48 protein-coding genes (2 of these 48 running past the window's edge) are annotated in these 57,671 nt (G+C 37.2%); 23 read left to right on the forward strand and 25 right to left on the reverse strand.

The genetic code is table 11. The annotated features are described in order from the left end of the window. A protein-coding gene (locus tag DX009_RS06600; protein ID WP_115083445.1) for a S8 family serine peptidase crosses the window boundary here: on the reverse strand, nt 1-1,272 show its 5' portion. Its footprint begins 828 nt before the window's first position; 1,272 of the gene's 2,100 nt are visible here — the first part of the coding sequence; the start codon lies at nt 1,270-1,272; its stop codon lies off the left edge, out of view. A gap of 155 nt (nt 1,273-1,427) precedes the next feature. On the opposite strand from DX009_RS06600, the gene DX009_RS06605 reads away from it, so the two are divergent. Next, complete coding sequence (locus tag DX009_RS06605) at nt 1,428-2,294, forward strand: hypothetical protein (RefSeq protein WP_006044628.1); 867 nt, start codon at nt 1,428-1,430, stop codon at nt 2,292-2,294. A gap of 929 nt (nt 2,295-3,223) precedes the next feature. On the opposite strand, the gene DX009_RS06610 is transcribed toward DX009_RS06605, so the two are convergent. Beyond that, nucleotides 3,224-4,105, reverse strand: coding sequence for a M48 family metallopeptidase (locus tag DX009_RS06610; RefSeq protein ID WP_115083446.1), 882 nt, complete (start codon nt 4,103-4,105; stop codon nt 3,224-3,226). Nucleotides 4,106-4,330: 225 nt separating this feature from the next. Between DX009_RS06610 and DX009_RS06615 the strand changes: the two genes are divergently transcribed. From DX009_RS06615 to DX009_RS06635, 5 genes are all read left to right on the forward strand, one after another. Next, complete coding sequence (locus DX009_RS06615; protein ID WP_115083447.1) at nt 4,331-5,365, forward strand: hypothetical protein; 1,035 nt, start codon at nt 4,331-4,333, stop codon at nt 5,363-5,365. Beyond that, a complete protein-coding gene (locus DX009_RS06620; RefSeq protein WP_115083448.1) occupies nt 5,358-6,566 on the forward strand; it encodes a hypothetical protein in 1,209 nt (402 codons plus the stop codon). Before DX009_RS06615 ends, DX009_RS06620 begins: the two co-directional genes overlap by 8 nt. Nucleotides 6,567-6,712: 146 nt before the next feature. Next, on the forward strand, nt 6,713-7,165 hold the full coding sequence (locus DX009_RS06625; protein ID WP_115083449.1) for an NfeD family protein: 453 nt from the start codon (nt 6,713-6,715) through the stop codon (nt 7,163-7,165). A 36-nt stretch (nt 7,166-7,201) separates the two neighbouring features. Next, the gene (locus tag DX009_RS06630) at nt 7,202-8,155 is read left to right on the forward strand and encodes an SPFH domain-containing protein (RefSeq protein WP_115083450.1); all 954 of its coding nucleotides are present in this window, start codon (nt 7,202-7,204) and stop codon (nt 8,153-8,155) included. Nucleotides 8,156-8,163: 8 nt separating this feature from the next. Beyond that, a complete protein-coding gene (locus DX009_RS06635) occupies nt 8,164-9,303 on the forward strand; it encodes a UDP-N-acetyl glucosamine 2-epimerase (protein WP_115083451.1) in 1,140 nt (379 codons plus the stop codon). 108 nt (nt 9,304-9,411) lie between these two features. On the opposite strand, the gene DX009_RS06640 is transcribed toward DX009_RS06635, so the two are convergent. Genes DX009_RS06640 through DX009_RS06650 form a run of 3 tightly spaced genes read right to left on the reverse strand, consistent with a single transcriptional unit; the run spans nt 9,412 to nt 11,632 of the window. Beyond that, nucleotides 9,412-10,377: a transporter gene (locus DX009_RS06640; protein WP_115083452.1), complete on the reverse strand. Its 966-nt coding sequence runs from the start codon at nt 10,375-10,377 to the stop codon at nt 9,412-9,414. Between the two features lie 36 nt (nt 10,378-10,413). Next, nucleotides 10,414-11,343, reverse strand: coding sequence for a tetratricopeptide repeat protein (locus tag DX009_RS06645; RefSeq protein ID WP_245944600.1), 930 nt, complete (start codon nt 11,341-11,343; stop codon nt 10,414-10,416). After that, the gene (locus DX009_RS06650) at nt 11,303-11,632 is read right to left on the reverse strand and encodes a 2-amino-4-hydroxy-6-hydroxymethyldihydropteridine diphosphokinase (protein WP_006044619.1); all 330 of its coding nucleotides are present in this window, start codon (nt 11,630-11,632) and stop codon (nt 11,303-11,305) included. The genes DX009_RS06645 and DX009_RS06650 overlap by 41 nt, the downstream gene beginning before the upstream one ends. A gap of 375 nt (nt 11,633-12,007) precedes the next feature. Between DX009_RS06650 and hflX the strand changes: the two genes are divergently transcribed. From hflX to DX009_RS06680, 5 genes are all read left to right on the forward strand, one after another. Continuing rightward, a complete protein-coding gene (gene hflX / locus DX009_RS06655) occupies nt 12,008-13,270 on the forward strand; it encodes a GTPase HflX (protein WP_115083453.1) in 1,263 nt (420 codons plus the stop codon). Between the two features lie 32 nt (nt 13,271-13,302). Beyond that, nucleotides 13,303-15,162 (forward strand): DUF4954 family protein, encoded by a 1,860-nt coding sequence (locus tag DX009_RS06660; protein WP_115083454.1) that lies wholly within the window; start codon nt 13,303-13,305, stop codon nt 15,160-15,162. Nucleotides 15,163-15,183: 21 nt separating this feature from the next. After that, on the forward strand, nt 15,184-18,102 hold the full coding sequence (locus tag DX009_RS06665) for a M16 family metallopeptidase (RefSeq protein WP_006044616.1): 2,919 nt from the start codon (nt 15,184-15,186) through the stop codon (nt 18,100-18,102). 145 nt (nt 18,103-18,247) lie between these two features. Continuing rightward, nucleotides 18,248-19,891, forward strand: coding sequence for a fumarate hydratase (locus DX009_RS06670; RefSeq protein ID WP_115083455.1), 1,644 nt, complete (start codon nt 18,248-18,250; stop codon nt 19,889-19,891). Between the two features lie 563 nt (nt 19,892-20,454). Next, nucleotides 20,455-20,961 carry a zinc-ribbon domain-containing protein gene (locus tag DX009_RS06680; RefSeq protein ID WP_115083457.1) on the forward strand — a complete coding sequence of 169 codons (507 nt, stop codon included), beginning with the start codon at nt 20,455-20,457 and terminating at the stop codon, nt 20,959-20,961. 22 nt (nt 20,962-20,983) lie between these two features. Here DX009_RS06680 and tsaA read toward each other — a convergent pair whose 3' ends face one another. Beyond that, complete coding sequence (tsaA, locus tag DX009_RS06685) at nt 20,984-21,670, reverse strand: tRNA (N6-threonylcarbamoyladenosine(37)-N6)-methyltransferase TrmO (RefSeq protein ID WP_115083458.1); 687 nt, start codon at nt 21,668-21,670, stop codon at nt 20,984-20,986. Nucleotides 21,671-21,847: 177 nt separating this feature from the next. Between tsaA and DX009_RS06690 the strand changes: the two genes are divergently transcribed. From DX009_RS06690 to DX009_RS06705, 4 genes are all read left to right on the forward strand, one after another. Continuing rightward, nucleotides 21,848-23,836, forward strand: coding sequence for an OPT family oligopeptide transporter (locus DX009_RS06690; protein WP_115083459.1), 1,989 nt, complete (start codon nt 21,848-21,850; stop codon nt 23,834-23,836). A 773-nt stretch (nt 23,837-24,609) separates the two neighbouring features. Then, a complete protein-coding gene (locus DX009_RS06695) occupies nt 24,610-25,980 on the forward strand; it encodes an MATE family efflux transporter (RefSeq protein WP_115083460.1) in 1,371 nt (456 codons plus the stop codon). Between the two features lie 3 nt (nt 25,981-25,983). Further along, nucleotides 25,984-26,196 carry a heavy-metal-associated domain-containing protein gene (locus DX009_RS06700; protein WP_006044608.1) on the forward strand — a complete coding sequence of 71 codons (213 nt, stop codon included), beginning with the start codon at nt 25,984-25,986 and terminating at the stop codon, nt 26,194-26,196. A 21-nt stretch (nt 26,197-26,217) separates the two neighbouring features. Beyond that, nucleotides 26,218-28,137 carry a heavy metal translocating P-type ATPase gene (locus tag DX009_RS06705; RefSeq protein WP_115083461.1) on the forward strand — a complete coding sequence of 640 codons (1,920 nt, stop codon included), beginning with the start codon at nt 26,218-26,220 and terminating at the stop codon, nt 28,135-28,137. Between the two features lie 125 nt (nt 28,138-28,262). Here the strand turns inward: DX009_RS06705 and rny are convergent, their stop codons facing one another. From rny to DX009_RS06725, 4 genes are all read right to left on the reverse strand, one after another. Beyond that, complete coding sequence (rny, locus tag DX009_RS06710; RefSeq protein ID WP_006044606.1) at nt 28,263-29,801, reverse strand: ribonuclease Y; 1,539 nt, start codon at nt 29,799-29,801, stop codon at nt 28,263-28,265. Nucleotides 29,802-29,835: 34 nt separating this feature from the next. Further along, on the reverse strand, nt 29,836-30,129 hold the full coding sequence (locus DX009_RS06715) for a cell division protein ZapA (RefSeq protein WP_115083462.1): 294 nt from the start codon (nt 30,127-30,129) through the stop codon (nt 29,836-29,838). A gap of 9 nt (nt 30,130-30,138) precedes the next feature. Beyond that, nucleotides 30,139-30,432 (reverse strand): hypothetical protein, encoded by a 294-nt coding sequence (locus DX009_RS06720; RefSeq protein ID WP_006044604.1) that lies wholly within the window; start codon nt 30,430-30,432, stop codon nt 30,139-30,141. Between the two features lie 91 nt (nt 30,433-30,523). Further along, nucleotides 30,524-31,159: a hypothetical protein gene (locus DX009_RS06725; RefSeq protein WP_006044603.1), complete on the reverse strand. Its 636-nt coding sequence runs from the start codon at nt 31,157-31,159 to the stop codon at nt 30,524-30,526. Between the two features lie 873 nt (nt 31,160-32,032). On the opposite strand from DX009_RS06725, the gene rfbA reads away from it, so the two are divergent. The 3 genes from rfbA (at nt 32,033) to DX009_RS06740 (ending at nt 35,931) form a co-directional block, all read left to right on the forward strand. Continuing rightward, nucleotides 32,033-32,917 carry a glucose-1-phosphate thymidylyltransferase RfbA gene (rfbA, locus tag DX009_RS06730; protein WP_040595563.1) on the forward strand — a complete coding sequence of 295 codons (885 nt, stop codon included), beginning with the start codon at nt 32,033-32,035 and terminating at the stop codon, nt 32,915-32,917. 12 nt (nt 32,918-32,929) lie between these two features. After that, nucleotides 32,930-35,434 (forward strand): GumC family protein, encoded by a 2,505-nt coding sequence (locus DX009_RS06735; protein ID WP_115083463.1) that lies wholly within the window; start codon nt 32,930-32,932, stop codon nt 35,432-35,434. 71 nt (nt 35,435-35,505) lie between these two features. Further along, entirely contained in the window at nt 35,506-35,931 is a 426-nt protein-coding gene (locus DX009_RS06740) for a BT0820 family HAD-type phosphatase (RefSeq protein WP_006044600.1), read from the forward strand. A 131-nt stretch (nt 35,932-36,062) separates the two neighbouring features. On the opposite strand, the gene DX009_RS06745 is transcribed toward DX009_RS06740, so the two are convergent. From DX009_RS06745 to DX009_RS06815, 15 genes are all read right to left on the reverse strand, one after another. Beyond that, nucleotides 36,063-37,022, reverse strand: a complete 960-nt coding sequence (locus DX009_RS06745) for a hypothetical protein (RefSeq protein WP_115083464.1) — start codon at nt 37,020-37,022, stop codon at nt 36,063-36,065. Between the two features lie 488 nt (nt 37,023-37,510). Further along, nucleotides 37,511-37,903, reverse strand: coding sequence for a PqqD family protein (locus DX009_RS06750; protein WP_006044598.1), 393 nt, complete (start codon nt 37,901-37,903; stop codon nt 37,511-37,513). Nucleotides 37,904-37,931: 28 nt separating this feature from the next. Further along, a complete protein-coding gene (locus DX009_RS06755) occupies nt 37,932-38,417 on the reverse strand; it encodes a S24/S26 family peptidase (protein WP_006044597.1) in 486 nt (161 codons plus the stop codon). Further along, nucleotides 38,417-39,307 carry a hypothetical protein gene (locus tag DX009_RS06760; RefSeq protein WP_006044596.1) on the reverse strand — a complete coding sequence of 297 codons (891 nt, stop codon included), beginning with the start codon at nt 39,305-39,307 and terminating at the stop codon, nt 38,417-38,419. Before DX009_RS06760 ends, DX009_RS06755 begins: the two co-directional genes overlap by 1 nt. A gap of 4 nt (nt 39,308-39,311) precedes the next feature. Further along, nucleotides 39,312-39,788, reverse strand: coding sequence for a hypothetical protein (locus tag DX009_RS06765; protein WP_006044595.1), 477 nt, complete (start codon nt 39,786-39,788; stop codon nt 39,312-39,314). 8 nt (nt 39,789-39,796) lie between these two features. Beyond that, nucleotides 39,797-40,660, reverse strand: coding sequence for a sigma-70 family RNA polymerase sigma factor (locus tag DX009_RS06770; protein WP_006044594.1), 864 nt, complete (start codon nt 40,658-40,660; stop codon nt 39,797-39,799). A 162-nt stretch (nt 40,661-40,822) separates the two neighbouring features. After that, nucleotides 40,823-41,320, reverse strand: a complete 498-nt coding sequence (locus DX009_RS06775) for a gliding motility lipoprotein GldH (RefSeq protein WP_115083465.1) — start codon at nt 41,318-41,320, stop codon at nt 40,823-40,825. After that, the gene (locus DX009_RS06780; protein WP_115083466.1) at nt 41,313-42,587 is read right to left on the reverse strand and encodes a PSP1 domain-containing protein; all 1,275 of its coding nucleotides are present in this window, start codon (nt 42,585-42,587) and stop codon (nt 41,313-41,315) included. Before DX009_RS06780 ends, DX009_RS06775 begins: the two co-directional genes overlap by 8 nt. Nucleotides 42,588-42,672: 85 nt before the next feature. Next, nucleotides 42,673-43,797, reverse strand: coding sequence for a DNA polymerase III subunit (locus tag DX009_RS06785; RefSeq protein WP_115083467.1), 1,125 nt, complete (start codon nt 43,795-43,797; stop codon nt 42,673-42,675). A 758-nt stretch (nt 43,798-44,555) separates the two neighbouring features. Beyond that, nucleotides 44,556-44,981 carry a 2-amino-4-hydroxy-6-hydroxymethyldihydropteridine diphosphokinase gene (folK, locus tag DX009_RS06790; protein WP_006044590.1) on the reverse strand — a complete coding sequence of 142 codons (426 nt, stop codon included), beginning with the start codon at nt 44,979-44,981 and terminating at the stop codon, nt 44,556-44,558. A gap of 18 nt (nt 44,982-44,999) precedes the next feature. Then, complete coding sequence (queA, locus tag DX009_RS06795; protein WP_006044589.1) at nt 45,000-46,187, reverse strand: tRNA preQ1(34) S-adenosylmethionine ribosyltransferase-isomerase QueA; 1,188 nt, start codon at nt 46,185-46,187, stop codon at nt 45,000-45,002. After that, nucleotides 46,184-46,891 carry a tRNA pseudouridine(55) synthase TruB gene (truB, locus tag DX009_RS06800; protein ID WP_115083468.1) on the reverse strand — a complete coding sequence of 236 codons (708 nt, stop codon included), beginning with the start codon at nt 46,889-46,891 and terminating at the stop codon, nt 46,184-46,186. Before truB ends, queA begins: the two co-directional genes overlap by 4 nt. 26 nt (nt 46,892-46,917) lie before the next feature. Then, nucleotides 46,918-47,733: an undecaprenyl-diphosphate phosphatase gene (locus DX009_RS06805; protein ID WP_115083469.1), complete on the reverse strand. Its 816-nt coding sequence runs from the start codon at nt 47,731-47,733 to the stop codon at nt 46,918-46,920. Next, nucleotides 47,733-47,975, reverse strand: a complete 243-nt coding sequence (locus tag DX009_RS06810) for a DUF3098 domain-containing protein (RefSeq protein WP_006044586.1) — start codon at nt 47,973-47,975, stop codon at nt 47,733-47,735. Before DX009_RS06810 ends, DX009_RS06805 begins: the two co-directional genes overlap by 1 nt. Before the next feature lie 66 nt (nt 47,976-48,041). Next, a complete protein-coding gene (locus tag DX009_RS06815; protein WP_115083830.1) occupies nt 48,042-48,920 on the reverse strand; it encodes a cell division protein FtsX in 879 nt (292 codons plus the stop codon). A 170-nt stretch (nt 48,921-49,090) separates the two neighbouring features. Between DX009_RS06815 and DX009_RS06820 the strand changes: the two genes are divergently transcribed. The 5 genes from DX009_RS06820 to DX009_RS06840 all read left to right on the forward strand — a co-directional run. Next, nucleotides 49,091-49,873, forward strand: coding sequence for a radical SAM protein (locus DX009_RS06820; RefSeq protein ID WP_115083470.1), 783 nt, complete (start codon nt 49,091-49,093; stop codon nt 49,871-49,873). 667 nt (nt 49,874-50,540) lie between these two features. Next, nucleotides 50,541-52,847 (forward strand): TonB-dependent receptor domain-containing protein, encoded by a 2,307-nt coding sequence (locus DX009_RS06825; protein WP_115083471.1) that lies wholly within the window; start codon nt 50,541-50,543, stop codon nt 52,845-52,847. A gap of 145 nt (nt 52,848-52,992) precedes the next feature. Beyond that, nucleotides 52,993-54,417 carry a CCA tRNA nucleotidyltransferase gene (locus DX009_RS06830; RefSeq protein ID WP_115083472.1) on the forward strand — a complete coding sequence of 475 codons (1,425 nt, stop codon included), beginning with the start codon at nt 52,993-52,995 and terminating at the stop codon, nt 54,415-54,417. Nucleotides 54,418-54,743: 326 nt separating this feature from the next. After that, the gene (locus DX009_RS06835) at nt 54,744-56,081 is read left to right on the forward strand and encodes an efflux RND transporter periplasmic adaptor subunit (protein ID WP_115083473.1); all 1,338 of its coding nucleotides are present in this window, start codon (nt 54,744-54,746) and stop codon (nt 56,079-56,081) included. A 19-nt stretch (nt 56,082-56,100) separates the two neighbouring features. Continuing rightward, a protein-coding gene (locus tag DX009_RS06840) for an efflux RND transporter permease subunit (protein WP_115083474.1) crosses the window boundary here: on the forward strand, nt 56,101-57,671 show its 5' portion. 1,690 nt of this gene lie beyond the right edge of the window; only the first 1,571 of its 3,261 coding nucleotides appear in the window; its start codon is at nt 56,101-56,103; its stop codon lies off the right edge, out of view.

Raw genomic sequence — 57,671 nt, forward strand, 5'->3', positions numbered from 1 at the left:
GATAACATCTGTTGAATTATAGCTTGATGGATAGGCTAAGATACGCCATTTGTACATCTGATTGCCTATCTTTATGGAGTCTATCAGCAAAGAGTCTTTGCAAGCCAATACTTGTTCTATTGGTATTTCAACAATTTGTGCAGTAGAAGTGTTGGCAGCTACTTTCATTCGGAACACAAATGGTTTGTCGGTCTTTGTTGTAAAGTAAGCACTTTCACGATTTCCCCACAGTAACGACTCTATATTTGGTATTCCTTTTGGTTTGTGTACGTAGTTTATCCAATCGGCATCGTTCCCTGCCGAAGCTACAATAATGTGTCCAGGTCCCGTCATCTTGTCGAGCATCTCATAGTATAGTTGGTCGTAACCGTGAAAATCTTGATGTCCTCCCTCACTAAAGTTAATTACACAGGGTTTACCTTGAGTGTCGGCATAGTCAAAAATATATTTAAAGCCTAATGCATCGGTAGCATAAGTGTACTTGTAATAGTCCTTCTTATCAATTAGGTCTATATTGTTGCCTGTAGCATTTGCCACCAAAACAATATCAGCATCGTAAGCTATTCCTCTGTATGGACTAACAATATTATTTCCTTCCGAACCACTTCCTGCTGCTATTCCCGCAGTGTGTGTACCGTGTGTTTGAGTAAAGCCGTCTAAAGAGTGCCCTATCTGTAACAAATTTGATGCATCACGATAGTCGCACCCTACGGGCAAAGTACTACCTATAGTATCTTTTGACAGCTGATCCCAAAGAGCTTTAATACGATAATCTTTCATATTTGTGCTATAAAAGGTAGGGTGAGTAAGGTCGAAACCAATATCTTGTATCCCAACTACAACACCTTTGCCCGTATATGTCTGTGGCAGATCTTGTCCACTATAAACAGGTAAAGCATTTAGCAATATTGCCGTTGTATCCATTTGTATCCTATTTCCATTGCCAGCCTCTATTCGTAATACGTTTTTTTCGTTGGAAAGACCTGCTAATTGGTTCAACGGAATAGAAAGAATGTATACATTGTCTACTTTTGCAAGCTGCCGACATCTATACTTCTTTATTAGTCCATCGGCGTTGCCACTGAATTTTGCAAAAGCTGTGATAGTGGATTGATATTGTTCAGGATAGATAGAAGGTACTTGCCTGCGTTGCTGAATAATATCGGTAGCAGCTTCACGCACTAATGGCGACATCTTGTTATAGTTGGGCTGTTGTGCAAATACACACATAACAAATAAAGAAAATATATATAAGCAGCTTATTCGATTCATTTAATTTATTGTCTACAAATTGTTTTATCACTGTGCAAAGAAAAGAAAAAAAACTGAATTAGGCAAACATTCACAATATTTCATACTATATTTACGTTTCCTATCATAACTAATTACACATTATATTATATAAGAACACATTGAAACAATAAGGAATGGAAATTAAGAAATTATATACTGGACGTGCTATTGCATCTTTTCTGTTGGTACTTTTCTCTATGCCATTAGGTCATGGACTTATGATTGCTATGGAGAAGACTATGTCTGAAAGTGCTGTTCATACTGCGGGGTTCTTGTTAGGGTTTGTCGGCTTAATTATGGTGATAGTGGGTGTATTTACAAAAGGCGATACACGGCAAACTCTGTGGGGATTCATTGGCGGCTTATTGTTCTGGACAGGGTGGGTAGAATTTCTGTTTATGTTCTATGCACGGCGTTATGGAGTGCCACCAGAAATAGAGAATGGCGTTGTTGTTACCAAACCTGAATACCTAATTATGCCTGCTTCGTTCGGTATGTGGGCATCTATTATGGTGATGTATATATTCTCAACACGCAACGGATGCGACTTTATTACATGGATTCAGCGCAAATGTTTTGGTAAAAAACAACGCACCATTTGTGCACAACCTATGACACGCCACACCAGTATCGTTACTTTTATGGAAACTATGATGATGCTTTGGGGAATGTATCTGCTGCTAATGTTTTGTTACGATAAGAGTTTCTTAGGCGATCACCACCCCATAACTTTCCTTGTGGGGCTCGGCTGCTTTATAGGTTCGTTATTTATGTTTAAACGACAACTTTACATTGCATCGTGGGGAGCTAACATTCGTATGTCTATTGCTACTGTTATTGTGTTCTGGACACCTGTAGAGATACTTGGGCGCATAAACTTTTTCAAAGAATTTTGGGTAGAACCAGAAAAGTATGCGTGGCAAATGATACTTATATTGCTTGCGTTCATTTCACTTGGAGTTTATCTTTGGATTAAAGGAAATAAACGGAGAGTAAAATAAGCCAACGCAAGTAGACTAAGAAGACAAAGGGTTTTGACTCATTAACTGCCTCGAAAAGAACTGTCGATCCTGTTAATGAGTCTTCGTTTATATTCTTATACTATTCGAACAATAAATGTCTGACAGATGAATTTTCTGAAACGGCTTTCGTTTACTTTATCTAATCAATGAAAATTATAAGTGCCTTTTATTTGGGCTTAGTAAAAAAGATGGTAGTTGTAATAGGCCCCACCACAACATAACAGAAAAAGGAATAGTATATTGTTAATCAAACACTTATAATAAAACCATTAACAAAACTATGCAGAGTAATGGAATCTGTAATTCTCATCTGAGTAAATATCTTTTAAGTGGTATTATATAGAGCCATAAAAGCCATCGTTTTTTGTGATATCTAATTTGAAACTGATAGATATCTAAGACGATCGTTACAGATATCTGTAACGATAGTGACAGATATCTAAGAAAAGAGCTACTGACATCTGATATATTCTATTTGACTTGTGAGTAAAAAGTAGGTTCTGTTTATAGTCTATCTACCCATTTCCTACTGAACTTTAACTTTGCAATGATAATCCTATTCTGAAATGATATTACTAGTGTTATTATAAGAAAAGCTACTATCTTGCATCGCAAGACAGTAGCTTTTGGCGTGTAATATCATAGAATTTATAATCTATTGAAGAATTTTACGTAAATAGAATATTACCGATAGAAATTAACACATTTATCCTAAACGGGGCATTAGAGTCTAAACATTGTTTGTTTTATTATCAAGCAGATTGTTTGTATTTGCAACGCAGGCGTAGCGGACTACTTAAAGTTACACGGATAGACAATATGCCGATAAGAATATAAAATATGTTAGAGAATTATACTAGAGTAATGAGAACTATACGTATTATGGTATAATAAGCAATTTGGGATAATTATCTATTCCGTGCTCTTTTCTGTTTACCACTACCTATATGAATACTTTGTATTGTAGTACTCTCTTTACTTTGACCATTCTGATAATATTTCATTGCTTCTGGCATCCATTTCTGTATATTCCTAATGCGAGTTGCGTCAGAAGGGTGGCTACTCATAAATTCCATAGGCGCACCTTGCGACGAGGCAGCCATACGTTGCCAAAAAGGAATAGCGTTTTGCGGATCGTAACCTGCCATTGCAGCAAAAATAAGACCCATATAATCTGCCTCTTGCTCATTCTTTCTGCTATACTTCAAATTAAGAAGCGAAAGTCCTGTTGAAGCTATTGAATTAACAATATCGCCTGTACCACTGCCAACTGTAGAGTTTAAAACTGTTCCCAATATAGTAGTTCCAATACTTTGATTCTGTTGTTTTGTTATTTGCTCGGCGCTATGCTTTGCCACTGCGTGTGCTATTTCGTGCCCCAACACAATAGCTAAGCTTGCTTCGTTTTGTGTATAAGGTAGTAATCCTTCGTAAACCACAATTTTTCCACCAGGCATACAGAATGCGTTGGCTTGCTTATCTTGCACAAGATTGAATTCCCACTGAAAGTTCTTCACTTCGTCAGCATAACCATTATTGCGCAAATAGTTTTCTACGGCATCAGCTAATCGACGCCCAACACGTGTTACCATTTGTGTGTTCTTAACATTTGTAGACTTCTTTGCGCTCGCCATAAATTTTGCATACTGTGTTTTGCTTAAGCTAAGGATGTCTGCATCAGACACACTAATGGTATGCCTACGACCTGTAAGTGGCACTGTAGATGTGGTTCCGCATGCGGTAAGTGTGGCAATTACAATTGTTACCAATAAATACTTAATCTGTTTCATTTCTTATTTTCTTTAAAATACTTATGGAAATCTTAGCTGTTATCAGCTCTTTCTATTTATTTTGGCTGCGAAAGTACAAACTTTTTTCACGATAAGTATTGTTTTTATTTCTTTTTAATAAAAATAATATAGTGTTATTTGCTTATTTAAATAAGAATAAATAACTTTGCGTCATTAAGAAATAGAGGTTATAACAATAATTATAACTCATTAAATCATCAAAATATGCGTAGAACCGCCACAACGTTACTATTGTTGCTCACAACCCTCTGGGCATCAGCACAAATTAAACAAACTTATTTGCCTGACTTTAAGAAAGGGCAAACCGCAACTTACGAGTATATATGTACAAAAACACACAGGCGAAATTGTGATAATGTTACTGTTGATGGATTAGAACTAAACTCACCATTTGTATCCTTGGGGGGAGTTTTTTCTCTAATGGATATTTCAGGAATGATTCCTACAGGCGACAGTATTTCGAATAAATTCTCGCTGAAAGTACTTGATTCAACACCATATTCCTATATTATGGAGGTAAAACTTCTGGATATAAACTTACCTAAGTTTATTGAGAAAAAAGAAGGAGACCAAGAGGTTTTAGACGTAATTAACTTTATGAAGACTCTCAAACTATATTTGATGATGTCAAAAAGATTGGGCGAATGGAAAGTTATCAACGCAGATGAATTATATAGACAAGTAATTAACGAAGGGCGCAGGCGGAAACTTTCCGTTTTTGAAGGCGAAGATAAACAAAGCGATGAAGAGATTATAGAAGATATGCGAAAAGCAAATGCCATAGAAGGATTCATTTCTTTGTTTGTTCCTGGTATCAATGCGTTTACAGATGCTTATCAATTACGCTGTGAGAATGGACACAGAGAAGAAGGAAAGTTAGAAGAGAAAGAAGGTTCGTTTAAGTTTGTGAGTGATGTAACGAAAGGTAAAGGCAGGGCTATAAATCTTAAAATGAATTTGGAAACATATTCAAGCGTATACGAACCATACGTCGACATAGATACAACCGATGTGGACACTGTTGAAATAGATACAGTTGTCGCAGATTCAGTTATAACAGACTATGAAGATTCACTTCCCTCGATAGAAGATAGAGGAGTATTGTGCAAGGCTCAGAATATAATAGATGTAAAAATGGATAAGAACACCTGGCTGGAGAAATACGAAAATACAGTTATTATTAACTATCCGAACAGTGTTGGCACAATTTATAAGGTAGTAAGGCGACGCGATGACTAAAGAAACAGACAAGATGAAAGCAATAAAACAACAACAAAATAAGATGCGAATATTCTTAACCATCATAACATTGCTTATAGCCAACGGTCTATGGGCGCAAAAAAACAATAGCTACAGTCCTAAGTTTAAGAAAGGGCAGTCTGCAGTTTACGAGTTTACATTAGAACAAACACAGAGTGGCACTCCCGATTCAATAAATACAATGCTCGACTTCAGTTCTATTACAGAAGAATATGATAATCTTTTTAATGGAATGTCAAGGCGTGAACCCTATCTCTCGTGTAAAGTCCGTTTAACGGTTTTAAATGTTTCTCCATTCACAACAACTATTCAACTATCCCTGTTAGAGAATGTCAATTATACAAAAAAGAAAGTAGAAACAGTTTACGATAGTCTGTTTTATTATAATTTCGCTAATATTATGAAGAAGCGTCCGCTTATTCTTACCTTTACTTCCGATATGAAATCGTATATTGTAAGCAATTCGGAAGAGATATCGGCAGATTTATCAGGAGCCCTAATAAATCTGATTTATGGCGATATTCCTTCAGAATTAGCAGGCCCCATATACAGTTACAATAGATATGCAACACAGGCTTTGACCCGTACGGGAAAGCCCAATATACAGTTCTTAACCAATCTTTATGCCACATATATACCAAGTTTGCTTGATTTAATTCAGACTTTTTCCAATCCACTGACAGAAGGAAACATAACTAAAGGACGACCACTTGATGGAACAAATAGGAATATGACCTATTTTGCATCACAGACAAGTAGGAATAAACAAGGCGAATGGACATATATTACCGACTTAGACAAATACACTACGCCTGTATACGACAGTGATTTAGATGACAATTGGGCTGATAGTGTTGTGGTTGATAGCCTTGATGAAGATACTGTAGCTGTAGTAGCTGTAGACGATTACGATAGCGATTCAACGTGTATTGATACAGCTGAAGTTGATACGACTGAATGGGATTCAACCGAATATGATTCTACTGATACATACTCGGAGCAACCAGATACAACGGTAGATGAATCTGAGAGAATAGCACATATACACACCGAAACATATATAGGAAAAGACAATTGGCCAACCTTAATAGAGAAAACAATAACTCTAACCGATGATAATATTCTTTGGACTTATCGTAGAAAAATTAGAAAAGTACAAGATGTAAAAACTAGAAAGTAAACTATGTATGCGAAATACTCATAAATGATATAGAAAGAAGAGCAAAATAGCTCTTCTTTTCTGTTTTCTAGTCATTTCTTTATATAAAAGTTGTTAGTTTGGTTACAAAGTATTAACTTTACATTCTAATTAAAAAACGTAACGCTATGATACAATACTTCTTTGAAAATCTTTGGTTGGCATGGCTTTTAGTAGGTCTGTTGTGCCTTGTGTTGGAATTGACCAATGGCGATTTCTTCATTATATGTTTTGCCATAGGGGGCGTTGTGGCTGCTATTGTTTCGACTTTCAGCGACAGTTATGCACTGCAAGTTATTGTTTTTGCTGTAGTTAGTGCATTAAGCATCTTCTTTGTTCGACCATTCGCACTGAAATATTTGAATAAGAACAAAGATATCAGACTCAGCAATGCTGATGCCATTATAGGCAGGACGGGCAAGGTAACAGAACCCATCACTCCAAACGGATACGGAAGAGTAGAGATTGATGGCGACTCGTGGAAAGCTACTTCTGTAAGTGGTGTAGCTATTGCAGAAGGCACAAGGGTAAGTGTTGTAAGCTTAGATTCGATAATCATAGCCGTGAAAACGGTAGAGTAATATTCCTTTTATTAATAACTAAATCACAGAACTATCATGAACATTGGATCTTATGTATTAATTGCCATCGTTGTATTGGCAGTTGTCTTTGCTAAAAAAGCAATCGTTATAATCTCACAGAGTGAAACACGCATCATTGAACGCTTAGGACGATACTTCGCAACTTTGCAACCGGGTATCAATATCATCATTCCTTTTATTGATAGAGCGAAAGAAATGGTGGCAGTGCGCCACGGACGCTATGTCTACACAAACGTTATAGACCTACGCGAACAGGTTTACGATTTCGACCGTCAGAATGTTATCACGAAAGATAATATTCAGATGCAAATCAATGCGCTACTTTATTTCCAGATTATGGACCCATTCAAGGCTGTGTACGAAATAAACAACCTACCAAATGCTATCGAAAAGCTGACACAAACTACGCTTCGTAACATCATTGGTGAGATGGAACTCGATCAAACGCTTACTTCGCGCGACACCATTAATACCAAGTTGCGGTCAGTTCTCGACGATGCAACCAACAAATGGGGTATCAAGGTGAACCGTGTAGAGCTTCAAGACATCACACCACCGGAGAGTGTGTTGCAAGCAATGGAGAAACAAATGCAGGCAGAACGTAATAAGCGTGCGACAATTCTTACCAGCGAGGGTGAAAAACAAGCTGCCATACTCCAGTCGGAAGGTGAAAAGACATCGCGAATTAACCGTGCTGAGGCTGACAGACAGCAGGCTATACTCATTGCAGAGGGACAGGCAGAAGCACGAATACATATTGCTGAAGCCGAAGCTGTGGCAATTCAGAAAATTACGGACGCTGTCGGACAAAGCACAAATCCAGCAAATTACCTCATTGCACAGAAGTATATACAGATGATGGAAGAACTTGCGAAGAACGAAAACCAAAAGACGGTTTACCTTCCATTCGAAGCAACGGGCGTTATGGGCTCGATTGGCAGTATAAAAGAGATGTTTAAAGGAAAATAAAAGTATAAATGACACAAACAAGTAGCGAACTTAAAGTTTGTATTTTTTGTGGTGCACGACCAAACTTTATGAAGGTTGCACCTATTATCAGGATTATTAAGAAAAAGCAAAACGAAGGTTGGGACAGTAAAAGCATTGCCTATTCATTGGTTTATGCAGGAAGTAAGAATGATCCAACGTTAGAGGATAGCTTATTCGATGACCTGCAAATTCCACGCCCTGATGTATATCTCGGTGTAGAATGTGAGAACTTGAACGAACTAACAGGACAGGTAATGTCGAAGTTTGAGCAGTATTTGCAACAGAACACTACACACGTTGTTGTGGTTGTAGACGACCTTGCATCTACTATGGCTGCAGCTATTGTAGCAAAGAAACAAGGCATTGCTTTAGCGCATATAGCAGCAGGAACCCGCTCGTTTGATATTAATATGCCAAAAGAGATTAATCGTTTGGTTATCGACGGACTATCTGACGTGCTATTTACCGCAGGTTTAAGCAACAACAGCATTGCTAACAAAGAAGGGGCAGAGCTTTCTCGAGTATACATGGTTGGTAATATCCTAATTGATAATATACGCTTTAATCGCAGCAGAATGGGGGACTTATCGTTGGAGAATATAGCTTCAGTGAGTGAATTACAGTTGAAGCCAAAGCAATATCTGGTTTTCACTCTCAACCGTAAGGCTCTAATGAGCAATAAAGCAAATTTAGAACGAATGTTAGAAACGATGTCTGAAGCTGCTGGCAATATGCCTATTATTGCTCCGTTGCGTACTGATGCAGCACAAGTTGTAAAGTTACTTGATGCATCAAAACACAGAAACCTGCATATAGTACAACCTTTAGGATACTTAGAGTTTAGCTATCTGCTATTAAACGCAGCAGGAGTTATAACCGATTCGGGCAATGTTGCCGAAGAAGCTACCTTTACTAATGTTCCGTGTGCTACACTGAATAGTTATACCGAGCATATTGAAACCGTGAAACAAGGCACGAATGTACTTGTGGGCGAAGATGCACAGAAACTTCGTACTGCTGTTTCTGATATGGTTAGTGGCAAATGGAAGACTGCAACAATTCCCGACAGATGGGACGGGCGTTCAGCCGAACGCATTATTCAAACCCTTATTGATTTTGTGAAATAAACAAAATAGAAAGCGAATATGCCACAATCGACATATTCGCTTTTTACATATTATGCAGTACATTTACAGACTATCTTGTGCGTGCATATACGGTAAGTATATTGTTCTTTAAGATGTGTGCGTGTGTTTATCGTAATACCATAGTTCTATGCTGTTGATAATGTTCTGCCAAAGAATGTAGCAACCCGGACCAACAGACGATAACGGATTAAGATAGGTAAAGGCAATCCAAATAGCGAATGTAGTGTTTTTCTGCCCCAAAGCTTGCCCCGCTTCGATAGTTTTTCCAAAAAAACGACCTATAAACCTACCGATGGCAAACTGTGCCAAGCAAAGCAGTAAGCCCACAAGAGCAATGAAGACGAGAAACAAGATAGTTGTATCGGCATGAATAATGTTCTTCACTGTGGTTCCCGTTACTATAGTAAGTGTAAAAGCCCAGAAATAAAAGCCAAGATTGTTCATACTTACAATCCATTTATAAAGTGGTTGCAATATACGCCAATGTTTTGTGAAGTAAGCTACCAGCATTGGAGCAACCAAAATAAGGCAAACACGATTAAGAATAACAAGAAAAGAGTCGGCAAAGCCTACATTCACATTAGGCTCTATCAGTGGAAAACAAATAGGAATAAGAGCTGCACAAATAAAGTTTGACAAGAAAGTGTAGGTTGTCATATCTTCTATGTTGCCACCTAACTTCTGCGTAACGATGGCTGCCGCCGATGCACAAGGACAAATAATGCACGCCAATATTGATTCCATAAGTATCAAACCATTTCCCCGCAATTTAAAGAAGAGTATGAAACCTACTGCAATGAACACAAACAACACCTGAAACACGCCTATCCACAGATGCCATTGAACAGGAATAAGTTTCCGAAAGTTTACTTTACAGAACGTTACATAAAGCATTAAAAACATACAGATAGGCAACAGAAAACCAAATATAGGTTCGAATACTTCTGCAGCAGGAGATAGCAGGGGTATAAAAGCAAACAACAAATAAACCACAGCACCCATAGCTATTGCTACTGGCAGCGTCCACTTCTTTATAATACTTATTAGTTCCACTTCTGTTTTGTCTGGTTTTAAGTGTATTCTTAGAAACTACTCCTCCACTTTCACCTTGCTTTTATACAAGTCTTCAAGATTGATAGGTGCAACATCTTCTTGTTTCTTCTTTTGTTTTGCAGGCTTATCGTTTATTGGCAGTTGGGGCGTTTGTTTCTTCGTGTCTATTTTAGATGTTGTTATTATAGGTTTTGAATGTATGGAATCTATATATTTTTCGGTGTATATAGAATCTAACGGAACACTTGCCGCTATGGCACGCAAACTGTCTTCTATCGCCTTAGCACGAGCAATGCTGTCGATAGCTAACTTTTCGTTAATCTTAGCTTGACAGCCTTTGCGCATATTTATGGCTTGTGTTAGTCGCGCTTCCACATCGGGTATGCTTCTATATTTTCTGAAAAATTCTTCGCAATGTGCGTAGGCATTGCGTGCTTTCTCCCATTCTGAACCAAACATATAACACAAGCCGAGCCGATAGTATATTTCCCCTTTCTCGTTGTCGTAGCAAACAGTAAGTGCTTGTTCGTAAAAAGGAATGGCAAGTTTGTATTCCTGCAACTGAAAATGGCTCTCTGCATTGGCAAAATAATACACAGAGCGTTCGTGAGGAGCAAGCATAGTAAGACGTGGTGTTACTTCGTCGAGATACTTCGTTGCACTTTTATATTCCCAGTCGTTGTAATAGCACAAACCAATATAAGCACGAAAGCGGTCGTTCAGTTTGTATCGTTTATCTAATTGTTGAAAAATAAGCAATGCCTCGTGATACTTCTCCGAGTTGAAATACGCCACAGCTTTATCCAATAATATAGGATCAGGATCGGTAGTTTGTGCCGATACCGACAAAATGGACAAGCACAGAAATGCCAAAATACAACATAAACGCTGCCAGAACACTGCTAAAACATCATCTCTGTGTTTGTTATTGTAGCCAAGCAATTTTCTTAACCTCCTTATCTCCATATTTTATAACATCTAAGTCTATCAGTACAATGCCTTGTTTATGGTTTTCGTGTGTGTCGCCCATTGCAGTTTCAATATTCTTTAGCTGCTGCACAAGTTGTTCTAACGATAGCGAAGTGGTGAAATGCGCAATACAATTTAAGTATTTATCCGACACAATACCAACAGGTTCTGTCCATTGTGGTTGCGTGAAAGTAATATCAGGAAACACAGCCTTCAGTCTTTCAAAAGCTTCTTCTATATGCCGCTCTTGTTTGGTATTTGAACCAAGTGCTATTGTTATCTCCATCTTCTTTATTAATAAAAGTTAGTACAATTATAAAAAACTCGCAGTATCAATAGTGCGAAACTCTCAGTTTCTCCGCAGAAACCCACAGTATCAATAGTACGAAACTCTCAGTTTCTCTGCAGAAACTCGCAGTTTCCACCGTATGAAACTTATGAAACCATAGTATGAAACAGTTTCTTTATACTAAGCTGCCATACTTCTGCTCGCATCCTTTGGCTTGCAAAAGTACGTTATTCTGTTATATAAGGTGCGGTAAACAGCACATTATTTATAAAAAATAACAATTACGAATAAAAAACGTTCATACGTCTCTCACATACTCTTAAGTTTTTATTAACTTTGTAGCCACATTATATATATACTAGTATTTGTTGAATGAAAGAATTTGTTATATCAGAAGTCAAGGCTGAAACAGCTGTGCTTGTTGGTTTAATAACCAAAGAACAAGATGATTCCAAAACCAAAGAATACTTAGATGAATTGGAATTTCTTGCCGATACAGCAGGAGCCGTTACCGTGAAACGCTTTACACAGCGTGTTGGTGGACCAAATATGACATCGTATGTGGGTAAAGGAAAGCTTGCAGAGATAAAAGAATACATAAAACAGAAAGAAGATGAAGACGAACCTATTGGTATGGTAATCTTCGACGATGAGTTATCGGCTAAGCAATTAAGAAACATTGAAAACGAATTGCAAGTAAAGATACTAGACAGAACGTCTCTCATTCTAGATATATTTGCTATGCGTGCACAAACAGCCAATGCCAAAACACAGGTAGAATTGGCACAATACCGTTATATGTTACCACGCTTGCAACGTCTTTGGACACACCTCGAACGACAAGGTGGTGGTTCTGGCTCAGGTGGTGGTAAAGGATCGGTAGGTTTGCGTGGTCCTGGTGAAACCCAATTGGAAATGGACCGTCGTATAATTTTGCAACGTATGACCCTACTGAAACAACGTTTAGTAGAGATTGACAAACAGAAAATAACACAACGAAAGAACCGTGGACGTCTTATTCGTGTAGCTTTGGTAGGCTATACCAATGTGGGCAAATCAACCATTATGAATATGCTAGCCAAAAGCGAAGTGTTTGCCGAAAACAAGTTGTTTGCCACATTAGATACAACAGTGCGTAAAGTTGTGCTTCAGAATTTACCTTTTCTCTTAGCAGACACTGTAGGATTTATACGCAAATTGCCAACCGATTTGGTTGATTCGTTCAAATCAACACTCGACGAGGTGCGCGAAGCCGACTTATTATTGCACGTTGTAGATATTTCTCACCCCGATTTTGAAGAACAAATACAAGTAGTAACAGAAACATTAAAAGATTTAGATTGCGCCGAAAAGCCATCAATGATAATCTTCAACAAGATAGATAATTATTCTTGGGAAGAGAAGGAAGACGACGACCTAACACCAATGAATAAAAAAAATATATCGCTTACAGAATTGAAACGCACGTGGATGGCAAAACTAAACGATGATTGTTTGTTTATATCGGCAAAGCAAAAGGAGAACATCGATGAGTTTAGAGATGTTTTATATAAAAAAGTAAGAGAACTTCACGTGCAGAAGTACCCTTACAACGATTTCTTGTACAACACAGATGTTGAAGAAGGAATGCAATAAAATAATGTTTCATTTATTGTTTCAGAATAAATATGGTATACAGAGCACTAACCGACAGCGAAATTTCTATTCTTGAGAACAACAATTGTTGGGCTGAAGACTGGAGCAAAATAGAAGTGGTAGACGATGGTTTCCAACCTAAATACTTGCATCGTGTTATCTTCTATGGAGATATTCGTTTAGGAGCCTTTGAAAAGAATGTTGAAGTTTCGAAGAATTTCTTTAAGCATTCTGGCATTAACGATGCTACTTTACGAAACGTAACCATAGGCAACAACTGTTTGATAGAAAAGATAGGAAACTATATAAACAACTACATTATAGGCGATGATTGCTTGATTGCTAACGTTTCGGTAATGGAAACAACCGAAGGTGCAACTTATGGGCAAGGCAATGTTATATCGGTATTGAATGAGGCAGGCGATGGAAACATCATTATGTTTCCTGAATTAAGTAGTCAGTTTGCTGCCCTTATGGTAAAACACTTTAAAGATAAGGTTCTTAAGAATGCTATTCGTAGATTAGTTTCAGAAGAAATAGCACGTCTAACACCAGCAGTTAGCACCATGGGGAACAATGTAAAGATAGTAAACTCTAAGGAGATAACAAATACAATCATTCACAACGACTGTGAGATATCTGGAGCGAGCAGACTTTCCGACTGTACCATTCTTAGCTCAGAACATGCTAATGTTTATATAGGTACAGGTGTTATCTGCGAAAACTCTATCATAAGCGAAGGCTCAAGCATTATTAATAGTGCTAAAATACAAGATTGTTTTATAGGCGAAACTTGTCATATTGCAAACGGCTTTACGGCTTCACAGAGTGTATTCTTTGCCAATTCGTATATGGCTAATGGTGAAGCATGTGCTGCTTTTTGCGGTCCTTTCTCTGTTTCGCATCATAAGAGCACACTTCTTATAGGAGGAATGTTTTCGTTCTACAATGCAGGTTCAGCCACAAACTTCTCAAATCACGCTTACAAGATGGGACCGTTGCACTATGGAATATTAGAAAGAGGGTGTAAGACCTCCAGTGGTAGCCATATAGTTATGCCAGCAACAATTGGTTCGTTTTCTGTTTGTTTCGGTAAAATAACCAATCACCCAGATACAACAGCATTTCCTTTCTCATATATCATTGCTTATAACGATAAACCTTGCATTGTTCCTGGAAGAAATATTGCAACTGTAGGACTCTATCGCGATATACGGAAATGGCATAAACGCGACTTACGTCCACAGGGAACACAGAAAAGTATCATTAATTTTGAGTGGCTATCGCCTTTCACAGCGTTTGAACTATTTAGAGGAAAACATAATCTAAAAATGCTGAAGAAAACGTGTGGGGTGAATTCTGATAGCTATATATATAAAGGTTATACCATAAAAGCATCTAACCTGGATAAGGGTATTCGGCTATACGACATTGCTCTCCATATTTATATAGGAGAAATGCTAAAGAAAGCCAAGCTTTTGGATATATTCGATAAACCTTTAGAACAAGATTCCATTAATGTATGGAACGATCTAGGAGGATTAATTCTACCAGATTTTGAAGAGCAACGCATACTTGAGGATATTAAGAGTGGTCTTTTAGAAACAATCGAAGACGTGAACGATCGTTTCAAAGAAATAAATGCAAACTATTACAGATATGCTTGGGACTGGACACGATTCCTTATTAAAAGTTGTTATGGTAGTAAAGAAATTACTGAAGATATCGAAGCACAAATTGTAAAAGACTATAACGATGCATTGAAAACGTGGATTAGCGAAATCCACAAAGATGCAGAGAAAGAATATAGTATGGGCGATATAGATAAAGACGTATTGGAGGCTTTCCTTGAAAAGCTAGAACAAGAGAGTAATAATACAATAATCAATTAATAAAAAAATAAGTTAAACATTATGCTAAAGAACCTTTCTTTTAGAAATATAGGTTTGTCTTTGCTTCTACTTCTTGGTGTTGTAGGAATAAAAGCACAGATACGTACCTATGAAAGCGTGCCTAACGATCCGATGAAGACACGCATCTACACCCTAGACAATGGGCTGAAAATATATATCACTGTAAATAAAGAGAAACCACGTATCCAGACTTATATAGCTGTGCGTACAGGTAGTCGTAACGATCCTGCTGAAACAACAGGTTTGGCACATTATTTAGAGCACATTATGTTTAAAGGAACAGATAAATTTGGTACTTCTAATTACGAAGCAGAACGTCCTTACCTGAAACAAATAGAAAACCTTTATGAAGAGTATCGTCATATAACAGACCCCGTGAAACGTAAAGAATGGTATCATAAAATAGACTCTGTATCTCAGATAGCTGCACAATACAATATACCTAATGAGTACGACAAGTTAATGGCTGCTATTGGAAGTCAGGGCACAAATGCTTATACCTCTAACGATGTTACTTGTTATGTAGAGAATATACCAAGTAATGAAATAGATTCTTGGGCAAAAGTGCAAGGCGACCGTTTCCAAAATATGGTTATTCGAGGCTTTCATACAGAGCTTGAAGCTGTATATGAAGAGTATAATATGGGGTTAACAAGCGATGGAAGAAAGCTATTTACAGCTTTAATGGCAAAGCTTTTCCCTAACCACCCATACGGTACACAGACTACAATTGGTAGAGGCGAACATTTGAAGAATCCTTCTATCACAAATATTATGAACTATTATCACCGATACTATGTGCCAAATAATATTGCTATATGTTTATCAGGCGATCTTAACCCAGACGAGACTGTAGCTACCATTGAAAAGTATTTTGGAAACTGGAAAAAGAGTGAAACTCTAAGTATTCCTCAATATGGTGCCCAACCTAAGTTCACACATCCAGTAGATACTACTGTAGTAGGTTTAGAAGCTGAAACTGTTTATTTGGGTTGGAGAGGTGAAAGAGGAAACTCGTTACAATGCGATACACTCAATATTATTAGTAATTTGTTGAGTAACGGACATGCAGGTCTTTTCGATTTAGATTTGAATCAAACTATGAAGGTTCAATCTGCTGGTGCAGGTTTCTCAGATTTAACAGACTACTCAATGTTTATTGCATTGGGTACACCTAAAAAAGGACAAACTTTGCAAGAGGTTCGCAATTTATTGCTTGCTGAAATAGAGAAGTTAAAAAAAGGAGAATTCTCTGACGACTTGCTACCTTCTGTTATAAACAACTACAAACGCAGTTATTATAAAAATCTCGATAACAATCAGTTCCGAGCAAAGGCTTTTGTAAATGCCTTCATTAATAATGTTGATTGGAAGCAGGAAGTTGGACAACTTGACCGTATTTCAAAGATGACAAAAGCAGAAATAGTTAGCTTTGCAAATCGTTTCTTCACAAATGGTTATGCCGCAATCTATAAAGTGCAGGGAACAGACACGACAATACATAAGGTTGATAAACCAAAAATAACGCCAATCCCAACAAATAACGATAAACATTCTACTTTCTTACAAACAATAGTAAATAATAAGGTAGAACCTATCAAACCCGTATTTGTTGATTTCAAGAAAGACCTTACTAAGGGTATGACAAAGAAAGGTTGGCCTATACTTTATAAACAGAATACACAAGACGACTTATTTACACTCTACTTGCAAATTCCTTTTGGAAAAGAAAGCGATATATTACCGACTTATGCAAAAATGTATCTCGACTATCTTGGTACTGATAAGATGACCAATGCACAAATAAAACAAGAACTGTATAAGTTAGCTTGCGACTACGATATTGAACAATCAGAAGATGAGACCTACTTCTATATGACAGGTTTGAACGAAAATCTCCCAAAAGCTTTAGCTCTTATAAATTATGTAATTGACAATGCAAAGGTAGATAAAGCTGCTTACAATGCTGCTGTAGATTTACTTATTAAATCGCAAAAAGATAATAAGGCAGACCAAAAAGGCAACTTTAGAGCTTTACAAAATTATGGTATGTATGGCCCATATAACTCTACACGTAATATTTTGAGCGAACAGCAGCTGAAGAGTATGGACCCACAAAAACTATTGAACGTACTTAAAAACTTGAAGAACTACAAGCAAACAGTACTCTACTATGGTCCATCATCTATAAAAGATATTGATAATCTTTTGGCTAAGACTTTCAAAACAGCTAAGAAGTTTGCACCATTGCCAAAGGAAAAACGTTATACTCTGCAAACAACACCTCAAAACGAAGTTATTATCGCACCTTACAACGCAAAGAATATCTATATGGTTCAATTCCATAACGAAAATAAGGAATGGAATCCTAACGATGCTGCAAAGATTTCGCTCTTCAACGAGTACTTTGGTGGTGGTATGAATGCTATTGTGTTCCAAGAAATGCGCGAGGCTCGTGCATTAGCATATACAGCCAGCGCAAGCTATCACATGCCAAATCGTTTGGGCGATAAAGATTACTTCAACACATTCATAATCACACAGAATGATAAGATGATGGACTGTATCGCACAGTTTAACGAACTTCTCAATAATATGCCTGTACGACTAGCTAATTTCGATTTGGCTAAGCAGAACTTATTGAAGAGTCTTGCTTCAACTCGTACAACCAAGTTCTCTATTCTTTCTGCTTATATGAATGCACAAAAGATGGGCTTAAATTGTACATTGAGCGAAAAGATATATAACGATTTACCCAGTGTAACATTCGATGATATTATCAACTTCGAAAAAACTAATATAGGCCATAAAACATTCAAGTATCTTATCCTTGGAGATGAGAAAGAACTTGATATGAAAGCTTTAGAGAAGATAGCTCCTATAAAGCGTGTTACAACAGAAGAAATCTTTGGATATTAAGTTAGCATAACAATTATCTAGTTAGTTACGCTTAAAATGTAAGTTCGAAGCAACAACAGATTAAAATATTAATAGAAACCTGACACCATGAAGTGTAAGACAATAATGCCTTATAACATGATGTCAGGTTATTTTTAAAAACATTATGACTGAATTTAAGTATGCCCCAATGTTTCAATTGGGAAAAGATGAAACAGAGTACAGACTGGTTTCTAAAGAGGGAATTACAGTAGCGAACTTTGAAGGAAAAGAGATTGTAAAGGTAGCACCAGAAGCATTAACATTATTGGCACAAGAGGCATTTCACGATTGCGAATTTTATCTACGTCGTGCACACAATAAGCAGGTTGCCGCTATTCTAAACGATAATGAGGCTTCTGAAAACGACAAGTATGTTGCACTCCAGTTCCTTCGCAATGCCGAAACAGCAGCAAAAGGAGTTTTACCTTTCTGCCAAGATACAGGAACTGCTATTATTCATGGCGAAAAAGGTCAGCAGATATGGACAGGATACGAAGACGAAGAGGCTCTTTCGCGTGGTGTATTCAATACGTTTACACAAGAAAGTTTGCGCTATTCTCAAAATGCCCCGCTTACTATGTTCGACGAAGTGAACACCAAATGCAACCTTCCTGCACAGATTGATATCGAAGCAACCGAAGGTGCAGAATACAAATTCGTAATGGTGGCGAAAGGTGGAGGCTCTGCAAATAAGACCTACTTCTATCCAATGACTAAGGCTACTATTCAGAACGAGGGTACACTCATTCCTTTCTTAGTAGAAAAGATGAAGACTTTAGGTACAGCTGCCTGTCCTCCATATCATATCTGCTTTGTTATTGGTGGAACATCAGCTGAAAAGAATTTGCTCACTGTCAAACTTGGAAGTATCAAATACTACGATGCACTCCCTACAACTGGCGATGAAACAGGTCGTGCATTTCGTGATATCGAATTAGAGAAGAAACTTCTCGAAGAAGCACATAAAATTGGACTCGGTGCACAGTTTGGTGGCAAGTATCTTGCACACGATATTCGTATCATTCGCCTGCCACGTCATGGTGCCAGCGTTCCTATCGGTATGGGTGTATCTTGCTCTGCCGATCGCAATATAAAGGGCAAAATCAATAAAGATGGTATTTGGTTGGAGAAGTTAGATACTAATCCTGGTGAACTTATTCCTGAAGAGTATCGTAAGCCTGGTGAAGGAAGTAAGGGTATAGAAATCGACTTAGACAAGGGCATTGATGCTGTGCGTGCCGAACTTACTAAATATCCCGTCTCTACTCGTGTAAGTCTGAAGGGAACTATTATTGTAGCACGCGATATTGCACATGCAAAACTCAAGGCTCGTCTCGATGCAGGAGAACCATTGCCACAATACATCAAAGATTATCCAGTATTGTATGCAGGTCCTGCAAAAACACCAAACGGACTACCTTGTGGTTCTATGGGACCTACAACTGCCAACCGTATGGACCCATACGTAGATGAATTCCAAGCTAATGGCGGATCGCTTGTTATGATTGCTAAAGGTAATCGTACGCAAGTGGTTACCGATGCTTGTAAGAAGCATGGTGGTTTCTATCTTGGTACAATAGGTGGTGTGGCTGCCGTATTATCGCAAAGTAGCATCAAAAGTATAGAGTGTGTGGAATATCCTGAACTTGGTATGGAAGCCGTTTATAAAATTAAGGTAGAAGACTTCCCCGCATTTATTCTTGTAGACGACAAAGGAAACGATTTCTTTAAGCAGCTGAAACCTTGGACAGGCTGCCCAAAGAACTAAATAAACTAAATTATTAACTGTGAGGGTATATCGATGACTCAATTCGATATACCCTCTTTCAGTTATCTTAAATTCATCTTCGTGTCGAAATTTTCTTTATTCGTATCAAAATAATTAGAACCTTTATAATGCTGTGTTGGCTTCGGGAACAATTAAATAGAAAATCCTTGCAGATGATAGCATCACAAATAAGCTACTTGTAAGTATGCTTGAATCTCCAAGCATCAGGTGTACGTTGCCAGAAGTTTGGCTACTTTGCTTGGAAATTTATTGATGTACATCTGCTTGCTACTGAAAACATGTTCACGCTTGCCGGGATTGTGCCTACAGTGCGAAGCTACTGGGTTTTCCCTTTCCTCAGTTACAAAAAAAATATCTACTGTCAGTTGCAATTCCTTAACAATACATTAAAAGCAAAAAGGAATGAAAACTTCTATTTTATTTTGACGAACGTTCGAATTAGCGTACCTTTGCGATGTTTTAGTAATACAAACAACAAGGATAAGTGCATTTGAATGCTAAAACAATAGGAAAAGAACTAACAACAAAATAATAGGAACAATATGAAATGTAGGAATTGCCATACAGAAGTGAATGAAAACGAGCAGCAATGTACTAATTGTGGTGCACCTTTACACAACGATAACGACGAACCCACTATTGGTCGTGGACTGGTAATATTCATAGTTATTGGTACTATCTTCCTTGTAGGCTTCGGATTTTTCTATTATTTCAACCACATGCACGACCCTAAATATACACTTACTTCAATAGAGCCTGACTCTAACTTGGCAGAAAAGAATGCTGTAAAGCTGGACACGATTGCTCTTGATACGCTTAACAAAGATTCGTTAGACAAAGAGGAAGCAAAGCAAGCCGAAAAGGTGCTTAACAGTATTCGAGGGAAACGAAACAAACATAACAGCAGGAACAACAAAGAAGAACAAGACGAAGAAGTGGCTCCTGTAACTGTTCCTTCCAACCCAGAGGATGGCAACACTGCACCCGATATTGCACCTATTGCGCCTACTGTTTCGAAACCACGTGTAGAGAAAATAGAAGTGAAATAGTTGTAGTACGCAAAAGAGGCATTTAAACAATTATATCCAGAACTATACAACGTCCGTTTTCTACCCGAAAGCGGACGTCTTTATTTCTAAATGCCATACCGTAAACACGATTGGAATTATGCTGATAGTGCGGACGAGGGTCTTGAGCAAGTACTTCCGACAATGCCTTTATTTCGTCGTGATTAAAGAAATTGCCTATGTTGTCGGGCAATTCTACATCTAAAGATTGCCAAATGCTTGAATCGGTATATCCACCACGTGCTTCTACATGTGCATCGGCGTATGGCAAATAAGGTTTTACGTCGTATATAGGTGTTCCGTCCATAAGGTCGGCTCCCGAAACTTCTATGACACCATTTTTGCCAATATTTACTATGCGCACCGACGACAACCCCAAACCATTAGGACGATAGGACGAGCGAGAAGCAAACACCCCTACCCTTTCGTTGCCTCCCAAACGTGGTGGACGCACCATAAGGTTGTCGTTCTTGTTCCACTTCCTGCCACCAACAGGCTCGTTCGCCGAGAAACCCCATATCAACCAAATATAATCGAAGCCTTCCAAACCACGCAAAGCATCTGCATTGCTGAACTTTGGTTCAAACACAATGTGTCCTCGCAGTTCGCTAACTAAGCCACTCTGGCGTGGAATGCCAAACTTTGTGGTAAACGGGGAACGAAAATAGGCTATAGGTTCTATTTCTTTCATAGCGCAAAATTACATAAAATATGTACAATATTAGGCAACTATGCCTGAATTTATGGTGATTTTATTGACAGTTAGTAGTGCCTTTGCTATTTTTTACTTATCTTTGCGACTGTTTTAGGCTGAAGCACACAATGCTACAACAAAGCTTTACCTTAAGAATAACATACAACTAAAGATATGGAAAATAAAGAAAAACAAAACATTGAACTTCCTGAGAACGCCTTTCGTGAACTGAAAGAAGGCGAGGAGTATCAACCCGTGATGAGCCCTAATAAGGTTTATCCAGAAGTAAGTACGTGGTCTGTAACTTGGGGATTAGTAATGGTTGTGCTGTTTTCGGCAGCTGCTGCCTACTTAGGTCTTAAAGTTGGACAGGTATTCGAGACAGCCATACCAATTGCCATTATAGCCATTGGTATGTCGTCGGCAACTAAACGCAAGAATGCATTGGGCGAAAATGTCATTATTCAGAGCATTGGTGCTTGTTCGGGTGCTGTTGTTGCAGGCGGTATCTTCGTAATACCTGCCATTTATATGCTCGATTTACAAGCTGGCTTCTTTCAAATATTCATTGCAGCAGCATTAGGTGGCATTTTAGGAATACTCTTCTTAATACCCTTCCGCAAGTATTTTGTTAAGGAACAGCACGGCAAATATCCTTTCCCAGAGGCTACAGCCACAACACAGGTGCTTGTGAGTGGCGAGAAAGGTGGCAGCCAGGCGAAACCATTGTTGCTTGCTGGTTTGGTGGGGGGTCTTTACGACTTCAGCGTGGCTACATTTGGCTGGTGGAACGAAACCGTTACAAGCCGTATGATTGGTTTTGGCGAAACCATTGCCGACAAGGCAAAGCTTGTATTCAAGGTAAATACAGGTGCAGCTGTTTTGGGTTTGGGCTACATTATTGGTTTAAAATATGCCTTCATTATATGTATGGGGTCGCTCACTATATGGTGGGTAGTTGTTCCAGGCATGGCACTTATATTTCCAGACACTATACTGAACCAATGGGACGCAAGTATTGTTACCACAGTTGGCAGTATGTCGGCAGAAGAGATTTTCAAGAACTACGCTCGTTCTATTGGTATTGGTGGTATTGCAATGTCGGGCATTATTGGCATTGTAAAGTCGTGGGGCATTATTAAAAGTGCTGTTAGCTTAGCTTCAAGAGAGATGAAGGGCAAAGGAGCAAGTCAAGAAGAAGCGATAAGGACACAACGCGACATTTCGTTTAAGATTATTGCATTTGGCAGTATTATTACTTTAATCATTATCTTCTTATTCTTCTACTTTGGTGTAATGCAATTCAACTTAATACACACTGTTGTTGGTATCTTGCTGGTTGCAATAATTGCTTTTCTCTTTACAACGGTTGCAGCAAATGCCATTGCCATTGTGGGTTCAAACCCTGTATCGGGTATGACTCTAATGACTCTTATTTTGGCGTCTGTTGTAATGGTAGGTGTTGGACTGAAAGGCAATTCGGGTATGTTGGCAGCATTGCTTATGGGTGGTGTTGTATGTACAGCCTTGTCGATGGCAGGTTCGTTTATCACCGACCTGAAGATTGGTTACTGGCTCGGTACCACACCTAAGAAGCAGGAAACGTGGAAGTTCCTTGGCACCATTGTATCGGCAGCAACCGTTGCAGGTGTAATGATTGTGTTGGACAAGACCTACGGTTTCAATTCTGGACAGTTGGCAGCACCGCAGGCTAACGCTATGGCTGCTGTTATTAAACCATTGATGAGCGGACAGGGTGCACCTTGGATTCTTTACGGTATAGGTGCTGTCCTTGCATTGGTGTTAGACCGTTGCAAGGTGCCTGCACTAGCTTTCTCGCTTGGTATGTTTATTCCTATTCAGCTGAATATTCCTTTAATTATAGGTGGTGCGGTGAACTGGTATGTTACAACTCGTTCTAAGGACGAACAAATTAACAAGCTACGTGCCGATAAAGGAACACTTATTGCATCGGGCTTTATTGCGGGCGGTGCACTTATGGGTGTTGTTTCGGCACTGATTAAGTTCTTTGGTGTTGAGTTCGACCATGCTGCATGGTGGCAGAACCATCTTTCTGAAGTTCTCGCACTTGTTGCTTACACAGCTCTGATACTCTACTTTATCACGGCAACAAAAGTTTCTGACAAAGACAAAGAAGCGTAGAGACATTCAGTAAATAACGAAAGATAGAAGGCGTGTTCAATATTGAGCATGCCTTTTTTATTTGCGTTCATTAGTAGTCTAAGTTTGCAATATTAGCTGTTGCAGATGAGATGGTGTTGGGTATTCGTGGATATGGGCACGATGAATAGGCTCCCTACACATAAGGAATGCACGATGCGAACGGCTTACGAACAACAAACAAACACCCTTCGAACGGTTTGCAAATATTCTTAATATAGGGACACTTGGTATGAGCGTCTACACAGTTAGGTGTGAATTACGGATTAGTTAGGTGTGAATAACTGACAATTCGTAAATGGTTGGCAACCGTTTATGTTGCAATTAACTTGTATTTCATTGCCGATTAAGTGATGCTGATTGTATCAATTTGCAGAGAAAGTGCATTGATTTCGTGGTCTAACAGACCTTACAAACTGAGCAAAGCTTATAAGTTATACACAAAAAACTTATAAGTTATAATTAAAAAGCTTATAAGCTATCTATAAAAAGCTTATAAGCTATTTGAAGAAAGCTTATAAGCTATTTGAGAAAAGCTTATAAGCTATTTAGGAAAAGCTTATAAGCTTTTTGCAATTAGATAAGTGTTTGCAGTGGTTTTAGCAGAAGATATAATTCGGTTTGATATAAAAACACGCTATGCAAACCATAATTGGATCAATTAACATAGCACATATCAACTATTTCGCTCTTTAATTCTAATTAGAACATTATTTTGCTATTTATCGCTTCGTTTTTTGTATTTTTGCAATCGTATGCATAAAGGTAAAGATAACTATACGTTCCTTACAGCGGAACCAATTCATAAGGTTGTGATAACAATGGCTGTACCTACCATAATTTCGATGTTGGTAACCAGCTTGTACAATATTGCCGACACTTATTTTGTGGGACAAATAAACACGCAAGCTACGGCAGCCGTGGGCATTGTGTTTTCGGTGATGTTCTTCATACAGTCGTTTGGTTTCTTCTTCGGACACGGTTCGGGAAACTACATTTCACGCGAATTGGGTGCAAAACGCCACAATAATGCCGTACGTATGGCATCGAATGGTTTCTTCTTTTCGTTCGCATTTGGTATAGTAATTATGATTATAGGGCTGCTTAATCTTAAGCCACTATCGGTTTTGTTAGGAAGCACGCCAACCATTCTGCCCTATACCGAGAAATATTTAGGTGTTGTGTTGCTCGGAGCTCCATTCTTAACATCATCGCTCACACTGAACAACCAGATGCGTTTGCAAGGCAATGCCACTTATGCCATGTATGGCATTGTGGTGGGTGCGGTATTGAATGTTGCGCTCGACCCGCTTCTTATTTTCACCTTCGATATGGGAATAATGGGTGCAGCCATTGCAACCGTAGTTGGACAGATAGTTTCGTTTATCATTCTTTTCTATATGGCTCGGCAGGGAGAGAACATCGGAATATATCTTAAAAACTTCGCTCCGTCGTGGAATGCACTTAAGGAAATTTTCTTGGGAGGTAGTCCATCGCTGTCGCGTCAGGGCTTAGCGTGCTTGGCAACAATGTCGTTAAACATTGCAGCAGCCCATTATGGCGACGAAGCTATTGCGGCAATGAGCATAGTTACACGTATATCAATGCTTGTGCTTGCAACAGTTATTGGGTTGGGACAAGGGTTTCAACCATTATGTGGTTTCTGTTACGGCGCAAAACTTTACGACAGATTGAGAGAAGGCTATATGTTTACCGTTAAAACGGGCACACTCTTCTTGCTCGCTTGCACCATTATAGGCTGGATTTTCAGTGGGTCGCTCATCGAATTGTTCCGCAACGATGCCAAAGTTATAAGTATAGGCGTTGTTGCTCTGCGTTGGCAACTGTGCACTTATCCGTTCAATGCAGCAATAGTTGTAAGCAATATGCTATCGCAAACCTGCCGAAAGCCGTGGCGAGCTAACTTCTTGGCAGCAGCACGACAGGGACTCTTCTTCATTCCTTTAATATTTATACTCCCACAATTCTTCGGACTTTTAGGCGTGGAGATGTGTCAAGCAGTGAGCGATACTTTCTCGCTGTTGGCAACAATCCCAATAATGATTTATACTTTCAGAGAATTTAAGAAAGAACAAATAGAGTTTAATCAACAAAAAAACAATTAGATTATGGAAAATAGATTTTTCACAGTAAATGGTATGCGCTGCGAACATTGCAAGGCAAGTGTAGAAAACGCAATAAAAGAAATAGCAGGTGTAGAAACTGCAGAAGTAGACTTAGCAAACAAAACAGTAAAGGTTTCGTACGACAGCAATTTGGTAAGTCCCGACAAAATAAAAGCGGCAGTAGATGCAATAGGTCGCTTTGAACTAATTTTATAAGAATTATAAGGAGAAAGAAAAATGAAAAGGACCATTCCAGTAATTGGTATGGCATGTTCGGCATGTTCTGCCAATATAGAGAAGAAACTAAATAGCTTAAACGGAATAACGTCGGCTTCAGTGTCGTTACCATCGCGTTCAGCATTAGTAGACTTCAATCCAGACGAAGTTTCGCTGACAGATATGAAAGCAGCTATCAACGCAATTGGCTACGACCTTGTTATTGAAGAAGGAAGATCGGCAGTTGAAATAGAAAAACGAGCTTACACACTTTTAAAGCGTAAAGCTATTCTGTCGTGGATATTTGCCATTGGCGTTATGGCTATATCAATGCATTGGATTAATTTTGGGAATAACAATACCAGCAATCAGGTGGCTTTGCTTGTTGCGCTGGGCAATATGCTGTATTGTGGCAAACAGTTCTATGTTTCGGCATGGAAACAGCTAAAGAATGGTTTGGCAAATATGGATACACTTGTTGCCTTGTCTACTTTAATAGCTTTCCTATTCAGTGTTTTCAATACATTCTGGGGAGAATCCGTGTGGAGCAGTAGAGGAATTATGTGGCATACATATTTCGATGCGTCAGTAATGATTATCACCTTTGTGCTTACAGGTAAACTTTTGGAAGAAAAAGCCAAAGACGGAACCGCATCGTCTATTAGAGAGATGATGGGAATGACACCTAAGACAGCACATATTGTAGATGGCGACAAGGTAGAAGAAGTGCCAATATCTACAATTGAAGTAGGCGATTTGCTGGAAGTCCGTACGGGAGAGAAAATTCCTGTAGACGGAGAAGTGGTTTGGGCAGAAAGTTTTATGACTCCAAATGCAGCTTACATTGACGAAAGTATGATTACGGGCGAGCCTAATCCGGCAAAGAAGGAAAAAGGCGATAGAGTTTTGGCAGGCACTATTCCAAATCAAGGAAAATTAAGAATGCGTGCTCGCCAAATAGGGAAAGACACTATGTTAGCACAAATTATACGTATGGTTCAAGAAGCACAGGGTTCTAAAGCTCCTGTTCAACGCATCGTAGATAAAGCAGCATTGGTGTTCGTTCCTGTTGTTTCAACAATAGCTCTCGTTACTTTCTTAGCTTGGTGGATTATTGGAGGTAATGCTTATTTGCCACAAGCCATCTTATCGGCAATTGCAGTGTTGGTAATTGCTTGTCCATGTGCAATGGGATTAGCCACACCAACAGCACTAATGGTAGGTATAGGTAAGGCTGCCGAAGAACAAATACTGATAAAAGATGCTTCGGCATTAGAAAACTTGCGCAAGATTAATGCGCTCGTAACTGATAAAACGGGCACACTAACCATACCAAACAAAAACATAGACTTCACCAAATCGGATAATCTGGCTTTAGAAGAACGCGAAACTCTAAAACCAAATGCACGCAAAGCAATGGAGACATTGCAAAAAAATGGTGTGGAAGTCTATATGATGAGTGGAGACAAGGAAGAAGCGGCTAAATATTGGGCAGAAAAAGCAGGAATAAAACATTATCAAAGCAAAGTTCTGCCACAAGACAAAGAGAACTTAGTTAGACGTTTACAAGCAGAAGGAAAACATGTTGCAATGGTTGGCGATGGTATAAACGATACGCAGGCATTGGCTTTAGCTGATGTTAGCATTGCGATAGGAAAAGGAACTGATGTTGCAATGGACGTTGCGCAAATTACACTTATGGGCGACGATCTTCGTACCTTACCAGAGGCATTACAATTAAGCCGTCGCACTGTACGTATGATTTGGGAAAATCTGTTTTGGGCGTTTATATATAACATTGTTTGTATTCCGCTCGCAGCTGGTGTATTATACATATTTGGCATTGACTGGCAAATAACTCCATCTTGGGCAAGTGCTTTAATGGCTTTCTCAAGTGTTAGCGTTGTTCTAAATAGTTTACGCTTAAAGTTGATGAAATAAACACACAAACTCTCAGTATCTAAACTGCACTGTTTGTAGTGCATATATAATAAAAGGTAGACTCTTCTTACAAGGGTCCACCTTTCTTTATTAGTTTTATTTATAGAGCGTTTTATCTATTGTTTTTACTTTGCATAAGATACACTGCGTATTTCGCGAATAACCGTAATCTTAACTTGTCCAGGATAAGTCATTTCGTTCTGAATCTTTTCAGCTATCTCTGTACTTAATTGTTCGCTTTGTGCATCGTCCATCTTATCGGCGCCCACAATAACACGTAGTTCTCTACCTGCTTGTATAGCATAAGTTTTTGTTACACCTGGATAGCTCATAGCAATTGCCTCTAAATCGTTCAAACGTTTTATATAAGCCTCTACTATTTCGCGACGAGCACCTGGACGAGCACCAGAAATTGCATCACAAACTTGCACAATTGGCGCAATAAGACTGGTCATTTCTGTTTCGTCGTGGTGAGCTGCTATAGCATTACAAATTTCAGGTTTTTCTTTATATTTTTCAGCAATACGAGCTCCATATAATGCGTGAGGAAGTTCGGTCTCTTCATCGGGTACTTTTCCTATATCGTGCAATAGTCCGGCACGTTTTGCTTTCTTAGGATTTAACCCTAGTTCGCTTGCCATTATACCACAAAGATTTGCAGTTTCTCTTGCATGTTGCAAAAGATTTTGTCCGTATGATGAGCGATACTTCATTTTTCCAACAATACGAATTAGTTCTGGATGCAAACCGTGGATACCTAAATCGATTGCTGTACGTTTTCCTGTTTCAATTATCTCGTTGTCTAATTGTTTTTTCACTTTAGCAACTATTTCTTCTATACGTGCTGGGTGAATACGTCCATCAGAAACTAATTGGTGAAGGGCCAAACGACAAATTTCGCGACGAACAGGATCAAAACCTGAAATAACAATTGCTTCAGGTGTATCATCTACTACAATTTCTACACCTGTAGCTGCTTCGAGTGCACGAATGTTTCTGCCTTCTCTACCAATAATTCTACCTTTTACTTCATCGTTTTCAATGTGGAAAACACTAACAGAATTTTCTATTGCTGTTTCTGTTGCAACACGTTGAATTGTTTGAATAACAATTTTCTTTGCTTGTTGATTTGCGTTTAGCTTTGCTTCGTCAACAATTTCATTAATATATGATGCTGCATCAAGTTTTGCTTGGTCTTTCAAACTCTCAACAAGTCGGTTTTTCGCTTCGTCTGCGCTCAAACCAGAGAGTTCTTCAAGTTTTGCACGTTCTAACTCTTTTTGTTTTTCTAACTCTTGTTCCTTTACCATCAGCAACTTTTTCTCGTTATCTACACGTTGTTGCTGCTGTTCTATTTCTTGCTTGCGGCGATTTATTTCGTCTAACCGCTGATTTAGCGTAATTTCTTTTTGCTTTAAGCGATTTTCGTTCTGCTGAAATTTATGATTTCGCTGTTGTACTTCCTTTTCTAATTCGCTTTTCTTATTTAAGAACTTTTCTTTTACCTCGAGTAGTTTTTTCTCCTTCAATACCTCAGTATCTCTTTCGGCTTTTGCCATAGATTCTTTGTATTGTTTATCGATTATGTAACGGAATGTAGCATAACCAATTATACAACCTACTGCGAGACAACCGAGGGCTACTATTATTGTTATAAAACTCATCTAAAATTATTTCTATATATTATTTTTATCTTGGTTATTTTTTTAAAGCTTCTTCTATCTCTGCAGTGAGTTTACCAAGAACATCTGTGAATGGAGCTGTGTCGTTGAGTGCACCTTCTTTTTTGTAATGAAGCGTTATATCCAACATAGCCATATATAGTATGTCTTTATCGCTTTTTTTACCTTTAAAATAGGTGGAATATGTATTTACAGTATCTGTTATAAGTTTAGAAGCAGCTCGATAATATTCTTCGTCTTCGCGAGGAATATTTACCGCTAGTTCAGTATCGTATACATGTAACCTGATATGTAATTTATCGTCAGCCATTCTTTCTGGTTATTTCTCACTAATGAGTGTGATGCACTTATTTACATCTCGGATAAGTTTTGATATACGTTTCTGAGCATTTTCCATATCGCTATCAGAAATTTCTATCATCTTAGCCATTTTCAATGAATTATAGTCGTTTCGTGCTTGTTTTAGTTGTGCTTCGAGCTTTTCTATCTCTTTTTCACGTTGGTCCACTAATTCATACAAGTCGTTGTTTTCCTTTTTCATTTCTTCATATTGAAGAATCATTTGTCTAACACGAGTCGCAAAAGTATTTAGGGCCTTTTCATTCGCATTCATTTTCTATATCATTTTGGCTACAAATTTACGTTAAAGTTTTAATTTAACAAAATTTTTCGCTTAATTATTTTCTTTTCTCAACAATACAAAGCTATGTCTTTGCTGTTACATCGGCATTTTGTTTGGGTTCTTTTTTGGCTAATAAAACTATTTGATAAACAAATTCTGTAGCCCATTTCTGCGAAAATCCAAGTCGTTGTGATAGTTGGCGAACCGACAATACTGTTTTAACAACACCTGGATCGCTATAATCGTTCTTATTATATATATCGTTTACTGTTTTCTCCGTCATACTATAAATAAGCTTCTTAAAGAAACCAGGCATACGCAATTTAAATTTCATTAAGTTGCCTATTAACATCATTAAATCTTGTGTATAAGCTTGGAATTGATAAAGATAGCCTTGTGCATCTTGCACCTTTTTGCATTGTTTTTTTATACTATTATCTATTTCATCAAAAAACAAATCGCTAGTACCATACAAGTTCTTCATTGTTTTCTTTACACTATTCTTCTCTCCTACTCCTAATTTATTATTAACAGTTGGAACTCGGAAAGTTTGCTTATAAGTACGGAGGTCTGGTAACATTGACAGGTTGGTTATTCCTAATCGAGAGGCAAGAACAGCCTGAAAATATACACGAACTAATGTCATATAGTCGTTCATTCCACCAACTTTTTCCTGGTCTTCGTTATTTCTATTAAATATTTTCGAAAATATTCCCATTTTAATCTATAAATAATTTTGATTAATAATTGAGCCATTGCTCTTTGTGCGTGCAAAGTTAAGAAAATAAAATAAGATTGGGACATATAACTTGTTTTTTTTAGTTGATAATTCACCCTATCCACATTCATTAGAATTAGCTAAATTAAACAAAAAATGGAACATTAGAGAATATGTGTATTGTTTGATTGCTAAACAAACTGTTTATTTTTGTGGTGAAATATAGCAAACTACATTATCAAAAAATGAATCAACAAAATAATTACAAGAAAATAGAAGAGGTTTGAGAGCAATCTCTTTATAAAATTAATAAACACATTGCAATCTAACCTTCTATGGGGACTTTACAAAATTTTACCATCTTAAACTGAGTCTAATTTAATACAACTAATAATAGAATGTTTCACTTGCATTTTACAGCTATTTAGCAAATAAATCAATCGTATCTAAATATGAAAAATAAGTAAAATACAGTTTCATAAACCACTTATTACCAGATATTTATATAGTATTCTCATTTTATAATAAAAAAATAAAAAATTATAATAAGAAAACAAGAAAAATATAATTAGAAATTAGAGAAACAATAATAAGAAAAATGAAGATATATAAATGTATCATATATTTTAGAATATTTGAGATAAAAAGGTTCATATAATAACATTTTTTATTGTAGATGCCTTGAATATCAATTTTATTGATTACCTTTGCGAACAAAAACAGAATAACTCGGAATTGGAATAAAAGGTGATAACTATTTGCAAGTAACTATTGGAATGTTTCAATGAGATGTGAAGATTGAGAAAAGCATATTATTTGCCTATTCTAGCCGAGTATGACTTCAATATAATAAAGCACTTAAAAAATACGAATATGAAAGGTATCGTTTTAGCAGGAGGCTCAGGCACACGTCTTTATCCTATTACTAAAGGCATTAGCAAACAGTTAATACCTATTTACGATAAGCCAATGATTTATTATCCTATTTCAGTATTAATGCTTGCAGGTATAAAAGAAATATTGATAATATCAACTCCATACGATTTACCAGGTTTTAAGCGACTCTTAGGTGATGGACATGAATTAGGCGTAAATTTTGAGTACGCAGAACAACCTTCTCCAGACGGATTAGCACAAGCATTTATTATTGGAGAGAAATTTATTGGAAACGATTCTGTTTGTTTAGTGTTAGGCGATAATATTTTTTATGGTGCAGGCTTTTCAGGTATGCTGAAAGAAAGCGTAAAAACAGCAGAAGAAGATGGAAAAGCTACAGTATTTGGCTATTTTGTGAACGACCCTGAACGCTATGGCGTAGCAGAATTTGATAAAAAAGGAAACTGTCTTAGTATTGAAGAAAAGCCCGAACACCCGAAAAGTAATTACGCTGTTGTAGGATTATATTTCTATCCTAATAGTGTTGTGGAAATTGCAAAGAATATAAAACCTTCAGCACGAGGAGAATTAGAGATAACCACTGTAAATCAAGAATATTTGGCAAAGCAAGAACTAAAAGTTCAAACATTGCAACGAGGCTTTGCATGGTTAGATACAGGTACGCACAATAGTTTATCGGAGGCAAGCACATTTATAGAATGTATAGAGAAACGTCAAGGTTTAAAAGTTGCTTGTTTAGAAGAAATTGCATATAAAAGAGGTTGGATAAATAACCAACAGTTGAGAGAAAATGCAGAACCAATGAAGAAAAACGAATATGGACAATATCTCCTTTGTCTTGCAGACGAAAACAATCAATAGAAGAATACTATTATGATAGAAGAAAATAAAAATATAGAGAAAGAATACGGTCAGGAAGAAAACGAAAAATCGTTTATAGATTTTCAGTTAATTTATCGTACTGTAATCCTAAATTGGTATTGGTTCATACTGTCTGTAATTATTTGTGTTGGTTTAGCAGCCATTTATTTGCGCTATACAACACCTACTTATCAGACTGTAGCAAAATTGCTTATTAAAGACCAAGACGATAACAAAAAATCGGGAATTAAATATTCGTCAAATCTTGGAACTATGTCTAATTCAGAAGGTATTGATAACGAAATAGAAATACTTGGTTCTAGATCAGTTGCTCAAGATGCAGTGCGCGACTTAAAACTTTATGTTAATTACATAACAAAAGGGCGACTTAAAACTATAACGCTCTATAGAGACCAACCACTAAGTGTAGATGTAGATAGTAAACATTTGGAAAATCTGAATAGACCAATAGAGCTTTCTATTAAACGCGATAGCAATACTTTCATTCTGACAGGTACTTATTATGTACCAACTAATGAACGCGATGCAGAAGGACCATTTACATTGAATACTAAATTCTACTCATTGCCACATTCTATAGCAACACGTGCCGGCATAATTACAATATCTTCTAATCAAGGTAAAATTTTAAGAAAAGGAGAAGAACTAGAAGTTGTATTGCAATCGCCAAGAGATGCGTGTGGACAATATGTAAACAACATTCAGATATCAAAAAGTACACAAGGAACAAGCATTGCTTATCTTAAAATGATAGACGAAATTCCAAATAGAAGTATCGACTATTTAAAGCAACTTGTTGTGGCTTATAACCGTCAGGCAAACGAAGATAAAAATACAATTGCGCTTAGTACTGAACGTTTTATAAGTTCACGTCTTGGCAAAATTAGCCAGGAATTAGGCGCAAGTGAAGGAAAGTTGCAAAAATACAAACAACGAAATGGTGTTGTAGAACAACAAATGAATGCAGCAAGTAGCTTCACAAATCAAACTACATCTGAACAAAAGCTAACGGATATGGAAACCCAAATCCAACTATTTAATAGCGTTGCATCAGAAGTAAAAAATTCATCAAGAGATTTCACACAAGTAATACCTTCTGATGTTGGATTAAGCGATGCAACTGCATCAAGTCTTATTAACAAATATAATGAATTGGTGTTAGAAAGAAATCGTCTTCTTCGTAGCGCATCAGTAAATTCACCTGTAGTAGAACCACTTACCGATCAGATAAGAACACTTAACAAGAATATTAGACGTGCAATTGAAACAGCACGTAATAATTTGGAGATACAACGTGATGCTGTTGTAAGTCAATTTCAAAAATATAACACACAAGTTGCTGAAGCTCCTGTGCAAGAACGAATGATACAATCTATCGATCGTGAGAAAGATGTTATGTCGAATTTGTTCTCTATGCTGCTACAAAAGCGAGAAGAAAATAGTATGTCGCTTGCAGCTACAGTAGACAAAGGTAAACTTATTGATGATCCACAATTTGCAGGCATTGTAAGTCCAAATACAAAAATGATATATTTGGTAGCATTTTTTATCGGACTTCTTTTACCTTCACTTATTCTATTCCTCATTCAGCTATTTAGATATAAGATTGAAGGACACGACGATGTAGCACGACTTACCAAATTGCCTATTATTGCCGACGTTCCTGTTGCAAACGATGCAGCCAAAGGAAAAGCCGATATTGTGGTACACGAAAATCAGAATAACCAAATGGAAGAAGTGTTCCGTTCAATGCGTACCAATATACAATTTATATTGGAGGAGAAACAAAAAGTTATTCTCTTTACATCGTCTACTTCGGGTGAAGGTAAAACCTTTACAGCAGCTAACCTTGCAGTAAGTTTTGCATTGTTAGGTAAAAAAGTTGTCTTTGTTGGTCTCGATATTCGTAGACCACGTCTTGCCGAACAATTTAAAATAAACGACCATAAACATGGTATCACAAACTTGCTTATAAAGAACGATCCTACATTAGAAGATTTAAAAGAACAAATTGTTCCTTCTGGTGTAAATCAATACTTAGATTTATTAATGGCTGGTCCTATTCCACCAAACCCAACAGAGTTAATAGCACGCCATTCTTTAAATACAGTATTCGAACAATTACGTCAAGAGTACGATTATGTTATTGTAGATACCGCTCCAGTTGGTCTTGTTACCGATACTTTACAAATTGGAAGAATCGTAGATGCAACTGTTTATATGTGTCGTGCCGATTATACCCTGAAGTCTTCTTTCGATATGATTAACGAACTTTCAGCCGAAAAGAAACTTCCAAAAATGAATATTGTGCTTAATGGTGTCGATATGTCTAAAAAGAAATATGGTTACTATTACGGCTATGGACGATATGGAAAGTATGGACGATATGGAACTGGAAAATATGGGAAATATGGTGCCTACGGAAATTATGGAAGTTTTGGTAACTACCATAACAGTAAATATGGAAATAAAAACGATAATTCTATAAAACGATAACAATAATAAGTGGTGAATAAGAAGTGTGCCAATGGAAAAACTTGCCACACTTCTTTTTTCTTTATGTAATTATGGTAATAGCAGTAGATTTTGATGGAACTATAGTAGAACACATGTATCCTAAAATTGGAAACGAAATTCCATTTGCAACAGATACTTTAAAAGAACTAATAAAAGATGGACATCAATTAATTCTTTGGAGTGTTAGGGAGAACGAACTTTTACAAGAAGCTGTAGATTGGTGTCATAAACGTGGAGTAGATTTCTGGGCAGTAAATAAAGATTATCCAGAAGAAGAGCGTTCTAAAAACAACCATTTTTCACGAAAACTAAAGGTAGATATGTTTATAGACGACCGGAATGTTGGTGGTTTGCCTGATTGGGGAACAATTTACCAAATGATTAAACATAATGAAACGTGGGAAAGTATGCGTTATAATCATCATAACTCTGAATACGGACAACCAAAACGAAAAAAACATTGGTGGAATTTTTAGCCTTAATTGCCACCTTATCTTATATACAAAATTACACCTTATACATATAAGAAACATTGATAAAAAAAGAAAATACAAAGAACCACCTTCGCATAAAGAAAGGTGGTTCATTTATATATATAGAATTAAGGTTATTCGTTTATTGTCCACTCTACATTCTCATTTGACATTTCATTGCCTTCTTCCTCAATAGCAATACTCGAAGGTGTCGGAGTTTTAACAACTATCTTTATATTTGTCATTACGTTGCGTCTTAACACAACCTTTTTAATTTCGTTCCTTATTGTCCCATCGTTCTTTGTCCATTTCACTATAAAATCGACTTCTCCACTATATGAATCTTCTATTGCTTTTGCAACTTGAGAGAAAGAATAAATAGCTTGATGGTCAAATATAGGATCTGATGCCTTTACAGTTTCAGTATAATCATCTAAATAAGAAACTTCGAGCGTTCCATCCTCGGGCGGTGTAATAGTTAAATGGATCCCAAATACTGCTCGTTTTACTTTTAACAAAACAGAATCTGAAGTTTTAGGGTCAAAATCTATTAGCGTGCCATATTGTTTAACAAGTTTAGGAGACCACACTTGTTTATTTCCTGTTACAGTAGTTTGTCCTTGCGGTGGAAAAGCAAAACAAACAGAACTTGACTTTGTAAACGAATTAGTTGCCATTACTGGTTTTGCATTGGTTGTTACAAAAGGCTCCATATAACCATCTGCTGAAAGATAGATACCATCTTCGCCTTCTTCTACAATTAAGCATTCAAAACGATAGAGACAATTCTCGTTCAGAGCAATACTAATCTTCGAAGGATCGTCAAACAATCCGTATGCAAATTTAGAATAAGAATTACTATTAGCACGTTTCTGGTAAACATTAATACCATACAATTTCTTTCCCGCTCCACGTGTATATGCAAACAATGGAGTTTCAGACGTTGTTATTTCCTCGTTTATTCGAAACGAAATAGTTTTAAACTTGCTTTTTCCTTGCTTTTCTTTACCCCCGTTATTTATTATTTCCTTCTCGCAACTTGCAAAAGCAAATGCCAGAACAATAGTTAATAACGAACATACTAATTTATTCATAATAGGTTTAATTAGATTGTTAATGCAATTATTTAGTGCTACAAAGTTAATATAATTTTATTTTACATCCAAAAAACTATACAAATAAATGTCGTTAGGAATGAAAAAGTATAAACTTTTCGTCCTATTTATTTCTATTTTTTATCTATGCGTATGGTAGAACGCATTGCGTGTGAGATTTCGGTAAAGAAAAATAATATTAAAAAAGCCTATTGTATAGCACAATATGCCAACAGAAATAGATAATTTGTACGAAAAGAAGGAAAGGAACCAGAAGAGGACCAGATAAATGGTTGCGAAACACCACACGACCATAGAAATAGGAAGAAAAATAAGTGGGTATATTCAAATATGAACACACCCACCAACATATAGAATATCTTAATATAAGATAATAGTAAGTTTCGCAACACGTAACATTCTGTTATCTATTTGCTTGCTGTACGAAATATGAGTATACTGTGAAAATCAGTAATAATGGAAGCAATTTATTTGAAAAGCTTTTTAAAGAAGCCTTTCCTTTCTTTTTTCTCTTCTTTTACAGCAGGCTTTGTTGATTCTTTGGGAGATATTTCGTTATTCGTTTTTTCTTTAAGCACAGGAATATCATCTCCTTCAAGAATACCAGCAATTCCCCACTGTGCTGTTAGTTTCAGTATATCAGAAGTGGCAGTAGCCTCGTCTACTTCATATTCATCTGTCAAAATTTTCACTAAATCAGCTACTGTAAAATTATCCAACTTCTGCGCTTCACGCCAAAGAAAGGCAGAACTTTCGTTCATCGATATAATATTACTGAAGTCTATATTCTCTTCTCCTTCGGCTACAATAATGTTTTCGCCACATACTTGCCGTAAGTTAAACCCTACTTTTGTTTTCATTTATTACTGTTTTATTGAATTATTTTACTTAAATGACTCCGAAGATGGGGATCCATATTCGTCTATATATTCCTAAAAGATAACGCCGTATGGGATAAAGGCGTGTCCATACAAAACTATAAAGTCGCCATTTTCTGCCATCGGTACGATCTAATGTGTTTCTTCCCTTTCTATAAAAACCTATAACAGCTCCCACAACATTAGACTTTAAACAATGTTCTGTGGATAAATTACCATCGCCTAACAGTGTAACCTTTTCGCCATCAATATGTATAATTCGGTGGAGTACATAGTGTTGTGGAGCAATTTCTGCTAAAACTGGGTCTCCAACGGTTATAGTTGATGGTTTTATAAAAAGAGCTTTATCGCGACCATCTTCTAAAAATGGGCGCATAGAATAGCCTTTCAGTGTAAGAGTAACTGTATGCCCTTCGTTCAGCATCTTTACAATTTCTGGTAAAAACACTGCATTCTCGAATTGTATTTTAGCTGTCTCAGTAGTTCTTGTGGACATTATAAACCTTTACTAATGGTTGCATAACACACTTCTGCCGCCTCTTTATTTGGTAAACAATGCAAGGTATAGATATTTGTTGTTTCTACCAGCTTAGTTATAATGTCGCAAACGGCATTGTAAATATCAGTATCCCACTTCATACTTGAGCACGATGGGAGTAATGAGGCGAAAGCCTGAATAGGTGGAAGCTTTTCAACCGAATTGGTAGAAGCTCTATCTATACGTGTTATTGCACCTAACTTTGCTTTCACATTTCTATAACATGGTGTTTTACCACTCCACGGACTTCCGAATATCCAAAATTCATTATCAATAAAACGAACAATAGGATTATCATCGTTCATAAGATCGGAACCTGCTATATATCGTAACCACATACTAACTTGAGTAGATTTACCTGTCCCACTTTTTGCTATAAATGCATATCCATAATTATTGTTACGCACTAGCGAAGCGTGAATAAGTAAGGTTTGCTTATGCGCGCCTGCAAAAGCAAAAATTAGCATAAGCGCATTATTTAACCCAAAGCTACGCATATTATAATTTCCATTCAGTGCACATGAACAGTTAGTAAAGTCTTTATTAGTGATTAACAAACAGCATTCTGCACCTGTTATATCTTTTATAATATACTGATATCCTCCATCTTCCAGTTTATCAACAACAGTATCGCCATTTCCTGTATCAAAATTTCGAATGGTTCTTCGTTGTTCCTTAGATATAGGTCTAATACTATCATCTACAGTTAGCTGAAAAAACAAGTCGTTGTTAGATACCTCTGCACTGAAAGGAAGAAACGACGGCAATAATTTAATATTATTTTTTTCGCTTTCAGCAAAGGCAATACGTATACTTAGTTCAGCAACTCTAAAGTTATGTACTTGCATCTAGTTATGGCTTTTCTACTTTTTCCTCTGTTTCGTCTTGTCGCTGTATCAGTTCTTTCCTTAATTCATCTGGTAAAACTGTTTTAAATTTGAATTGTGATGATGGGATTGCATTTACAATATACTTTTGTTTTGCCTTTTTTGTATATCGCTCTTGCAACTTTATATACTTCTTCATAGCTTCTTTCTCGGTAAATGCATAAATCACAATACACGTAGGATTGCTATTAAGCTGTCGGCTCTCAATATAATAGCGCAACTGATAAGAATATTCATCACGGTTTATCAAAAAGTGTGTGTGATTATTTTCAACGAAAGCATCTACTGCTTGTATATCAGTGAAGTTTACAGTAGAATCGTTGAATGATTCTGATAAGCCAAACATATAAACCTTTGCAGCCTTGTAATCTTCTTTTGCTGTTATAGTTGTTGTAAAACTAAATAGCATTAAAGTTATAAAAACAAATTTACAGTATTTCATATTTCTTTTTATTTTCCTAAATATCCTTTTAAAGAATTGCCTATTGCATTGCAACGTAGACGTCTAATTGCTTTCTCTTTTAACTGACGAACACGTTCGCGCGTTAGGCCTGTTTGTGCACCAATCTCTTCGAGAGACATTTCTCTTTGGTTTATTCCAAAATATCCTCTAAGAATAATCTGTTCACGCTCTGGAAGAGCCACTAATGCTCGTTCTATTTCTTTCTTTAACCCAGCTTCTAATAATTCTGCATCTGCATCTGGAGAATTTTTATTTGGTAAGACATCAAGCAAACTTCCATCATCGCTTGTAGAAATTGGAGCGTCCATAGATATTTTCTTTGTTATCATAGACATTATTTCTACTATCCTTTCCTTAGGCAGGTCTATTTGTTCTGCCATTTCATCTACGCTGGGTAATCGTTGATGCGTTTGTTCGAATTGTTGTACTACCTTTCGCAGCTTATGTATTATTCCCATTTGGTTTATTGGAACACGAACTAGTCTGCTTTGCTCTGAAATGGCTTGCATTATACTTTGCCTTATCCACCATACTGCATACGAGATAAACTTAAACCCTCTTGTCTCATCATATTTCTTCGCTGCTTTTATTAGTCCGAGATTTCCTTCGTTGATTAAATCAGGAAGCGATAAGCCTTGATTTTGATACTGTTTTGCAACAGATACCACAAAGCGTAAGTTAGCTTTCGTTAGTTTTTCGAGTGCTTTTACATCGCCCTGTTTTATCTTTCGTGCTAATTCTATCTCTTCTTCTACACTTATAAGACCCTCATGACTTATATCTTGAAGGTATTTTTCAAGTGCTGTACTTTCGCGATTTGTAATCGACTGAGTGATTTTCAGTTGTCTCATCTATAAGGTGGATTGACATTAGGTATGGCAAATGTACATAAAAACAACGAGTTAGACAAAGAAATATAGAATAATCTATGTTTTTTTCGTTTTTTATAGTACTCTCCCTATTGCTTTCCTTTTTACCTAACGGATTATCTACACTTATGAACTCCTTTTTATTTATTTTCGTTTAAGAATTTGTATTCCTATATCGCTTATTCCTGGAAGCAATTCTTTGCTCATAATGTGATAGACAGAGACTTTTAGTGAGTCGTTGCGTTGTAATGGAAATATTCCTATGCGCTGTTCGATTGCACTTGTTGTTATGCCTCGTTTTCCTACCAATCGTCCTTCATTATCAATAACGTTGCACACAACTGTATCTTGATAACTTTGACTTGTTTGCTTTTTGTGTTGCGTACGTATAACTGTACGTTCCACTATAAGTGTAATGCTCTTATATGGATAATTTTGAAATACTCTCATTCCCAAATCCATATTGTATATTCCCTCTTCCTGACGTGGAACATTAAAGGTTACAGTGTCTGTGCGTCCCCACCCATCAATAGATAGAGATTGATACTTATCGTATACACGTGAATCATTGCATGCTACCAATGCTAGTACAATGATAACAAACATTGCTAGGTTTGAAAAGGAAAACTGCTTCCTATTCATTTTTATTCTCGTTTATTGATTTCGGTTGCTGATTTCTTTGTTGTGTTGGCTGCTTATTAGGCTTTCCACTCCGTCGCTGACGTGGCTGTACTTTTTGTTCGTTTGTATCTACCAATTGCTGGCTTCGTTCTTGATGACGTGGTTGCACATTTCGCTTACTATTCCGGCGATTATTTTTCTTGTTTGTTTTTTCTTTATCAAAGCGACTCAAATCTGCTTCTGCCAACAAGTCAATAGGCTTTTTAACTGGCTTAACTTGTCCGTTATGCAATAACGAAAGCGGCTTTTCTCCCTGGCGATTCATTTCTATAATCTCTTTTGCTCGCTCTGCAGAAATAGTTTCCAAATTTACTGCTAAGTTTTTATCGGTAGAATACGTACAAAGACCGTTGAGAATATCTGTCTTAAACAAGAAATACTCTGCGTCCATAGTATGTAAATGAATATCTTTCCCTGGAAGTTTTCTACTTGCTTCCATATAGTCATCTACTTCATAGTTTAGACAGCATTTCAATTTAGCACACATACCTGCCAATTTGGTGGGATTTAATGATATATCTTGACAGCGTGCAGCATTTGTTGAAACGCTTGAAAAACTCTTCATCCACGTAGCACAACAAAGTTCCCTACCACAAGGACCTGTTCCACCAATACGACCAGCTTCCTGTCGAGCGCCTATTTGCTTCATTTCAATACGGACGTGGAAAGCCGCAGCAAGATCCTTTATAAGCTGTCGAAAATCTACTCGTTCGTCTGCTATATAATAGAATATTGCTTTGTTTCCATCGCCTTGATACTCTACATCGCCTATTTTCATTTGCAGATTCAATGCTTTTGCTATCTGCCTACTTTCAATCATTGTGCTGTGTTCCTTTGCTTTGGCCTCCTTATATTTTTCCATATCTGCCTCTCGTGCAATTCTGTACACACGTTTAATATCGTCTGGCGACTTAATACCACAAGCTTTTTTAAGTTGTAACTTCACTAATTTGCCTGTAAGTGTAACAACACCAATATCGTGTCCAGGATTTGCTTCTACAGCTACAATGTCTCCTTTATTCAGTTCTATGTTATTTACATTATGGTAATACCCCTTACGTGTATTTTTAAACTGTACTTCTACGAGATCCGTAGTATTTATATTCCCTGGAACGTCTTCTAACCAGTCGTATGTATTCAACTGTTTGTCTGAACGTCCACAGCCACGATGGCACAGGCCACGATCGCAACCTGTCCACATCTTAAATTTCATATCTTTATAATCCATTATTTAATTCTGAGACCTTGCTCTTCTGAGATTTCATTTTTACTGTCTCTCGCAAGGGTATATATTGTTTGTAATGTGCAAATAATTATTTTCTTAAAAGCAGAACTATTAGTTTCAGAGTCATATCGTAGAATACTATTTTCCCATTAGCATTCTGTCCTATAGCTTTGTAACATTTCTGAAATAGTTCATTTATCTCTATTACATTTTTCTCGTTTATGAAGCGTGAGAACTTTTTAGCAAATTCTTCTTCTTCTAACGACATATAGATAAGCTCTGGATTGCGAAAATTAAACATAAAGTTCTCTCTAACTTGTTGTTGAAAGTAGACCAACATACGTCTTTGTTTCTCTCTACCAAATGCACATACAGTTTCGCTCCATTGCTTTAATGCCTTTATATCACGTGCATAACATGCTCGCATAAGCTGTTGAAAGAGTTGTAGAAATTCTTCGGTTTCTTTATTACTCCTCAATTCATAAATTGCATTCAACCAGCTTCCCCTGGCACGTCTTGCTATACGGTGTGCAACATCTATGTCTAATCCACGTTGAGCTACCAATGCTTTCTCTATAGCCTCGTCTTCTATACGTTTAACATCTATTCGCTGTGTCCTACTAATTATAGTTTCTAATAGTTTCTCTGGTTCTTCGCTCACCATTAAGAATATGGTACCCTCAGTAGGTTCTTCCAATACCTTTAGAATTTTATTTGCTGAGGTTAAATTCATTCGTTCAGGTAGCCATATTATGGAAACTTTGTATCCACCCTGACTCGATTTCAAAGAAAGTTGTCTTGAAATATTATCGCTCTCAGCCGCTGTTATAATGGCTTGTTGAGTTGTTGCTCCCATTTCATTCATCCATTTAGAAATATCGAAATAGGTCCCTTCTTCCATTATCATTTTATGCCATTCTTTTGCAAAATCATTACTTGTAGGCTGGTGATCTGAGCTTGTATTTGGTAATTTTATCGTAGGATAGGTAAAATGCAGATCAGGGTGTTCCCATCTCTTCAGCATAGATTTTGCTTTTTCAGGCGAAGTCGAAGAAGTTTCAAGCAAATAGCTTGCAAAACTCATAGCCAAAGCCATTTTGCCTGAGCCATAAGGTCCACAAAAGAGCAAAGCATGCGGAACGTGCTTATCTTTTGCCATTTTCAGCAATCGCTGCTTTGTTTCTTCTTGTCCTATAACTTCCGAAAAATCCATCTCTACATTTATACTACTATAGAATATTGCTATATCCTAAAGCCTTTACTATTCTTCTTTTTTATCTTTAAGTTGCAAAGTTAATAAATAAAAGCGAATAATAAATGAAAAAATAAAGTATTCGGCAAAGGTTATTAATATGTGAGGGCTATTTTTCAAAATAGTTGTTTTAATTTACGTTTACTGAATAAATACGACTATTTGTTCATAAGTATATTATGTGTTTTATATTGCTTATTTGTGTAAAATCATTCAAATATAATACAGAGAAAATAAACCATTTACTTACAAGCATAAGGAGCGTGATAGACTATGCTCTTACAGAGGCAACAATAGCATAAGAGCACAAGGATTTGGATACTACCTTCCACAGAAAACTAACTAAATATTTAGAACAATATTACAATGAAAAAGTTATAGATTGTGTGAGTGAAAAAAGACAGATATCTAATTCTATCAAGATAGATATCTAAAACGAAACTTACAGATATCTAAAACGAAACTTACAGATATCTAATTTTGTCGAGACAGATATCTATTCCTATCTAGGTTAATAAATAAGCTTAAATTATCTACCTATAGAAAGGCTGCTAAAATAATGATATCCATCTGAATATCAACAAAAAACAACAAATATTATGTACTATAGAAATAAAATTGTATTTTTCTTATTGGTACAAATCAAAAGAGTGCTTTCGTGTGTAATATTAGACATATATCAACGTTCTGTTTCTAAACGAGAAACGAGAACTTGTTTACTACATTATTTCTTTTAGAGGAATCATAACGAAGTCGCGCTCCTTCATTAATGGGTGAGGCACTTTAAGATCTGAATCATCTATATTCAGGTCATCAATCATCAAGATATCAATATCAATAATACGGTCGTGATATTGATGATTAACAGTTTTATGGCAACGCCCCATATCCTTTTCTATAGCTTGTGTGGTTTTCAAGATCTGGTGTGGACTGTATTGTGTGTTCACACATATACAAGCATTTAGAAATTTATTATGACTTGTGAATCCCCACGGTTCAGTTTCTAAAAATGAAGATTGTCGAACCACTTCCCCCACTCTTTTTTGAATAAGGGAAATGGCTTCGTTTAATATAGCCTTACGGTTACCAAGGTTAGAACCTAACCCCAGATACACCTTATGGCTTTCATTATCTATAGGTTTCAAAAAATGTGAAATAAGAATTTAATCGTTTAAGATGAGCAACGCATCTCCAAAGCAACCGAATTTATATCCTGCCTTAACTGCTTTATCGTAAGCTTCCATAACAAGATCATATCCTCCAAATGCAGCAGTCTCCATTAACAAAGTAGAATATGGGTGATAGAAGTTTACAAGCATAGAGTCTGCTAATCCAAAGTCGTAAGGTGGGAAGATAAACTTATTAGTCCAGCCCTCATACTCTTTCAACATACCATCAGTTCCCACAGCAGTCTCTGTTGCCTTAACCACACTTGCTCCAACAGCACAAACATGGTGTCCAGCCTGCTTTGTTTCGTTCACTATTTTACAGGCTTCAGCAGATATATGCATTTCTTCAGAATCCATCTTGTGCTTCGTAAGATCTTCTACCTCTATGTCGTGGAAGTTACCTAATCCACAATGCAAAGTAATATAAGCTGCATGAATACCTTTTATCTCTAACATTTTCATAAGATGCTCAGAGAAATGGAGATTTGTTCCTGGAGCAGTTACAGCCCCTTCGTACTTGGCAAATACTGTTTGGAAATTCTCTAAGTCGTCTGCATCGGCATGAGCAAAGTCTTCGCCAGCATTCTTCGGACGGTTATCTATTATGTATCGAGGCAGTGGAGCTTCGCCTAATGCATAAAGCTCACGTTTAAATTCTTCATGCGAACAGTCATAAAGGAAGCGAAGTGTACGTCCACGCGATGTTGTGTTATCAATCACTTCAGCAACCATAGAGCCTGATTCATCAAAGAAGAGTTTATTTCCGATACGTATCTTACGTGCAGGTTCTACCAAAACGTCCCACAAACGCATTTCTTGGTTTAACTCTCTCAACAGAAATACCTCTATCTTTGCATCGGTTTTCTCTTTTGTTCCATAAAGTCGAGCAGGGAAAACCTTTGTATCATTGAATATAAAAGTATCGCCTTCATCAAAATAATTCACTACATCTTTAAAACGGATATAGTCTTCTTCTGTAGGTTCTTTCCCATCTATATCTTTGTTATACATATCAATCGTTCCTGATTTCTTATGCACAACCATTAAGCGGGCTTCGTCTCTACGTGTTACTTTGAATACTTGACTTGTTCCATCGGCACGGTTTAACACTCGCTCTGATGAATGCGGATACAAAGCAACTTGCTCTTCTGGCAAGTTAAATTTAAATTGCGAAAGCTTCATTTATCTACTATTTCTATATTCTGTTGGTTCAACCATTCATTAAAATGGTCGTAATTTATACATTCTTCTACTTTTATATTACCTATACGAGTACGTCGGAGTGCAACAAGATAAGCACCGCTATTAATAGCACGCCCTAAATCGCGTGCTAATGCACGTATGTAGGTTCCTTTACCACAAACAACTCGCAATGTGAGTTGCATTCTATCGGCATCGAAGTGGGTAATTTCTATTTCATCAATCCTTATATTCTTAGGCTTCAGAACAATATCTTCACCATTTCTACGATAATCAAAAGCTCGTTGTCCATTCACTTTCACTGCACTATAAGTGGGTGGCACTTGTTCTATATCGCCAATAAATTGCTGCAATGCTGTTTCTATCAATTCTCTCGTGATATGTTCTGTGGGGAAAGTCTCGTTTTCCTCGTGCTCCATATCGTAACTTGGTGTAGTTGCGCCCAACTGTATTGTGGCTACATACTCTTTGGTATGTGTTTGCAATTTCTCTATTTGCTTAGTCATTTTACCAGTTGCAAGAATGAGAACACCTGTTGCTAATGGATCGAGCGTACCTGCATGACCAATTTTCACACGTCCTCCTTGCATTTTAGAGCAAAGATAACGTACGTGTGCTAATGCTTTAAAACTCGTTATTCCATACGGTTTATCAATAGGAATAATTACACCTTCTTTGAAATTCATACGTTTCTGACCGAAGCGTTTAAACGTTAATCAACCATATTTAGAGAGACTCTAGAAAGCAACATCACCAAAAGAATTATACCTACAATGATGCGATACCAGCCAAAAGCTTTAAAACCATATTTTGTAAGAACGTTTACAAACCACTTCATTGCAAATATGGCTACCACAAAAGATACTACACAACCAATACCTAATAAGAAAAGGTTGTTGCTTGTAGCCCAGTCTACGTTTTCGTTCATCATATCGTGTACATCAAGAATAGTTGCTCCTGCCATAGTAGGCACAGCAAGGAAGAACGAGAATTCTGCTGCTTTCTTGCGCGTAAGCTTGTTTGCCATACCACCTACAATGGTAGACATAGAGCGACTCATACCTGGAATTAGCGAAAGACACTGGAACAAACCTATAAGGAATGCACGTTTAGGGGTTACTCCGTTTTCTTCTTTTCCCTTATTGAATATATTATCGCAGAAAAGCATAAATATACCGCCCACCACCAGTGTTATTGCTACCACCCAAATAGAATCTAACAACCAATCGAGCAAGCCGCTCCTCTTAGCTGCCAAACCTACAACAACTATCGGCAACACACCAATTATAAGCAAGCCATACAGTTTCCACATCTCAGGCTTAAAAGAAAAAAACTTCTTCCAATACAAACAAACAACTGAAAGAATAGCTCCAAACTGAATGATGAAAGTAAAAGCATGAACAAAAGGATTACCCTGCTCTACACCTAATAAATGTTGAGTTATTATCATGTGTCCTGTTGAAGAAACTGGTAAGAACTCTGTTAATCCTTCAACGATAGCGATAATAATTGTTTGAAATAAGTCCATTACGCTTCTGTATCGTCTTTATGTCGTGGTTGATACATTATAGCACCTATAATAGAAATAAATCCAATAAAAGTAACCACTGGGGCTACCTTTATACGCATAGCACTAAAAATTTCTGGGTCGTACTTTGTTTCTGTAGAACCACTACCACTCATTAATATAAAACCTATGATAACAATAGCTACACTAATAGCTAACATTATAAAATTGATTTTACCAAAAGCTAAATTCTTTTTATCCATTCTATTACAACTTGTGAAACGCTATCTAATTATAAACAGATAACGAAATGAAAAATACATTTCTCCTTAAATTTTATACAATGAACTTGCCTTCATTCGCAAGAACTTGTTCACAGAAAGCCATGAACATAAGAATGTTATAAGTATACCAAAAGCCATCATTATAATAGCTGTAGTTACCATAACATTCATATTCAGAACCACAGCTATCTCTGGGTCGTTATTATACAATAGGTACATACATATACCAAGTATAATTATGGCAATCAATGCAGACACAAAGCCTTGTAACACCGCTCTTCGCAAAAATGGCATACGTATGAAATTCCACGATGCTCCTACCAATTTCATTGTATGTATGGTAAATCGTCGAGAATACATACTCAAACGAATTGTATTATTTATCAAGGCGAATGAAACTACCGTCAGTAGGGCAGCTATAATTAATAGCACTATACTGATTTTACCCAATGTTTGATTTACACTCTCCACAAGGTCTTTACGATATCTTATTTCGTAAACTCCTTTAAATGCTTTCAACTGTGTGGCAATGGCTTTTATAGAGTCGTTATTGGCATAATTAGCCTTCAATCTAACTTCTATCTCTGCAGTGAAAGGGTTTTCGCCTGCAAATTCTGCAGGATTAGCTCCTAACTCGCGTGTACCTTCTTTTAGAACTTCTTCTTTAGATATAAAGTTTAGGCTACTTATATAATGCAACCGATCTACACGTTCGCAGAGTGCCGCACTCTCTTCATCGCTCATATCGGGCTGAAGAATCATTGTTATTGTTAGCTTCTCTTTTACGAATTGACTAAGATTACGACCTGTAAACACCGTTAAAACAACCATACCAATTAAAATTAGTACCATTGCAGTGCTTATACAGAGTGTTATTATTTGCAAACTATGAGGCTTTCCTGCCTTTCTATGTCTTTTCACCATTATGAAATTCTTTTGGAATAATATCACAATTAGGTTGCAAAGATACTGCAAAATAAAGTAATACCAAAAGAAATTATATTTTATTTACATGATAATAAAAATTCTGATATACTCATATCCATTTCCAAATAAAAACATTTAACTTTGTCTACCAAACAAAAACAAATGAAATGAGCACTATTATATACGATTCGCCTATTTTCGGTCCGGTGAAAAGTCGTCGACTTGGTATATCGCTTGGTATTAATCTTATGCCGAATGATGGAAAGATATGTACATTCGATTGCATTTATTGTGAATGTGGATTCAATAAAGACTATCGAACAAAGTCGCCTTTCCCTACTCGTGAAGAGGTTGCAGCTAAGCTTGAAGCTAAGCTAAAAACAATGAAAGAAACAAATGAACAACCAGACGTTCTTACTTTTGCTGGAAATGGGGAACCAACTGCTAACCCACAGTTTGCAGAAATAATTGATGATACAATTCGACTACGTAACCAATATTGTCCAAAAGCAAAGGTATCTGTGCTCAGCAACGCAACTTTCATTCACCGAACAAATGTGCATAATGCCCTAATGAAGGTTGATAACAACATTCTAAAACTTGATACTATTGATAATAAATATATAAATAAGGTGGACCGACCTACTTACCCAACTTATCGAGTTAGTAAAATTGTTGAAGAAATGAAAACCTTTAATGGGAGACTTATTGTGCAGACTATGTTCTTAAAGGGGATTTCAACCGACGGAGATGATGTTAACAACGTGAAAGAAGACTTCATAGTTCCATGGCTTGATGCTGTAAAGACCATCGCTCCACGCGAAGTAATGATTTACACTATTGATCGTGAAACACCAGATCCAAATCTTAAGAAGGCAACAAAAAGTGAGCTTGATGCTATTTGCGAACGTGTGAAGGCTATGGGAATACCATGTTCGGCTTCCTATTAAATAAAACGAGGAGATTTTAGCGTTCATTTATCATTTGCTAATAAACAATAAATGAACAACTTTTTCGTTAAATCTACTCGTCTCAGCACCGAAATTACGGGCACTTTCCTGCACTACAACAAAAGTTTTTGCAAATTCTCGCTCTTCTTATGTGCTACTTTAAGCCGCTGAAAAGCAAGCCATTGAGCTCTTATTGGGTAGTACTGTGCAACAAATACAGCTTGTTTGCATGGCAAAACAAGGGTTTTTCGCCCTATTTTGTACACAATTTCAACATCTATATGGTCTAAATAGCTTGCAAAAACGGCTGTTTTACTTTGTAAAAGTGCCGCTTTTGGTCGGTAAGAGCTATACTTTCACAAAGTAAAACAATCTATTTTATAAATTCGTTTCTTTTTTATCGCTTTCTTTTTCTCTATTTCACCCTTTCTGGTTGTGTTAAATTTATTGCGCCATTTACTGGATTTCAGAACAATAAATACGAACTGTCCAAAATGCAAACACTCCGCTTTTGAATCTAGAAACCATCTATTCTGCGATGTTAAGAAACATTGTAAAGTGCTTTTTTTTAATACATTACGGTTTAATAGTAAATTATTTGTTGTTTATTTGGCATTTTAATGAAATATAATTACTTTTGCAACTAACAACTAATGCAACTTATAAGATGAGGAAAAATATCCAAACAACTCTACTACTATTGTTTTTCTTTACATCATTAGATATGATGGCGCAAAGTATTAAAGGAAAAGTTGTAGACACACAAGGTGCGCCCCTTGAATTGGCGAACGTTTGTCTGCTCTCAAAAGCCGACTCTTCGTTTATTAGCGGTGCAGCAAGCAAAGCTGATGGAGTATTTACCATTGAAACAAAAAGTATTGATGGCATTTTGAGAGTTTCGTGTATGGGCTACGAAACAAAATACTCAGACTGCCATTCTGCCGATGCAGGCACCATTATATTAATGCCAAGTAGTAACGAAATGGCTGAAGTTGTAGTGAAAGGCAACAGGCGTCTTTATACAATGAATGCAGGAGGACTTACGTCTACCATACAAGGCAGTGCGTTGGCGAAACTGCCTTCACTCTCCGACGTACTCAACCAGCTGCCTTTCCTTAGTGCTTCGGACAATGCAATCACCGTATTAGGGAAAGGTAAACCGCTTGTTTATCTTGACGGAAGGAAAATAACAAGTAATACGGAACTAGTAGGGTTGAAAGGCAATCAAATAAGAAATGTGCAGGTAATAATGAATCCTGGTAGCCGTTACCCGTCAAATGTGGGAGCAGTGATACGCATTACAACAATTCGTACACAAGGCGATGGTTGGTCGGGGACAATGCAATGGAACGGAAAAGTAAACCATAATTTTGGTCAAAACGACTTTCTCAAGCTCAACTATCGCAAGGGGGCATTTGATATTTTCGGCTCTGTTTATTACCAAGAAAATAAATCAGACGAGGAGCAAACCAACGATGTAGCGTTTAATTATAAAGGGACAACGATTGTATCGCATAATTCAAACAAACAAAATAGCAGGGGTAGGTTTCTTGTTTCGCAGGCTGGTACAAACTATGTATCGCTCGATAACAGCTTTTATGCAGGACTGAAGTATATATATTCTCGCACCATAAAAATCCCCTTTAACCTTTATTCTACGCTAACATCGTCCGACTTGGAAGGCAATCATACATTTAACAGCTATTATTTCCAAAACAATTATGGTGGAAGACATAATGCAACAGCCTATCTTCTGAAGACTTTCAAGAACAAATGGGAGATGGAAACGAATACCACTTATACTCGTATCGACTTTACAACCGATTTGAATACCACCGAAATAGAACACAACAAAACAATAACAGTTGGTAGCAAGAGCTATCGAAAGACAGATATGTTTGCCGAAAACGTAATGTTATCAAAATCAATGCCTATCGGTAAGTTTACATTTGGCGAGGAATACACTTACACCAACAATACACAAGCCTTTGAATTAACCGACCCTGACCACACTTCTTCCTTGACATCGAATGGTAATCAGGCAAAACAAAACTCGTTGGCACTATTCAGTGAGTACAGTAAAGCGTGGAAATATTGGAGTACCAATATTGGATTACGGTACGAGTGGGTAGCTTTCGATTATAGATTGAATGGCGTTAAACAAGATGCACAATCGAAAAAGTACGGCAACTTATTGCCAACGCTTTCTTTAAACTTTTCTAAGAGCAGTTTCGAAACTACTTTATCGCTCCGCTCCATCATTGCACGTCCGTCGTACATGCAGTTAAGAGCCAGCCGAGCTTATAACAATCGCTATGCCTATGAGGGTGGAAATCCGTCCTTGCAGCCTGCAAATATCTACGATTTGGGGTTACTTCTGCGCTATAAAGACTTGGTCTTGAGTTCAAACTACATTATTTATAAAAACGCAATATCGTTTTACGAACAAGTATTAGAAGACAAACCGGTTCGATTAAATTCATTTATAAACATTAACTACCAAAGTTTCAACCTTATGGCATCTTATGCTCCAACATTCGGAATATGGAAACCGTCGGTAACATTACAGGCTTATTTCCAACAGCTTGAATACAATGGTATGAAGTATACAAAACCAATAGCAAAGTATTCTTTCAAGAATTTATTTTCATTTCCAAAGTCTTACACTGCCACATTGAACTTTTCGGGATGTACAGCAGGCAACGACGGACTGCTTTACTATAAACATAACTTCACGACATCAGCATCATTAATCAAGAGTTTCCCTTTCGGCTTGATGGTGGCATTAAGTATAGAGGACATATTCCACACCTCGCGAGAACGTTGGATGGTGAAAACACCAGATATTGAAGCTACCAAATGGTTGAAAGGCGATACACAATCTTTCACCCTAACCCTTCGTTACAGTTTCAATACAGCACGTAGCAAGTATAAAGGAAAGGGTGCAGGCAACAGCGAAATCAACCGTTTGTAGGAATAAAAAGGAAAGAAAACTACAGTATTGGCAGTTTTATGCAATTCCGAAAGAAATGTTTCTTTTGGAATTAAATATGCTTTGGTTTGTGCAAATGCTAAGCTAAAAATGTGTAACTTTGCATTATCAAATAGTTAAATGTAGTATGCGAGACTTGACTGATGCCGAATTGGCAAAGCTGATAGACAAGGATATATTTCATAAAATCTCTGATGCAGCCGACAAACTCGGCTTGGAATGTTATGTTGTGGGCGGTTATGTTCGCGACTTATTCCTTGAACGTCCATCTAACGATATTGATGTGGTTGTAGTTGGAAGTGGTATCAGTGTTGCCAACGAACTTAAAAAGACAATAGGGAAACGTGCACACATATCTGTTTTCCACAACTTTGGCACAGCACAAGTAAAATTCGGAGGTATGGAGGTTGAGTTTGTTGGTGCACGTAAAGAAAGCTACAGCCACGACAGCCGTAAGCCTATCGTGGAAGACGGTACACTGGAAGACGACCAAAATCGACGTGATTTCACTATTAACGCAATGGCAGTATGTTTGAACAAATCCCATTTCGGCGAATTGGTAGACCCATTCGGTGGCATAGACGATCTTTGGGACGGCATTATTCGTACACCTTTAGATCCTGATATTACTTTTTCAGACGATCCACTGCGTATGATGCGGTGTGTGAGATTTGCTACACAGCTAAATTTTTTCATAGAAGACGAAACATTCGATGCATTAGAACGTAATGCCGAACGCATAAAAATCGTAAGTGGGGAGCGTATTGCCGACGAACTAAACAAAATAATGGCAACACCTACACCGAGCAAAGGCTTTATTGATTTGTATCGTTCTGGATTACTTCAGATTATTTTACCCGAACTCGTAGCATTGGATATAGTAGAAACTCGTAACGGTAGAGCACATAAAAATAATTTCTATCACACATTAGAAGTCCTCGATAATATATCGCAAAAAACCAATAATATTTGGTTGCGATGGGCTGCGCTATTCCATGACATAGGTAAGCCTAAAAGCAAACGATGGGATCCTATTGCAGGCTGGACCTTCCATAATCATAATATAATAGGTGCAAAGATGATAACACCAATCTTTAAACGTCTGAAATTCCCAATGGACGCCAAGATGAAATACGTGCGCAAGTTGGTAGACCTGCACATGCGCCCTATTATTATAGCAGATGAAGAGGTTACAGACTCTGCTGTTCGTCGATTAATGAACGATGCTGGCGATGACATTGACGACTTAATGACACTTTGCGAGGCCGATATTACAAGTAAAAATGCTGCACGTAAACAGCGTTTTCTTGATAATTTTAAAATTGTTCGCGAGAAACTAAACGACCTTAAAGAGCGCGATTATAAACGGTTGTTACAACCATGCATTGATGGAAACGAGATTATGACTTTATTTAATTTGAAACCGTGTCGTGAGGTTGGAGAATTAAAGAAAACATTAAAAGATTCTGTCTTAGACAACAGTGTACCTAACGAACGCGAGCCACTAATGGAACTACTGAAGAAAAAGGCATCTGAAATGGGCTTGATGTAGAGTATTTCATTCATATTAAATATATTAAAGCGGCTTATATATATTAAGGTATCTTATTCATATAAAAGTCTTCGAACAACAATACAAATACTCTTCACTTCCATTAGTATATGATTTAATTATCTGGAATATAATAAATTCGACACACTAAGCATAATTATTGTTAAATGTACGAGTAGATTTAAATTATAATAGAGGTAAGAGTATTACCTTTGCAGTACGAAAACTCGTTTTATTATTTCGTTTTTTATAAAAGAATAGTATTTAAGGAGTTGTCTATAAGCAGTAGATAAAATAAGAAGAGACAATAATACACAAACAGAAATATGATTAGAAGTAAATTTTTACTATTAGCAGCATTGACTATAACTCTGCTCTCAAGTTGTGGAGGTAATAAACATCAATTACCAACAAGCAACGAATATCCAGTGATAACAATTGGTGCAGCAAATGCACAAATGAAAACAACCTATCCTGCAATACTCAAAGGAATCCAAGATGTAGAGATTCGTCCGAAAGTTAGTGGACTAATCACAAAACTCTATATCCACGAAGGAGAAGCAGTCCGTGCTGGACAGGTTTTGTTTGTTATTGATAATACAACATACCAAGCTGCTGTTCGTCAGGCTGAAGCTGCTGTAGCATCTGCGCAAAGTGGCATTAGTCGTGCGCAAGCAACAGTTGTTCAGGCACAGGCTGCCTTAAATTCTGCACAAGCACAAGCTGCAACTGCACAGCTCACTTACAACAACAGCAAAAACTTATATAACAATAAGGTTATTGGCGATTATGAGCTACAAAGTGCAAAGAATGCTTACGAAACAGCACAGGCATCTGTAAACCAGGCAAGAAGTGGTATAGAGTCTGCTCATTCTGGTATTAAGCAAGCCCAAGCTGCCCTAAAACAAGCTCAGGCAGGACTTGCTTCAGCAAAAGATAATCTAAGTTTCTGCTATGTAAAGAGTCCTACTAATGGTTTTGTTGGCAGTTTACCATATAAAGAAGGTGCATTGGTAAGCCCATCATCGGCAATGCCTGTAACAACCATTAGCAATATCTCAACAATGGAAGTATTCTTCTCAATGACAGAAGCAGATGTTCTTGCACTCTCACGCAACGACCACGGCTTAAATAATGCTATCAATAAATTTCCAAAAGTAAGTCTTCAACTAGTAGATGGTTCTATCTATAATCACGAAGGTATCATTGTTAAAACTAGTGGAATGATAGATGCAACAACAGGTACTATAAGCATTATTGCACATTTCCCTAATCCAGAACATTTATTGAAAAGTGGTGGTAGCGGTAAAGTCATAATTGCAAAAAACAGTAACAATGCTTTGGTTATTCCACAAGAAGCTACCACACAAGTTCAAGATAAGATATTTGTATACAAGGTAGATAATAACGGCAAGGTACACTACACAGAAATTAAGGTTAATCCAGATAACGATGGTGTAAACTACGTTGTTACTTCTGGCTTAAAACTTGGAGATAGAATTGTTTCTAAAGGCTTAACCACATTACAAGATGGTATGGAAATAAAAGCTTTAACACCCGCTCAGTACGACGAAGCATTGAAAAAAGCAGCTAAACTTGGAGAGAGCCAAAGTTCTGCTGGTGGCTTCTTAAAAGCAATGAAAGGCGACGACGATAAGAAATAGATAGTAAAATAAACGAATTATGACTTTCACTAATTTTATAAAACGGCCAGTACTATCAACAGTTGTATCTATATTCTTTGTGTTATTGGGTACAATTGGATTGATTTCGCTGCCAATTGAACAGTATCCTGATATTGCGCCGCCAACTATATCGGTTATGGCCAACTATCAAGGAGCTGATGCACAGACCGTATTAAACTCTGTTGTAACTCCATTGGAAGAGAGTATCAACGGTGTTGAAAATATGACTTATATACAATCAACAGCTACCAATGCTGGTAGTGCGATGATTACAGTATACTTTAAGCAAGGTTCTGATCCTGATATGGCTGCTGTGAATGTACAGAACCGTGTATCTCAGGCACAAGCTTTGCTACCAGCAGAAGTAACACGTGCTGGAGTAACTGTATCAAAACGCCAGTCGTCTAATGTAATAATGTATTCTTTAACAACCGATAATGGGCGCTACGATGATGAATTCCTCACAAACTACAATGCCATAAATATTGTTCCATTGCTGAAACGTATAAATGGTGTAGGCGATGTACAGACACCTGGTATGAAAACCTACTCTATGCGTATATGGCTAAAGCCAGAAAAGATGAAACAATATGGCCTTGTACCAAGTGATATCTCTGCAGCATTAGCAGAACAAAATATAGAAGCGGCACCAGGTTCATTCGGTGAACAGAGCAATATGACGTATGAATATACTATGCGATATAAGGGACGCCTAAAAACAGAGAAAGAATATGGCGATATCATTATATCAACTGATAATAGTGGTCAGACGCTTCATCTTCGTGATGTAGCCGATGTAAAACTCGGAGGATTGATGTATTCGGTGTCAATGCTAAACAATGGAGAACCATCTGTTGTAGGTATGGTTCAACAAATAGCTGGTTCGAATGCTACACAAATAGCAAAAGATGTAAAGGCTGCACTTGCAGATGCACAAAAGAGTATGCCACCAGGAATGAAGGTTACTATACAGCAAGATGTAACAGAATTCTTGTTTGCATCTATGGAAGAGGTAATCTTCACATTGTTCTTAACTCTTGGTTTGGTGTTCCTTGTTGTTTATGTATTCTTGCAGGATTTCCGTTCAACATTGATACCGATGATAGCAGTGCCTGTAGCATTGATAGGTGCATTCTTCTTCCTATGGATGTTTGGCTTTTCAATCAACTTACTTACACTTTCAGCACTATTGTTAGCAATTGCCATTGTGGTAGACGATGCCATTGTGGTAGTTGAAGCTGTCCATGCAAAGCTCGATTTAGGTTATAAGAGTGCATTAACTGCTGCTATTGATGCTATGAACGAAATTTCTGGCGCTATCATTTCTATTACATTAGTAATGGCGGCTGTGTTTGTTCCAGTATCTTTTATGAGCGGGACATCTGGTACGTTCTATCGTGAGTTCGGTGTAACAATGGCTGTTTCTATCGTTATATCTGCAATAAATGCCTTAACGCTTTCTCCTGCCTTGTGTGCTATATTCTTAAAGCCCCACAAAGAGGAAGAGAAAAAGAAATTAAGTCGTATCGATCGTTTCCATCTTGCATTCAATACTCAGTACAATAAGAT

The sequence above is a fragment of the Prevotella pallens genome (genome assembly GCF_900454935.1).
GTDB classification, from domain to species: Bacteria; Bacteroidota; Bacteroidia; order Bacteroidales; family Bacteroidaceae; genus Prevotella; species Prevotella pallens.

What these genes read in the sequence shown, in the direction of transcription:
- DX009_RS06720 (WP_006044604.1), bottom strand. Translation starts at nt 30,432, where the DNA reads ATGAATGCGAATGAAAAGGCCCTAAATACTTTTGCGACTCGTGTTAGA.
- DX009_RS06635 (WP_115083451.1), top strand. Translation starts at nt 8,164, where the DNA reads ATGACACAAACAAGTAGCGAACTTAAAGTTTGTATTTTTTGTGGTGCA.
- DX009_RS06745 (WP_115083464.1), bottom strand. Translation starts at nt 37,022, where the DNA reads ATGAATAAATTAGTATGTTCGTTATTAACTATTGTTCTGGCATTTGCT.
- DX009_RS06780 (WP_115083466.1), bottom strand. Translation starts at nt 42,587, where the DNA reads ATGGATTATAAAGATATGAAATTTAAGATGTGGACAGGTTGCGATCGT.
- DX009_RS06630 (WP_115083450.1), top strand. Translation starts at nt 7,202, where the DNA reads ATGAACATTGGATCTTATGTATTAATTGCCATCGTTGTATTGGCAGTT.
- DX009_RS06810 (WP_006044586.1), bottom strand. Translation starts at nt 47,975, where the DNA reads ATGGATAAAAAGAATTTAGCTTTTGGTAAAATCAATTTTATAATGTTA.
- DX009_RS06670 (WP_115083455.1), top strand. Translation starts at nt 18,248, where the DNA reads ATGACTGAATTTAAGTATGCCCCAATGTTTCAATTGGGAAAAGATGAA.
- DX009_RS06830 (WP_115083472.1), top strand. Translation starts at nt 52,993, where the DNA reads ATGCGAGACTTGACTGATGCCGAATTGGCAAAGCTGATAGACAAGGAT.
- queA (WP_006044589.1), bottom strand. Translation starts at nt 46,187, where the DNA reads ATGAAGCTTTCGCAATTTAAATTTAACTTGCCAGAAGAGCAAGTTGCT.
- DX009_RS06750 (WP_006044598.1), bottom strand. Translation starts at nt 37,903, where the DNA reads ATGAAAACAAAAGTAGGGTTTAACTTACGGCAAGTATGTGGCGAAAAC.
- DX009_RS06695 (WP_115083460.1), top strand. Translation starts at nt 24,610, where the DNA reads ATGCATAAAGGTAAAGATAACTATACGTTCCTTACAGCGGAACCAATT.
- DX009_RS06605 (WP_006044628.1), top strand. Translation starts at nt 1,428, where the DNA reads ATGGAAATTAAGAAATTATATACTGGACGTGCTATTGCATCTTTTCTG.
- DX009_RS06835 (WP_115083473.1), top strand. Translation starts at nt 54,744, where the DNA reads ATGATTAGAAGTAAATTTTTACTATTAGCAGCATTGACTATAACTCTG.
- DX009_RS06700 (WP_006044608.1), top strand. Translation starts at nt 25,984, where the DNA reads ATGGAAAATAGATTTTTCACAGTAAATGGTATGCGCTGCGAACATTGC.
- DX009_RS06690 (WP_115083459.1), top strand. Translation starts at nt 21,848, where the DNA reads ATGGAAAATAAAGAAAAACAAAACATTGAACTTCCTGAGAACGCCTTT.
- DX009_RS06645 (WP_245944600.1), bottom strand. Translation starts at nt 11,343, where the DNA reads ATGGAGATAAGGAGGTTAAGAAAATTGCTTGGCTACAATAACAAACAC.
- DX009_RS06615 (WP_115083447.1), top strand. Translation starts at nt 4,331, where the DNA reads ATGCGTAGAACCGCCACAACGTTACTATTGTTGCTCACAACCCTCTGG.
- DX009_RS06760 (WP_006044596.1), bottom strand. Translation starts at nt 39,307, where the DNA reads ATGCAAGTACATAACTTTAGAGTTGCTGAACTAAGTATACGTATTGCC.
- DX009_RS06725 (WP_006044603.1), bottom strand. Translation starts at nt 31,159, where the DNA reads ATGGGAATATTTTCGAAAATATTTAATAGAAATAACGAAGACCAGGAA.
- DX009_RS06715 (WP_115083462.1), bottom strand. Translation starts at nt 30,129, where the DNA reads ATGGCTGACGATAAATTACATATCAGGTTACATGTATACGATACTGAA.
- DX009_RS06820 (WP_115083470.1), top strand. Translation starts at nt 49,091, where the DNA reads ATGAGCACTATTATATACGATTCGCCTATTTTCGGTCCGGTGAAAAGT.
- DX009_RS06620 (WP_115083448.1), top strand. Translation starts at nt 5,358, where the DNA reads ATGACTAAAGAAACAGACAAGATGAAAGCAATAAAACAACAACAAAAT.
- tsaA (WP_115083458.1), bottom strand. Translation starts at nt 21,670, where the DNA reads ATGAAAGAAATAGAACCTATAGCCTATTTTCGTTCCCCGTTTACCACA.
- DX009_RS06770 (WP_006044594.1), bottom strand. Translation starts at nt 40,660, where the DNA reads ATGAGACAACTGAAAATCACTCAGTCGATTACAAATCGCGAAAGTACA.
- DX009_RS06650 (WP_006044619.1), bottom strand. Translation starts at nt 11,632, where the DNA reads ATGGAGATAACAATAGCACTTGGTTCAAATACCAAACAAGAGCGGCAT.
- DX009_RS06775 (WP_115083465.1), bottom strand. Translation starts at nt 41,320, where the DNA reads ATGAATAGGAAGCAGTTTTCCTTTTCAAACCTAGCAATGTTTGTTATC.
- DX009_RS06765 (WP_006044595.1), bottom strand. Translation starts at nt 39,788, where the DNA reads ATGAAATACTGTAAATTTGTTTTTATAACTTTAATGCTATTTAGTTTT.
- DX009_RS06625 (WP_115083449.1), top strand. Translation starts at nt 6,713, where the DNA reads ATGATACAATACTTCTTTGAAAATCTTTGGTTGGCATGGCTTTTAGTA.
- DX009_RS06740 (WP_006044600.1), top strand. Translation starts at nt 35,506, where the DNA reads ATGGTAATAGCAGTAGATTTTGATGGAACTATAGTAGAACACATGTAT.
- DX009_RS06660 (WP_115083454.1), top strand. Translation starts at nt 13,303, where the DNA reads ATGGTATACAGAGCACTAACCGACAGCGAAATTTCTATTCTTGAGAAC.
- DX009_RS06825 (WP_115083471.1), top strand. Translation starts at nt 50,541, where the DNA reads ATGAGGAAAAATATCCAAACAACTCTACTACTATTGTTTTTCTTTACA.
- DX009_RS06805 (WP_115083469.1), bottom strand. Translation starts at nt 47,733, where the DNA reads ATGGACTTATTTCAAACAATTATTATCGCTATCGTTGAAGGATTAACA.
- truB (WP_115083468.1), bottom strand. Translation starts at nt 46,891, where the DNA reads ATGAATTTCAAAGAAGGTGTAATTATTCCTATTGATAAACCGTATGGA.
- hflX (WP_115083453.1), top strand. Translation starts at nt 12,008, where the DNA reads ATGAAAGAATTTGTTATATCAGAAGTCAAGGCTGAAACAGCTGTGCTT.
- rfbA (WP_040595563.1), top strand. Translation starts at nt 32,033, where the DNA reads ATGAAAGGTATCGTTTTAGCAGGAGGCTCAGGCACACGTCTTTATCCT.
- DX009_RS06665 (WP_006044616.1), top strand. Translation starts at nt 15,184, where the DNA reads ATGCTAAAGAACCTTTCTTTTAGAAATATAGGTTTGTCTTTGCTTCTA.
- DX009_RS06755 (WP_006044597.1), bottom strand. Translation starts at nt 38,417, where the DNA reads ATGTCCACAAGAACTACTGAGACAGCTAAAATACAATTCGAGAATGCA.
- rny (WP_006044606.1), bottom strand. Translation starts at nt 29,801, where the DNA reads ATGAGTTTTATAACAATAATAGTAGCCCTCGGTTGTCTCGCAGTAGGT.
- DX009_RS06785 (WP_115083467.1), bottom strand. Translation starts at nt 43,797, where the DNA reads ATGGATTTTTCGGAAGTTATAGGACAAGAAGAAACAAAGCAGCGATTG.
- DX009_RS06610 (WP_115083446.1), bottom strand. Translation starts at nt 4,105, where the DNA reads ATGAAACAGATTAAGTATTTATTGGTAACAATTGTAATTGCCACACTT.
- DX009_RS06815 (WP_115083830.1), bottom strand. Translation starts at nt 48,920, where the DNA reads ATGGTGAAAAGACATAGAAAGGCAGGAAAGCCTCATAGTTTGCAAATA.
- DX009_RS06735 (WP_115083463.1), top strand. Translation starts at nt 32,930, where the DNA reads ATGATAGAAGAAAATAAAAATATAGAGAAAGAATACGGTCAGGAAGAA.
- DX009_RS06680 (WP_115083457.1), top strand. Translation starts at nt 20,455, where the DNA reads ATGAAATGTAGGAATTGCCATACAGAAGTGAATGAAAACGAGCAGCAA.
- DX009_RS06705 (WP_115083461.1), top strand. Translation starts at nt 26,218, where the DNA reads ATGAAAAGGACCATTCCAGTAATTGGTATGGCATGTTCGGCATGTTCT.